The sequence below is a fragment of the Flavobacterium fluviatile genome (assembly GCF_010645065.1).
Lineage (GTDB): Bacteria > Bacteroidota > Bacteroidia > Flavobacteriales > Flavobacteriaceae > Flavobacterium > Flavobacterium fluviatile.
This window is the reverse complement of the sequence record NZ_JAADZW010000017.1, coordinates 1-57,671: the sequence shown is the minus strand read 5'-3', so window position 1 is coordinate 57,671 and position 57,671 is coordinate 1. Positions and strand designations below refer to the sequence as shown.

Annotated in this window: 51 protein-coding genes, 3 tRNA genes and 1 pseudogene (1 of these 55 running past the window's edge); 38 read left to right on the top strand and 17 right to left on the bottom strand. The window is 33.6% G+C overall.

Annotated features, from left to right (window positions below):
* The 3 genes in view from GXM17_RS15680 to GXM17_RS15670 are tightly spaced (at most 59 nt apart) and all read left to right on the top strand, a layout consistent with a single transcriptional unit that may run on beyond the window.
* Nucleotides 1-1,033: the 3' portion of a glycosyltransferase gene (locus GXM17_RS15680; protein WP_163400264.1), read on the top strand. The gene continues 44 nt to the left of window position 1, outside the view; only the last 1,033 of its 1,077 coding nucleotides appear in the window; its start codon lies beyond the left edge, outside the window; the stop codon is at nucleotides 1,031-1,033.
* Entirely contained in the window at nucleotides 1,033-2,382 is a 1,350-nt protein-coding gene (locus GXM17_RS15675) for an O-antigen ligase family protein (RefSeq protein WP_163400263.1), read from the top strand. The genes GXM17_RS15680 and GXM17_RS15675 overlap by 1 nt, the downstream gene beginning before the upstream one ends.
* Nucleotides 2,383-2,441: 59 nt before the next feature.
* Nucleotides 2,442-3,836: a sugar transferase gene (locus tag GXM17_RS15670; protein WP_163400262.1), complete on the top strand. Its 1,395-nt coding sequence runs from the start codon at nucleotides 2,442-2,444 to the stop codon at nucleotides 3,834-3,836.
* Between the two features lie 2 nt (nucleotides 3,837-3,838).
* On the opposite strand, the gene GXM17_RS15665 is transcribed toward GXM17_RS15670, so the two are convergent.
* Both GXM17_RS15665 and GXM17_RS15660 read right to left on the bottom strand, forming a co-directional pair.
* Nucleotides 3,839-4,969 carry a lipoprotein N-acyltransferase Lnb domain-containing protein gene (locus tag GXM17_RS15665; protein WP_163400261.1) on the bottom strand — a complete coding sequence of 377 codons (1,131 nt, stop codon included), beginning with the start codon at nucleotides 4,967-4,969 and terminating at the stop codon, nucleotides 3,839-3,841.
* A 21-nt stretch (nucleotides 4,970-4,990) separates the two neighbouring features.
* On the bottom strand, nucleotides 4,991-6,058 hold the full coding sequence (locus GXM17_RS15660) for a putative type IX sorting system protein PorV2 (RefSeq protein ID WP_482788940.1): 1,068 nt from the start codon (nucleotides 6,056-6,058) through the stop codon (nucleotides 4,991-4,993).
* A 189-nt stretch (nucleotides 6,059-6,247) separates the two neighbouring features.
* On the opposite strand from GXM17_RS15660, the gene GXM17_RS15655 reads away from it, so the two are divergent.
* Together GXM17_RS15655 and GXM17_RS15650 are read left to right on the top strand one after the other, a co-directional pair.
* Entirely contained in the window at nucleotides 6,248-6,958 is a 711-nt protein-coding gene (locus GXM17_RS15655; protein ID WP_163400260.1) for a CDP-alcohol phosphatidyltransferase family protein, read from the top strand.
* A gap of 9 nt (nucleotides 6,959-6,967) precedes the next feature.
* Nucleotides 6,968-7,819 (top strand): glycoside hydrolase family 25 protein, encoded by an 852-nt coding sequence (locus GXM17_RS15650; RefSeq protein WP_163400259.1) that lies wholly within the window; start codon nucleotides 6,968-6,970, stop codon nucleotides 7,817-7,819.
* A gap of 56 nt (nucleotides 7,820-7,875) precedes the next feature.
* On the opposite strand, the gene lptB is transcribed toward GXM17_RS15650, so the two are convergent.
* The 4 genes from lptB to GXM17_RS15630 all read right to left on the bottom strand — a co-directional run bounded on the left by lptB (nucleotide 7,876) and on the right by GXM17_RS15630 (nucleotide 10,911).
* Entirely contained in the window at nucleotides 7,876-8,616 is a 741-nt protein-coding gene (lptB, locus tag GXM17_RS15645) for an LPS export ABC transporter ATP-binding protein (RefSeq protein WP_163400258.1), read from the bottom strand.
* 168 nt (nucleotides 8,617-8,784) lie between these two features.
* Entirely contained in the window at nucleotides 8,785-9,138 is a 354-nt protein-coding gene (locus tag GXM17_RS15640) for a carboxymuconolactone decarboxylase family protein (RefSeq protein ID WP_007803834.1), read from the bottom strand.
* Entirely contained in the window at nucleotides 9,131-9,946 is an 816-nt protein-coding gene (gene tatC, locus GXM17_RS15635; protein WP_163400257.1) for a twin-arginine translocase subunit TatC, read from the bottom strand. Before tatC ends, GXM17_RS15640 begins: the two co-directional genes overlap by 8 nt.
* Entirely contained in the window at nucleotides 9,946-10,911 is a 966-nt protein-coding gene (locus tag GXM17_RS15630; RefSeq protein WP_163400256.1) for a KpsF/GutQ family sugar-phosphate isomerase, read from the bottom strand. The genes tatC and GXM17_RS15630 overlap by 1 nt, the downstream gene beginning before the upstream one ends.
* 87 nt (nucleotides 10,912-10,998) lie before the next feature.
* Between GXM17_RS15630 and recQ the strand changes: the two genes are divergently transcribed.
* Nucleotides 10,999-13,191, top strand: coding sequence for a DNA helicase RecQ (gene recQ, locus GXM17_RS15625; RefSeq protein WP_163400255.1), 2,193 nt, complete (start codon nucleotides 10,999-11,001; stop codon nucleotides 13,189-13,191).
* Between the two features lie 117 nt (nucleotides 13,192-13,308).
* Here recQ and GXM17_RS15620 read toward each other — a convergent pair whose 3' ends face one another.
* Nucleotides 13,309-13,548 (bottom strand): hypothetical protein, encoded by a 240-nt coding sequence (locus GXM17_RS15620; protein ID WP_163400254.1) that lies wholly within the window; start codon nucleotides 13,546-13,548, stop codon nucleotides 13,309-13,311.
* 111 nt (nucleotides 13,549-13,659) lie between these two features.
* On the opposite strand from GXM17_RS15620, the gene GXM17_RS15615 reads away from it, so the two are divergent.
* From GXM17_RS15615 to GXM17_RS15610, 3 genes are all read left to right on the top strand, one after another.
* Nucleotides 13,660-15,219 carry an NAD(P)/FAD-dependent oxidoreductase gene (locus GXM17_RS15615; RefSeq protein WP_163400253.1) on the top strand — a complete coding sequence of 520 codons (1,560 nt, stop codon included), beginning with the start codon at nucleotides 13,660-13,662 and terminating at the stop codon, nucleotides 15,217-15,219.
* Between the two features lie 315 nt (nucleotides 15,220-15,534).
* Nucleotides 15,535-15,675 (top strand): DUF7821 domain-containing protein, encoded by a 141-nt coding sequence (locus tag GXM17_RS22030; RefSeq protein WP_482788939.1) that lies wholly within the window; start codon nucleotides 15,535-15,537, stop codon nucleotides 15,673-15,675.
* A 450-nt stretch (nucleotides 15,676-16,125) separates the two neighbouring features.
* A complete protein-coding gene (locus tag GXM17_RS15610) occupies nucleotides 16,126-16,935 on the top strand; it encodes a polysaccharide lyase family 7 protein (protein ID WP_163400252.1) in 810 nt (269 codons plus the stop codon).
* An 87-nt stretch (nucleotides 16,936-17,022) separates the two neighbouring features.
* Here GXM17_RS15610 and msrA read toward each other — a convergent pair whose 3' ends face one another.
* A complete protein-coding gene (gene msrA / locus GXM17_RS15605; protein ID WP_163400251.1) occupies nucleotides 17,023-17,643 on the bottom strand; it encodes a peptide-methionine (S)-S-oxide reductase MsrA in 621 nt (206 codons plus the stop codon).
* Between the two features lie 7 nt (nucleotides 17,644-17,650).
* Nucleotides 17,651-18,205: a peptide-methionine (R)-S-oxide reductase MsrB gene (gene msrB, locus GXM17_RS15600; RefSeq protein ID WP_163400250.1), complete on the bottom strand. Its 555-nt coding sequence runs from the start codon at nucleotides 18,203-18,205 to the stop codon at nucleotides 17,651-17,653.
* Nucleotides 18,206-18,499: 294 nt separating this feature from the next.
* Here msrB and idi point away from each other — a divergent pair, with 294 nt between their 5' ends.
* The 7 genes from idi (at nucleotide 18,500) to GXM17_RS15565 (ending at nucleotide 21,605) form a co-directional block, all read left to right on the top strand.
* Nucleotides 18,500-19,027: an isopentenyl-diphosphate Delta-isomerase gene (idi, locus tag GXM17_RS15595; protein WP_163400249.1), complete on the top strand. Its 528-nt coding sequence runs from the start codon at nucleotides 18,500-18,502 to the stop codon at nucleotides 19,025-19,027.
* 20 nt (nucleotides 19,028-19,047) lie between these two features.
* Nucleotides 19,048-19,458, top strand: a complete 411-nt coding sequence (locus tag GXM17_RS15590; RefSeq protein WP_163400248.1) for a 6-carboxytetrahydropterin synthase — start codon at nucleotides 19,048-19,050, stop codon at nucleotides 19,456-19,458.
* A 3-nt stretch (nucleotides 19,459-19,461) separates the two neighbouring features.
* On the top strand, nucleotides 19,462-19,920 hold the full coding sequence (locus GXM17_RS15585) for a peroxiredoxin (protein ID WP_163400247.1): 459 nt from the start codon (nucleotides 19,462-19,464) through the stop codon (nucleotides 19,918-19,920).
* Between the two features lie 60 nt (nucleotides 19,921-19,980).
* Complete coding sequence (locus GXM17_RS15580; protein WP_163400246.1) at nucleotides 19,981-20,949, top strand: type I phosphomannose isomerase catalytic subunit; 969 nt, start codon at nucleotides 19,981-19,983, stop codon at nucleotides 20,947-20,949.
* A 57-nt stretch (nucleotides 20,950-21,006) separates the two neighbouring features.
* A complete protein-coding gene (locus GXM17_RS15575; protein ID WP_163400245.1) occupies nucleotides 21,007-21,273 on the top strand; it encodes a hypothetical protein in 267 nt (88 codons plus the stop codon).
* A gap of 76 nt (nucleotides 21,274-21,349) precedes the next feature.
* Nucleotides 21,350-21,423 (top strand) — tRNA-Thr (locus tag GXM17_RS15570).
* Nucleotides 21,424-21,531: 108 nt separating this feature from the next.
* Nucleotides 21,532-21,605 (top strand) — tRNA-Thr (locus tag GXM17_RS15565).
* Between the two features lie 53 nt (nucleotides 21,606-21,658).
* Here GXM17_RS15565 and polA read toward each other — a convergent pair.
* Nucleotides 21,659-24,502: a DNA polymerase I gene (polA, locus tag GXM17_RS15560; protein WP_163400244.1), complete on the bottom strand. Its 2,844-nt coding sequence runs from the start codon at nucleotides 24,500-24,502 to the stop codon at nucleotides 21,659-21,661.
* 196 nt (nucleotides 24,503-24,698) lie between these two features.
* Between polA and GXM17_RS15555 the strand changes: the two genes are divergently transcribed.
* On the top strand, nucleotides 24,699-25,934 hold the full coding sequence (locus GXM17_RS15555) for a metallophosphoesterase (protein WP_163400243.1): 1,236 nt from the start codon (nucleotides 24,699-24,701) through the stop codon (nucleotides 25,932-25,934).
* Nucleotides 25,935-26,007: 73 nt separating this feature from the next.
* Nucleotides 26,008-26,310 carry a thioredoxin family protein gene (locus GXM17_RS15550; RefSeq protein WP_163400242.1) on the top strand — a complete coding sequence of 101 codons (303 nt, stop codon included), beginning with the start codon at nucleotides 26,008-26,010 and terminating at the stop codon, nucleotides 26,308-26,310.
* A gap of 24 nt (nucleotides 26,311-26,334) precedes the next feature.
* Here GXM17_RS15550 and GXM17_RS15545 read toward each other — a convergent pair whose 3' ends face one another.
* On the bottom strand, nucleotides 26,335-26,970 hold the full coding sequence (locus GXM17_RS15545; RefSeq protein WP_163400241.1) for a polysaccharide deacetylase family protein: 636 nt from the start codon (nucleotides 26,968-26,970) through the stop codon (nucleotides 26,335-26,337).
* A 96-nt stretch (nucleotides 26,971-27,066) separates the two neighbouring features.
* Nucleotides 27,067-30,345 (bottom strand): glycosyltransferase family 117 protein, encoded by a 3,279-nt coding sequence (locus GXM17_RS15540; RefSeq protein ID WP_163400240.1) that lies wholly within the window; start codon nucleotides 30,343-30,345, stop codon nucleotides 27,067-27,069.
* Nucleotides 30,346-30,594: 249 nt separating this feature from the next.
* Between GXM17_RS15540 and GXM17_RS15535 the strand changes: the two genes are divergently transcribed.
* Nucleotides 30,595-30,665, top strand: a tRNA-Gln gene (locus tag GXM17_RS15535).
* Nucleotides 30,666-30,804: 139 nt separating this feature from the next.
* Here GXM17_RS15535 and GXM17_RS15530 read toward each other — a convergent pair.
* The gene (locus tag GXM17_RS15530) at nucleotides 30,805-31,524 is read right to left on the bottom strand and encodes a DUF4369 domain-containing protein (protein WP_163400239.1); all 720 of its coding nucleotides are present in this window, start codon (nucleotides 31,522-31,524) and stop codon (nucleotides 30,805-30,807) included.
* 181 nt (nucleotides 31,525-31,705) lie between these two features.
* On the opposite strand from GXM17_RS15530, the gene GXM17_RS15525 reads away from it, so the two are divergent.
* From GXM17_RS15525 to GXM17_RS15500, 6 genes are all read left to right on the top strand, one after another.
* Nucleotides 31,706-32,602 (top strand): EamA family transporter, encoded by an 897-nt coding sequence (locus GXM17_RS15525; RefSeq protein ID WP_163400238.1) that lies wholly within the window; start codon nucleotides 31,706-31,708, stop codon nucleotides 32,600-32,602.
* Nucleotides 32,603-32,683: 81 nt separating this feature from the next.
* Complete coding sequence (locus GXM17_RS15520) at nucleotides 32,684-33,040, top strand: DoxX family protein (protein WP_163400237.1); 357 nt, start codon at nucleotides 32,684-32,686, stop codon at nucleotides 33,038-33,040.
* 29 nt (nucleotides 33,041-33,069) lie between these two features.
* Nucleotides 33,070-33,777, top strand: coding sequence for an aquaporin Z (gene aqpZ / locus GXM17_RS15515; protein ID WP_163400236.1), 708 nt, complete (start codon nucleotides 33,070-33,072; stop codon nucleotides 33,775-33,777).
* Nucleotides 33,778-34,095: 318 nt separating this feature from the next.
* Nucleotides 34,096-34,374 (top strand): DUF2805 domain-containing protein, encoded by a 279-nt coding sequence (locus GXM17_RS15510; RefSeq protein ID WP_007803893.1) that lies wholly within the window; start codon nucleotides 34,096-34,098, stop codon nucleotides 34,372-34,374.
* 97 nt (nucleotides 34,375-34,471) lie between these two features.
* Complete coding sequence (locus GXM17_RS15505) at nucleotides 34,472-36,325, top strand: M61 family metallopeptidase (RefSeq protein WP_163400235.1); 1,854 nt, start codon at nucleotides 34,472-34,474, stop codon at nucleotides 36,323-36,325.
* A gap of 222 nt (nucleotides 36,326-36,547) precedes the next feature.
* Nucleotides 36,548-37,555 carry a 3-oxoacyl-ACP synthase III family protein gene (locus GXM17_RS15500; RefSeq protein WP_163400234.1) on the top strand — a complete coding sequence of 336 codons (1,008 nt, stop codon included), beginning with the start codon at nucleotides 36,548-36,550 and terminating at the stop codon, nucleotides 37,553-37,555.
* A gap of 57 nt (nucleotides 37,556-37,612) precedes the next feature.
* On the opposite strand, the gene GXM17_RS15495 is transcribed toward GXM17_RS15500, so the two are convergent.
* A complete protein-coding gene (locus GXM17_RS15495) occupies nucleotides 37,613-38,473 on the bottom strand; it encodes an HAEPLYID family protein (RefSeq protein ID WP_425280021.1) in 861 nt (286 codons plus the stop codon).
* A gap of 82 nt (nucleotides 38,474-38,555) precedes the next feature.
* Nucleotides 38,556-38,945 carry a hypothetical protein gene (locus tag GXM17_RS15490; protein ID WP_163400233.1) on the bottom strand — a complete coding sequence of 130 codons (390 nt, stop codon included), beginning with the start codon at nucleotides 38,943-38,945 and terminating at the stop codon, nucleotides 38,556-38,558.
* A gap of 115 nt (nucleotides 38,946-39,060) precedes the next feature.
* Here GXM17_RS15490 and GXM17_RS15485 point away from each other — a divergent pair.
* Nucleotides 39,061-39,728 (top strand): annotated as a pseudogene (locus tag GXM17_RS15485) (copper homeostasis protein CutC).
* A gap of 91 nt (nucleotides 39,729-39,819) precedes the next feature.
* Here the strand turns inward: GXM17_RS15485 and GXM17_RS15480 are convergent.
* The gene (locus tag GXM17_RS15480) at nucleotides 39,820-42,225 is read right to left on the bottom strand and encodes a TonB-dependent receptor (protein WP_163400232.1); all 2,406 of its coding nucleotides are present in this window, start codon (nucleotides 42,223-42,225) and stop codon (nucleotides 39,820-39,822) included.
* A 285-nt stretch (nucleotides 42,226-42,510) separates the two neighbouring features.
* Between GXM17_RS15480 and argS the strand changes: the two genes are divergently transcribed.
* Both argS and GXM17_RS15470 read left to right on the top strand, forming a co-directional pair.
* Nucleotides 42,511-44,289, top strand: coding sequence for an arginine--tRNA ligase (gene argS / locus GXM17_RS15475; RefSeq protein WP_163400231.1), 1,779 nt, complete (start codon nucleotides 42,511-42,513; stop codon nucleotides 44,287-44,289).
* 297 nt (nucleotides 44,290-44,586) lie between these two features.
* On the top strand, nucleotides 44,587-45,303 hold the full coding sequence (locus GXM17_RS15470) for a hypothetical protein (protein WP_163400230.1): 717 nt from the start codon (nucleotides 44,587-44,589) through the stop codon (nucleotides 45,301-45,303).
* 63 nt (nucleotides 45,304-45,366) lie between these two features.
* On the opposite strand, the gene GXM17_RS15465 is transcribed toward GXM17_RS15470, so the two are convergent.
* The gene (locus GXM17_RS15465; protein ID WP_163400229.1) at nucleotides 45,367-46,269 is read right to left on the bottom strand and encodes a DUF6607 family protein; all 903 of its coding nucleotides are present in this window, start codon (nucleotides 46,267-46,269) and stop codon (nucleotides 45,367-45,369) included.
* A 107-nt stretch (nucleotides 46,270-46,376) separates the two neighbouring features.
* Between GXM17_RS15465 and GXM17_RS15460 the strand changes: the two genes are divergently transcribed.
* The 10 genes from GXM17_RS15460 (at nucleotide 46,377) to GXM17_RS15415 (ending at nucleotide 57,574) form a co-directional block, all read left to right on the top strand.
* Nucleotides 46,377-48,443, top strand: coding sequence for a TonB-dependent receptor plug domain-containing protein (locus GXM17_RS15460; RefSeq protein WP_163400228.1), 2,067 nt, complete (start codon nucleotides 46,377-46,379; stop codon nucleotides 48,441-48,443).
* Between the two features lie 27 nt (nucleotides 48,444-48,470).
* A complete protein-coding gene (locus GXM17_RS15455; protein ID WP_163400227.1) occupies nucleotides 48,471-49,067 on the top strand; it encodes an HmuY family protein in 597 nt (198 codons plus the stop codon).
* 226 nt (nucleotides 49,068-49,293) lie between these two features.
* Nucleotides 49,294-50,646 (top strand): signal recognition particle protein, encoded by a 1,353-nt coding sequence (ffh, locus tag GXM17_RS15450; protein WP_163400226.1) that lies wholly within the window; start codon nucleotides 49,294-49,296, stop codon nucleotides 50,644-50,646.
* A gap of 136 nt (nucleotides 50,647-50,782) precedes the next feature.
* Nucleotides 50,783-51,670: a bifunctional 5,10-methylenetetrahydrofolate dehydrogenase/5,10-methenyltetrahydrofolate cyclohydrolase gene (locus tag GXM17_RS15445; RefSeq protein WP_163400225.1), complete on the top strand. Its 888-nt coding sequence runs from the start codon at nucleotides 50,783-50,785 to the stop codon at nucleotides 51,668-51,670.
* 319 nt (nucleotides 51,671-51,989) lie between these two features.
* Nucleotides 51,990-52,604: a hypothetical protein gene (locus GXM17_RS15440; protein WP_163400224.1), complete on the top strand. Its 615-nt coding sequence runs from the start codon at nucleotides 51,990-51,992 to the stop codon at nucleotides 52,602-52,604.
* A 4-nt stretch (nucleotides 52,605-52,608) separates the two neighbouring features.
* Nucleotides 52,609-52,899: a winged helix-turn-helix domain-containing protein gene (locus GXM17_RS15435; protein ID WP_163400223.1), complete on the top strand. Its 291-nt coding sequence runs from the start codon at nucleotides 52,609-52,611 to the stop codon at nucleotides 52,897-52,899.
* 80 nt (nucleotides 52,900-52,979) lie between these two features.
* Entirely contained in the window at nucleotides 52,980-54,368 is a 1,389-nt protein-coding gene (locus GXM17_RS15430) for a DUF4153 domain-containing protein (RefSeq protein ID WP_163400222.1), read from the top strand.
* Between the two features lie 241 nt (nucleotides 54,369-54,609).
* Entirely contained in the window at nucleotides 54,610-55,086 is a 477-nt protein-coding gene (locus GXM17_RS15425; protein ID WP_163400221.1) for a hypothetical protein, read from the top strand.
* A 180-nt stretch (nucleotides 55,087-55,266) separates the two neighbouring features.
* Entirely contained in the window at nucleotides 55,267-56,835 is a 1,569-nt protein-coding gene (locus tag GXM17_RS15420) for a tetratricopeptide repeat-containing sensor histidine kinase (RefSeq protein ID WP_244307414.1), read from the top strand.
* The gene (locus GXM17_RS15415; protein WP_163400219.1) at nucleotides 56,828-57,574 is read left to right on the top strand and encodes a LytR/AlgR family response regulator transcription factor; all 747 of its coding nucleotides are present in this window, start codon (nucleotides 56,828-56,830) and stop codon (nucleotides 57,572-57,574) included. Before GXM17_RS15420 ends, GXM17_RS15415 begins: the two co-directional genes overlap by 8 nt.
* Nucleotides 57,575-57,671 lie beyond the last annotated feature (97 nt).

The following is a 57,671-nucleotide window of genomic DNA, read 5'->3' as shown; positions in this document are numbered from 1 at the left end:
TGAACGTATGGCTGTGAATTATGCAAATGCTTTAGCAAAAAAAATAGAGTTTTCCGGATTAGTGGCAACTAGAAAAGAAGGGGTTTTGAAAAACCAAATTGATTCGAAAGTGTCTTATGTTTTTTTGGACAAAAAGAAAAGTATCGATTTAAAAGCCGTTTTTAAATTAAGGAAATTTATAAAAAATAACAAAGTAGATATAGTTCATGCGCATAGTTCTTCTTTTTTTATTGCTGTTTTAGTAAAATTCACTTTTCCTAAAGTAAAAATCATTTGGCATGATCATTACGGGACTCGCGTTAAAGAGTCTGGCAGGCAAAATAAAGTTTTGATTTTAATGTCTGTTTTTTTCTCCTCTATTTTTGTTGTGAATCTTCAATTAAAGGAGTGGAACAAAAAAAATATGAAATGTTCTAAAGTAATTTTTTTACCAAATTTTGCAACTTTTCAAAATGTATTCGAACAATCAACTATCTTAAAGGGCAATGTGGGTAAAAAAATTGTTTTTTTGGCAAACTTAAAAAAACCTAAAAATCATATTTTGATTTTGAAAGCTTTTCATGAATTAAGATTAAATGAGTTAGGATGGAGTTTACATCTGATTGGTAAAGATTATTTTGATGCTTATTCTGAGGTAATAAAAAAATTTATAGAAATTAGTTCATTGAGTAATGATATACATTTGTATGGTGAAAAAAATGATATAAAATTTATCTTATCTCAAGCGTCAATAGGTATTTTAGCTTCAACAGACGAAGGATTTCCAGTAACTTTATTAGAATATGCTTTAGGAAATTTGGCTGTAATTTCAACAAATGTAGGGTATTGCTCATCGGTTATTAAAGATGAGTTTACCGGATTGCTCTTCGATCCTTCTTCAAGTTGTGAAGTGAGAGATCAATTACTTAAATTAATTATGAATGATTTGCTCATAAAAAAACTAAGGGATAATCTAAAAGAGTATGTAACCACAAATTATTCTGAAGAAATAGTAATTGAAAAGCTAATACTCGAATATAAAAAAAATACTTAATGAAAAATATTTCATTGACTTATATTTATCTCCTGATAATCCATGCATTAATTGCCTTGGCGATCTTTTTGGTACCCTTTTTATCAAAAATTTATGCACTTTTAATTCCTGCTATTGGCTTTTACGTTGTTTATATAACAAAGAATAAAAACCATGAAGTTCTTTTGGTTGCCGCATATATGGTTGGCGTTGAAGTTTTTTTGCGGATGACAGGAGGCAATTTTAATAACGAATACATAAAATTAAATGTTGTTTTTTTTATGTTATTGGGGATGGTTTACAAAGGGTTTTCAATGAACTCATTTATTTATTGGATATTTCTCATATTCCTGATACCGGGTATTTTGGTAACTTCAATGACTGATTTTTATTCTGTTGACATAAGAAAAGCAATAGTTTTTAATCTTTCCGGGCCATTTTGTCTTGCCCTCTGCGCAATTTATACTTTAAACCGAAAAATTCTTTTTTCAGATTTGCAGCATATTGTAATTGCTATGGGATTGCCTATCATTACTACAACTGTATATCTGGTTTTGTATAATCCCAGCGTTAAGGATGTGATAACTGGTACACAGTCTAATTTTGAAACATCCGGAGGATTTGGACCAAATCAGGTATCGACTGTTTTAGGATTGGGTATGTTTGTGTTTTTTACACAGTTTATAATTTTCTCCAAATCGAAATTAATGTGGTTTGTAAATGGGAGTATAGTTGCTCTCATCAGTTTTAGAGGCATAGTAACTTTTTCCAGAGGAGGTGTAATAACAGGAGTCTTTATGATTGTGATTTTACTATTGTTGTTGTATCTTTATTCAGATGCAAAAGGAAAAGCAAAATCCCGAATGGTTATTATCCTGTCTGTATTTATGGGACTTGGGATATGGGGTTACACTTCTTTGAAGACATCAGGACTCATAGATAAAAGATATGCCAATCAGGACGCGGCGGGAAGAACAAAAAAGGATAGACTTGGCGGACGTGAAAAAGTAATGAATAATGAAATAAATCTGTTTTTAGAAAATCCGATACTGGGTGCAGGCGCAGGTCTCGGTAAACAGTTCAGGAAAGAAATGATTGGTCAGGAGGTTGCTTCTCACAATGAAATAACAAGAATGTTAAGTGAACATGGTTTATTTGGAATTTTCGGACTATTGATACTTTTTGCCACACCCTTAGTGTTGTTCATAAATAACCGACAGCATCTGTATTGCCTGTCATTTTACTTTTTTTGGCTCCTGACTATTAATCATGCAGCGATGCGAACAGCTGCTCCTGCTTTTGTTTATGCTTTATGCCTTCTTTCGGTACAACTGAAAAAACCTGAAAAAGCAGTAAATTCAGTCAATTAAATTCTGTTTTTTATAATACATTTGCTTCCGGGTTATAGCTCAAAATCAAGATACAATATATGCAGACAAACAAAAAAATGCATTTTGAAATTTCAGAAAGAAAAGTACTTCTCAGGCTTTTTGATATTGCATTTGTTTTGTTTGCGCTGTATCTAATGGATGAGTTATTTTATTATTCATATTTCAATTTGGATAGTGCAGATTATTCCAGACCAATTTTATTTATCGTTTATCTGAGTGGTTTTGGGGCAATCTTCGAGATATACAATCTTCAGATTGCAAGTAATCAGTTCCAGATTCTGCGAAGTGTTATCTTAACTGTGACAACAGCTACTTTAGTATATTTGTTTACACCTATATTGTCGCCTGAACTTCCAAAACAGCGTTTGGTTATTCTGATTTTCTATTTAATGATTCTGGGTGCTTTATTGTTTTGGCGCTTTTTTTACGTTTTCTTTTTAGCGACTCATCGGTTTTCACAAAACGTCATTTTAATATGCAATAAGCATCAGGTCGATGAACTCGTTTTAGGATTAGAAAACGTTGATCCGCATTATAAAATCATTGGCTTTGTAAATTCAGATATTCTGGCTGAACAGGATTTTTCCTTAAACTATATTAAAGAAATTGAAAAAGATCATTTATTGTCTTTTGTAAGTAAAAATAATATATCTGAAATTATTATAGCTTCTCAAAAAACAGATGGTATTACGGCCGATTTATATCAGCATTTGCTGCATTTGCTGGAGAAAGGAAATATCATCAGAGAATATACACAAGTATATGAAAGCAAAACCCAACGCATTCCGGTTCAGTATATCGCCAGGGATTTTTATCGATTTTTTCCTTTTAGCCGTAGTAACAACAATAAGTTATATTTGCTGTTAGTAAGCTTTCTTGAATTTGTTTTTTCACTAACTGGTTTAGTTCTTTGCGCCTTTTTCATACCATTGATTTTTATTGCTAATGTGTTTTGGAATAAAGGATCTTTGTTTTATACACAGGAGCGTGTCGGCAAAAACGGCAGGGTATTCCAAATTTACAAGTTCAGGACAATGGTTGAAAATTCTGAAAACAATGGTGCTGTTTTTGCAAAACCAAATGATAAAAGGATTACACGATTTGGGAAATTTATGCGCAAGACAAGAATTGATGAATTTCCACAGTTCATAAATGTTTTAAAAGGAGATATGGCTGTTATTGGCCCAAGACCCGAAAGACCGTTCTTTGTTAAGGAAATTGCAGAAATAATGCCGTTTTATGAAACCCGCCATGTTATTAAACCGGGACTCACAGGCTGGGCACAAGTAAATTATTCATACGGAGAATCTATTGAAGAAAGCCTTATAAAATTACAGTATGATCTATACTATATCAAACATCGAAGCATATTTCTGGATTTAAGTATTACCTTAAAAACCATAACAACAGTTCTATTTTACAGAGGGCAATAATTTTAGATTATTATCGGTATTCTTTTTTTATTTCTAATCGCTATCCTTGCCAAAACAACTCCACTCGTAATAATCATTGGCAGAACAATAAAAAAGTGAGCTTTATTAATTATGAAAAGGGTATAAATTATTAATAAAATCAAATGCAGCACAGCGAATTTATAAGTCCATCTTTTGTTGTTAATCGCTGAAAAAATAATCAAAAACAACAACAAAGGACTAAATAGTAAGACGTTATAATTCAGTGCTAATTCTCGATGGAAGGAATAAAATCCCATTGAAATAAAAAAGATACCCATCAAGGATAAAATAAATAAATAGATATTATCAACAAATCTTTTGTTTATCAGGATAATAAAACCAAGAATAAGAATATAGCTGTAAACGTTATTCCACCAGGAAATTGGAGTTACTTTTTCAAAACTTAATAATGTTTTACTCTTACTGGTAAGTGGATGATTTTGGAAAGTTGTTTTTTCTAAACTGTTTTTTAATTCGAAAGGCAGGAATATTTTAGTACCTGACTGATCTACTTTAGTCCCAAAAATAATACTTGTTCCTAACTTTTCATAAAAATGCCCGTCAAAGTAAGGAAATAAGATGCTTCTGTATGTTATGTCGGTATCTCCTTTTTTGGTTATTACTTTTTCGTTTAATGTTTTATTAATGATATCAACGACCATAGAAGTGCAGTTTTTATCAATAAATTTATAAGTGTAATAACGTTCATCAGAAAGCAAAGTAACATTTAAGTTGTCAAAAAGCTTTTGCCTGGCCTCCTGCGGAATAAGCAGTTTTTGTTCATAAACACTTCTTTTTTCGTAATCGTATTCCTTTATAAAATCATTATAAGAATGTGCAATTACAAAATATTGTAAATCACCTTTTGCAAATTTGGCCACAAAATTTGGAGTTCTGAAATCAAATGCGCCATAATTGTACACGACATCAATATTATTTGCAGGATCAGCAACACGAATTGCAGTATGTCCGAAAAATGAATAAGATTCGTTGCCTAACCCGCAAGTCAATACACTTACATGTGCATCTTTGGATAAGGGTAAATTTTGTCCAAAGCTAAAATTGGATAATAGTAACAGGAAAATTATCTTTCGAAACGCAAAACCTCTCATGTTGATTTTTTATAATAGTTTTTATCTAAAGATACCTAAATCTACTTTAAGCGAAAAAATATTAGAATATAATGCAGTGCTTTGATTGCCTAAATCAGTCAGGGCATAATCAATCTGAATCCCTTTATATTTAAAACCAAGTCCAATATTAGGCTGAAAATTTAATTTTTCGGTATTGTCTAATTGCGTTACATTCTGAAAATTTCCTGCTCCTGCCCTTAAAAAAACAAGCTCTGTATAACCAAATTCAAAGCCAACTGCCGGATCAATGCTTACAATATTTGATGAAATAATATCGTTGGTCTGTTCAAAGCGCATATTTAAATTTGTGGCAACCAATAGACTGGTGTCATTATGAAATTCAAATTTTTTTGAAATTCCTAATTGTGCTTTTGGAAGTGTAATTTCAGTGCTTTCCGGTAATTCCTGATTTTCTCCGGGAATAGCATCAGAGATTTTTTTATATTCTTCCTCGTCAATATTCCAGACATTGTAAGTAGTTGTAATATCACGTAACATCAATCCGAATTTCCAGTCGTTTCTCTCAAACTGAAGACCGAAATCAAATCCAAATCCCCAGGAATTAGCAAATTTTCCAATTACACGACGAATGATTTTGGCATTTACACCGTATTGAAATCCTTCGATTGGTAATTTTCTGGCGTATGAAAATGTAAAACCATAATCTGCAGTAGAGAACAAACTGATGCGGTTATAGTCAATATTACCCTGATTATCGATTAATTGTGTGGTGTCTAAAATATCATCAACCCCAAAACGGATCATCGAGATTCCCCAGGCACTTCTGTCGTCAATAGTGTTTGCATATCCGATATAATCGTATTGTGCAATATTGGCAAAATAACTGGCGTGCATTAAGGATATCTGATGGTCTTCAAGATGCGTTAGTCCGGCGGGGTTCCAATAAACAGAATTTACATCATTAGACGAAGCTACAACAGCACTTGACATTGCCAGAGCAGCTGCATCTACACCAATATTCATAAACTCATTCGAATATTTTCGAACCGTTTGCGCATAATGAGAAGTGCAATTCCAAATCAATAAAAAGGCTAAGATTTTTTTCAACGTATTTATTTTTTCAAACCTGGGCTTGCTTAATTTTTTACCAAAAATATAATTTTTTACTGAGCTTATTTCTTCCTTTCGATAAATAATACGAAAGTCATCTGTTTGTATAAAAAACTCTATTAAAAACGCTTATAAGAATGAGTTATTATGCTAAATTTGCTCTTCAATCTTCAAAAAATATAAAAGATGGATATCAAAAAACATATTCCTAATTTAATTACGCTTATCAATCTTTTTTGTGGCTGTGTAGCTGTAGTTTTTGTCTCTGAACAAAATTATGAAATGGCTTTTTATTTGGTTTGTCTGGGAATCTTTTTTGATTTTTTTGATGGTTTTTTTGCGAGGTTATTTAAAGTATCAAGCCCTCTTGGATTGCAATTGGATTCTTTAGCAGATATGGTAACCAGCGGAGTAGTGCCCGGATATGTTATGTTTTCGATGTTTACAAACAGTGCCCACGAATTAGGAACAAGCTCACTGATTCCGTTTTTGGGATTTATTGTCACTCTGGGTTCTTGTTATCGATTGGCTAATTTTAATATTGACACCCGCCAAACCGATTCGTTTATTGGTTTGCCAACCCCGGCAAATGCACTTTTTATTCTGAGTTTACCTCTGGTTTTGCTATTTTCAGACTCATTAATAATCTTGGAAATTTTAACCAATCAATGGGTTTTACTTATGATTACTTTATTCAGTGCATACATTTTGAACGCAGAAATTCCGCTGTTTGCTTTGAAAATTAAAAAGTTTACTTTAAAAGATAATGTACTTCAAGTTGTATTTTTAGCCATTTCTATTGTTTTGCTTTTGTTGCTTCAATTTACCGCAGTTCCTGTGATTATCATTTTTTATGTATTGCTATCTGTCATAAATAATAAATTTTTGAAAAAGTAGTTTATCCGAATGGCAAGAAAAACCACTTATCGCAAAACCACTTCCAGAAAAACAGGCAGATCTGCTTTCAGAAGGATATTACGTTTTATTTTTTTCTTAGTTTTTACATTACTTTTCGTTGCAGTAATCTATCACTATCGCAGAGGATTGGCTTATTATTTAGGTTTTAAAACCAATAAAATGTCTGAGAAAGAGGTCGAAGATAAGCGATTGTCTGATATTCGTAATTTCCAGGTTCTGGCAAAACATGAAGGTAAATCAATTGGATTGGATGTGTCTGAATATCAGGGAAAAATTAGCTGGTCGTATGTAGATACATTAGAGCAGAAGTATCCTCTTGATTTTGTTTTTATAAGAGCAACTGTGGGCAGGGACAGAAAAGATTTTCAGTTTAAACGGAACTGGATTGGAGCCAAAAAAAATAAAATGATCAGAGGAGCTTATCACTATTACAGGCCAAATGAAAATTCTATTGAACAGGCCAATCTTTTTATTGAAACAGTAAAGCTGGAAAAAGGTGATTTGCCTCCGGTTCTGGATATCGAAAAATTGCCAAAGACTCAATCTTTGGATAGTTTGAAAAAAGGATTAAAGCGATGGCTTCTAAAAGTAGAAGATCATTATAAAGTTCGGCCTATAATTTATACAGGAGAGCGATATTATTCAGATTTTTTGAAGGGTGAATTTGGTGAATATCTGTTTTGGATTGCCAATTATAATTTTTATAGAGAAAAAATTGAAGATGACTGGCTGTTTTGGCAATTCACGGAAAAAGCCAGTGTGCCGGGAATTGAGCGCACGGTAGATATAAATATTTACAACGGCGATTTACAGCAATTGCAATATATTACAGTTGATTAGCTTTTTTGTAATGTAAATTTGATATGTAAAAAGCAAAACGGGTATTTTTACAAATTTTAAAACTCCAGTTTCTTTTTACGAAGCTCGAAATTTTGCCCCAAATAAACACGACGAACCATTTCGTCTTCAACTAATTCTTCAGGAATTCCGGCCTTTAAGATTCCTCCTTCAAACATTAAGTACGTTTTGTCGGTAATGGCCAAAGTTTCCTGAACGTTGTGATCGGTAATGAGGATTCCGATATTTTTATTTTTTAGCTGCGCTACAATTCGCTGAATATCTTCAACCGCAACCGGGTCAACTCCGGCAAAAGGTTCGTCCAGTAAAATGAATTTTGGGTCTGTGGCTAATGCTCTGGCAATCTCGGTACGGCGACGCTCCCCTCCGGAAAGTAAATCACCACGATTGGTGCGAATGTGCTCTAAGCTGAATTCGGCAATTAATTCTTCCATTTTTGCAATTTGCGCTTCTTTTGAAAGTTTTGTCAATTGCAAAACGCTTAAAATATTGTCTTCAATGCTTAATTTTCTAAAAACAGAAGCTTCTTGTGCCAGATAACCAATTCCCTGTTGTGCGCGTTTGTACATCGGATAATCGGTAATGTTCAGATCATCCAGATAAATATTTCCCTGATTTGGTTTTACCAATCCTACAATCATATAAAACGAGGTTGTTTTTCCGGCACCATTTGGTCCTAGCAGTCCAACGATTTCCCCCTGGTTTACTTCAACAGAAATTCCTTTTACTACACTTCGGCCTTTGTAGGTTTTGATTAAATTATCGGCTCTTAGCTTCATTTTTGTTTAATTAGGTAATGTGTCAATTAGATAATTTGATAATTCAAATTCCTTTAGAAATGTATCTTTCATCTTTTGAGAAAGGCAAAATAAGTTAAAATAAGTCAATCAATTAAAGGAATTAACATATCCTGTTGAAATTACCTCATTGACTAATTATCTCATTTTCTAATTTGCAGCTTCCTCTTCAAGCGCCTCCCAGAATTCGTAAGCTCTTCTTAAATGCGGAATAACAATTGTTCCTCCAACCAAAGTTGCGATTCCCATGGCTTCCATCATTTCTTCTTTTGTAACGCCTTCTTTATGGCTTGTTTCTAAATGATATTTTACACAATCATCACAACGCAAAACTGCAGATGCCACCAAGCCCAGAAGCTCTTTCGTTTTTACATCCAAAGCACCGGGTGCATAAGCATTAGTATCAAGATTAAAAATTCGCTTCACAATTTTATTATTGTCAGCGAGTAGTTTTTCGTTCATTTTAGAACGATAGTCGTTAAATTCTTGAATAATATCAGACATTTTCTTTTTCTTTATTTTTATAAACAACCTTTGAGATCAGGATACTTACTTCATATATTACCAACATTGGTATTGCTACAATTGTCTGGCTTACAACATCCGGAGGCGTTACGATCGCTGCAATAATCAGGATTAGGATTACGGCATATTTCCAGTATTTTCTTAAAAAAACCGGAGTCACTAACCCTAATTTGGTCAAGAAATAAATGATGATAGGCAGTTCGAAAAACAAACCACCTGCAAGAACACTCGTTTTTACCATTCCCATATAAGAGTCCAGGGTAAATTGATTTTTTACTACATCACTCACTGAGAAAGTGGCAACAAAATTCACAGACATCGGAATTACAATAAAATATCCAAAAATTACACCTAAAAAAAACAGGAGAGAGGAAGTAAAAATAAACACTTTGGCATTTTTTCTTTCATTCTCATATAAAGCAGGGCTGATAAATTTCCAGAGTTCCCATAAAATATAAGGGAAGCCTAAAATGAAACCGACCAAAATACACATCCAGACAAAAATATTGACCTGTCCTTCCATTTCAGTATTCTGAATAATGAAGTTAAGTTCAGTAATGCAGATGCTGTCTGCGATCCCTAATTGATGAGATAAATCGCAAAACCAAACGTAAGTAAAAAAGGTAGGTCTTGTGGGTCCTAAAATTATTTCATCAAATAAATAATCGCTAAAAAAATAAGTGATAAAAGCCATTACAAGAATAGCGATTGTACTTCTGACTAACAGCCATCGTAATTCTTCGAGATGGTCTAAAAATGACATTTCGCCAAGGTTTTTCTTTGCCATTATATGATTCCTTCTTTTAAAATGTCATGTAAATGTAAAACTCCTTTGTATTCGCCATTGTCAGCAACAATCAATTGAGTTATAGAGTAATCTTCTAAAATATTCAATGCATCTACTGCCATGGTTTCAGATGAAACTAATTTTGGGTTTTTACTCATGATATCTTTTGCAGTTAAATCAGCAATACTGTCACGGTCATTCAGCATTCTTCTAATGTCTCCGTCAGTAATGATTCCGACTATTGTATTGTTCTCAATTACTGCTGTGACACCCAGTCGCTTTTCTGAAATTTCAAAAATTACTTTTTTAACAGATGTGTCTGGTGTGACTGTAGGTTTTAATGAATGTTCAGTCATATCCTTTACACGAAGCAATAATTTTTTTCCTAGTGCGCCTCCCGGATGATACACTGCAAAATCTTCCGGTTTAAAATCACGCATCTCCATAAGGCATACTGCGAGTGCGTCACCCATTACAAGCTGTGCCGTTGTACTGTTTGTTGGCGCAAGATTTATCGGACACGCTTCCATATCAACAGTAGTATTCAGAACGTAGTCAGAACCTTTTGCTAAAAACGAAGTAATATTTCCTGTCATTCCGATTAATGTGTTTCCAAAACGCTTCAATAATGGCACTAAAGCTTTTATTTCAGGACTGTTTCCACTTTTTGAGATACAAATAATGATATCGTCGTTTTGAATCATTCCTAAATCGCCATGAATTGCTTCAGAAGCATGAAGAAACATAGATGGTGTCCCGGTTGAATTGAACGTAGCAACTATTTTTTGTGCAATGATGGCACTTTTTCCAATTCCCGTAACAATTAATCGGCCTTTTGTTTCGTAAATACGTTGGGCTGCGTGGTAAAAATTTTCGTCAAGAAAATCAATTAGCTTTGTAATTGCTTCACTTTCAGAGAGTATTGTCTTTTTTGCAATCGCTAAAATATTTTCTTTTGTAATCAAAACAGAAAAGTTAAAATTTGTGAGTGTGAAAGAAATTTGTATCTTTATGTGTTGCAAATTTATACAAAATATCCATTAATATAAAGAATGAATTCAAACGAAATTGAAATACATAAAGAATTAAAGAAGTATTTCGGCTTTAGCCAATTTAAAGGCTTGCAGGAGCAAGTCATTACTAGTATTTTAGACAGGAAGAATACTTTTGTAATTATGCCTACGGGCGGCGGAAAGTCTCTTTGTTATCAATTGCCCGCTTTAATTCAGGAAGGAACAGCTATCGTTGTTTCACCTCTAATTGCTTTAATGAAAAATCAGGTCGATGCCATTCGAAGTCTTTCTTCTGAAAATGGAATCGCTCATGTACTGAATTCGTCTTTAACAAAAACAGAAATTGCACAGGTTAAGACTGATATCGCATCCGGTTTGACAAAACTTTTATATGTTGCACCGGAATCTTTAACAAAAGAAGAATATGTAGCTTTTTTGCAGAGTGTTCCTATTTCATTTGTAGCAATTGATGAAGCTCACTGTATTTCCGAATGGGGGCATGATTTCAGACCTGAATACAGGAATCTTAGAAATATCATTAAACAATTAGGTAAAGTGCCAATTATCGGTCTTACTGCAACAGCTACCCCAAAAGTTCAGGAAGATATTCTGAAAAATCTTGATATGGCTGATGCAAATACTTTTAAAGCATCATTCAACAGGCCAAATTTATATTACGAGGTTCGTACTAAAACTAAAAATATTGAATCAGATATTATTCGGTTTATCAAACAGCATAAAGGGAAATCGGGAATTATTTACTGCCTGAGCCGTAAAAAGGTAGAGTCTATTGCTGAAGTTTTACAAGTTAACGGAATCAGTGCTGTTCCCTATCATGCAGGCTTAGATGCTAAAACGCGTGCTAAACATCAGGATATGTTTTTAATGGAAGATGTTGATGTTGTGGTTGCGACAATTGCATTCGGAATGGGAATTGACAAACCGGATGTTCGTTTTGTGATTCACCATGATATTCCAAAATCACTGGAAAGTTATTATCAGGAAACGGGGCGTGCAGGACGTGATGGCGGCGAAGGCCATTGCCTGGCTTACTATTCTTATAAAGATGTAGAAAAGTTGGAAAAATTCATGTCAGGAAAACCGGTAGCAGAACAGGAAATAGGTTTTGCGTTATTACAGGAAGTGGTGGCTTATGCTGAAACATCCATGTCAAGAAGAAAGTTTCTGTTACACTATTTTGGTGAAGAATTTCCGGATGATGGCGACGGAGCTGATATGGATGATAACGTTCGTAATCCAAAAAATAAAATTGAAGCAAAAGACCAGGTTGTTAAATTGTTGGAAATTGTTCGCGATACCAAACACATTTATAAATCAAAAGAAATTGTATATACCTTAATAGGACGTATCAATGCAGTTATCAAAGCACATAAAACCGATACACAATCTTTTTTTGGATCAGGTTCAGATCATGACGAAAAATACTGGATGGCATTATTACGACAGGTTTTAGTGTCTGGATATCTATCAAAAGATATTGAAACTTATGGGGTTGTTAAAATAACTCAGCAAGGCTTAGACTTCATTAATAAGCCGGTTTCATTTATGATGTCTGAAGATCATGAATACAGCGAAGCCGATGATGAATCTATTGTGGCATCATCTAAATCTTCCGGTACTGCTGATGAGGTTTTGACGGGTATGTTAAAAGAACTTCGAAAAAAAGTAGCCAAAAAACTGGGAGTACCTCCATTTGTGGTTTTCCAGGATCCTTCTTTAGAAGATATGGCTTTGAAATATCCAATTACATTACAGGAATTGTTTAATATTCATGGGGTCGGTGAAGGAAAAGCAAAGAAATACGGTGGAGATTTTGTTGCTTTAATCAGTAGATATGTTGAAGACAACGATATTATCCGTCCTGACGATCTGGTTGTAAAATCTACAGGAGTCAACTCAGCCAATAAATTATATATTATTCAAAATATCGACAGAAAGCTGCCTTTAAATGATATTGCTTCCGCAAAGGGACTAACAATGGATGCTTTGATTAAAGAGATGGAGCAAATTGTTTATTCCGGAACCAAATTAAACATCAAATATTGGGTTGATGACATGCTTGATGATGATCAGCAGGAGGAAATTCATGATTATTTCATGGAATCAGAATCGGATAAAATTGAAGATGCACTTAAAGAATTCGATGGAGAATATGATATTGATGAATTGCGATTAATGCGTATTAAGTTTATCAGTGAAGTAGCGAATTAAAGTTAAATTCCAAAACATAAAATCCAAATTCCAGGTTTAAAGACAATTGGAATTTGGATTTTTTTATTTAAATTTTCCAGGTATTGGAGTTTGGTTGGAATTTAAAAGATAGAAGTTTTATTCAGTATATACTTCCCCGCGATGGGGTTTTAAAGCATCTCTTACCTGAATCATATTTTCATCTGTTACGACCATAAAAGCAGTGGCATGCATGTCGCTTATGATTTTAAATCCCGTAATATTCAAGGGTATCTTTTCAATAGTAATATATTCTTTTAAATGGATTTCGTGGTGCTCAGCTGTTTTTGCAGAGGCCGGACCTCTGAAATCCCAAATTAGTTTTATTTTTCTGGACATTATTACAAGTGTAAAGTTTCAAAGAGCCAAAGGTACAAAGTCTCAGTTCAAAATGTTATTTTTGCCTGTTCTTTTCATAAATAGAAAAGCTAATCGATTAAAAAAGATACAATGCCAAGAGAACTTTTACTTCAGGTAACTCCCGAAATTGCAGCAAACGAATCGTTGCTTAAAGAATATTTGTCTAAACAAATTAAAGTTTCTCCCCACGAAATCCAACACACTTCGATTTTGAAAAGATCAATTGATGCCCGCCAAAAAGCGATAAAAATCAATTTGAAAGTAGTTATCTATTTAAAAGGAGAGCCTTTTCAGGAAACTAAAATTGGACTTCCTGTTTATAATGATGTTTCAAAAGCGCAGGAAGTCATTGTTGTCGGAGCAGGGCCGGCCGGATTATTCGCTGCATTACAATTAGTTGAATTAGGCTTAAAGCCAATTGTACTCGAACGCGGGAAAGATGTTCGCGGACGCCGTCGTGATTTAAAAGCAATCAATCGGGAGCATGTCGTAAATGAAGATTCTAATTATTGTTTTGGGGAAGGCGGAGCAGGAACGTATTCTGATGGAAAACTATATACGCGTTCTAAAAAACGAGGCGATGTCACACGAATTTTAGAACTTTTAGTCGCTTTCGGAGCTTCTGAAGATATTTTGGTAGAAGCACATCCGCATATTGGAACTAATAAATTGCCGAAAATTATTGAAGATATCCGCAATAAAATTATCGAATATGGTGGACAGGTTTTGTTTGATACCAGAGTAACAGATATTTTAGTGAAAAATAATGAAGTAGAAGGAGTAGTAACCCAGAATGGAGATAAAATCCTGGCCAGCAAATTGATATTGGCAACGGGACATTCAGCCCGTGATATTTTTGAATTACTAGATAAAAAGAAAATTTTAATAGAAGCTAAACCTTTTGCTTTAGGTGTTCGGGCAGAACATTCACAGGAATTAATTGATAGTATTCAATACAGTTGTGATTACCGCGGTGAACATTTGCCTCCGGCTCCATATTCTATCGTAAAACAGGTAAACGGTCGTGGTATGTATTCATTCTGTATGTGTCCTGGTGGTGTAATCGCACCATGCGCTACAAGTCCGGGTGAAGTGGTTACAAACGGATGGTCGCCATCTAAACGTGATCAGGCAACTGCAAATTCAGGAATTGTGGTGGAATTAAAATTAGAAGATTTTAAACCTTTTGCTAAATTTGGTGCCCTTGCCGGAATGGAATTTCAGAAAAGTATTGAACAAAAGGCATGGCAGTTAGCAGGAAGAACTCAAAAAGTTCCGGCACAAAGAATGATTGATTTTACACAAAATAAAGTTTCAGCAGATATTCCTAAAACATCCTATGTTCCCGGAACGACTTCAGTAGAAATGGGACAGGTTTTTCCTGGTTTTTTATCGCAGATTCTGCGTCAGGGTTTTCAGGAATTTGGAAAATCAATGCGGGGCTACTTAACCAATGAAGCCATTTTGCATGCACCGGAAAGCAGAACTTCATCTCCAGTGCGTATTCCTAGAGATCCTTTGTCTTTTGAACATTTACAAATAAAAGGTTTATATCCTTGCGGAGAAGGAGCGGGGTATGCCGGAGGAATCATTTCTGCTGCAATTGATGGGGAAAAATGCGCCTTGATGATTGCTGAATCTTTAAAATAAATTTTCAGTAAAAAAACTTCTTTTCGAATAATTTGGTCAAAATAAAAGTCCGCAATCTATAATTTCTTGTGATGTAATTGATTCAATTTAAGCATGCTTATATCATGAGTCCAATAAATTGAATTAAATATAAAAGGAGTTCACGATTCTGTTTGGGTAACTTTATATTCTTTCCAACTTCATTTAATCATGAAGAGGCAGGAAGAAATCAAAAAGAAGGTTTGGAAAACGTTTATTAAGTTTTGAATGAGCTTTATAAAAAAAAACTTGACATTGGAGTTTTGTCTAAAGGGTTAATGAGCCAGGAATTAGAATATGTTTATTCACATTCAGTTTTATTTGAAGCCTGCTCCGGATTTTAAAAAATATTTTAATCATCTGCTGAATAATTTCTTATTTTTTTTGCTGCACAATAGTTCGGGTAACAAAACAATTTTAGGATTTATCATAGTGTAACATACCTAAGGTTTCAGTTTTACGTCAAGTACTTCTATTGTATTTTGTGTTTTTTAAATTTAATCCTAAATCAAAACCATTTTTTTTGTATGTAATTACTTTGTAATTCAATGGTATATAAAAAATAAGAAGTTTTTTAAATCATTTCGTCGTAAAATTCTCTTTGAAAATCTTCAATGATTTGATCTTTATGATGTTTTTTTCTTATTTAAAATTGCTATGTTTTGACTTTTTTTTATAAAAAAACATTTTTACGCTTATTTTTTTAAGAAATAGAAAAATTTTTTTGAAAAAATATATTGAAATTAAAAAAAAAATATAATTTTATGCAATCGATTACAAAGGCATTTGCATATTTTTCTTTGTAGAACTTTCAAAATGTTTTAAAATTATTACTGCATTTTCTTTGTGTCGAGTTTACAATTTATTTTAATCCAAAAACAGCAAAAAATGAAAAAAATTAGAACTTATCTTTTATTATTATTAACAAGTACTACTTTTATACTTCATGCTCAAAAAGCGCCGAAAATAGATTTAACCTTATGGAAATTAACAATTCCTGAAGGATCAGTAACAACTTATAAGGCACCAAAAATTTTGGATTATGCTGAAAATGTAGAAATTACTAAATTTATGTTTAATGATTTGACGGATAGATCTTTAGTTTTTTATGTTTATCCATCTATTAAGTCTAAAAGATCTTTTAATAAAACAGATTTAAAAGAACAAAATTCATTTGGGGGTGATGCAGGCTGGTCTTTTAAGCAAGGGGCTAAATTAAAAGCATCAATAAAAATGGGAGAGATTTCTAAAAAAAATGATCAGTATCCACGTATCATATTTGCTCAGATCGGAGGAAGACTAAAAGAAGATCAGGTTAACCAAATTGGTGCAAAGGACAAAAGTGCGCCTTCGATTTTAAAAGTTTTTTGGGATAATGGATATGTGAAATTAAGATCAAAAAGATTAGCTGATCCATCTATTACCGGAGTTGACATGTTAAAAGAAGATTCCTGGATTGATGATGACGGCTATACTTTTAAAAATAAAGTAGATTTTGATAAATTTAATTTTCAAATTGAAATTTCTGACGGCAAAATGGAAGTCAGTGTGAACGGCGAGAAAAAGGTATACTCAGGAGGAGACTACAAGTTATGGAATTCATTTGATAACTATTTTACTGTAGGATGTAATCTTCAGGGTGATGAAACTGGCGCATTTGCAAATGTCAAGTTTTACTCTTTAGATGTTAGTCACTAAGAAGTTCTCGTATATAATAGAAAAAGTCTGTATCAAATAAAACGATGCAGACTTTTTTATTGATACTAAAATAATAAAGGAGTTTTTTTATGACTTCTTTTTTAATTTAGTTTTAAAAACTTTTTCAAATTTTTCTATTTTAGGCTGAATAACCATTTTGCAGTACGGCTGATTTTTGTTATTTGCGTAATAATTCTGGTGATAATCTTCTGCCTTGTAGAATTTTGTAAAAGCCTGTATTTTTGTTACAATCGGATTATCATATACTTTTGCTTTATTAAGTTCTGCAATAATACTCTGAGCGGCTTTTCTCTGTTCATCATTTTTGTAAAAAATCACAGACCGGTATTGAGTACCAACGTCAGCACCTTGCCTGTTAAGTGTTGTAGGGTCATGAACAGTAAAAAAAACCTTAAAAATTTCATTAATGTCTGTTACATTTTTATCGTAAGTAATCTGCACAACTTCAGCATGACCTGTGGTTCCAGTGCATACTTGCTCATAAGTTGGATTGGTGACATTACCTCCTGAAAAACCCGATACAACAGATTTAACTCCGTCCAGGTTTTCATAAACGGCTTCTACGCACCAATAGCATCCTCCTCCGAGTGTTATGGTTTCCAGATTAGAAACTTTTTTTGAATTAGAGTTTTGTGAAAACGCATTTAAGGATAATAGAGAAAGGCAAACTAATAAGATGTTTTTCATTTTTTAATTATTTAGAATCAGGAATAAAATCAAGAGCAATCGAATTCATACAATAACGTTTTCCTGTTGGTGCGGGCCCATCATCAAATAAATGACCTAAATGTCCGCCACATCTGCCACAAAGAGCTTCAATTCTTTCCATTCCTAAAGAATTATCGTTTTTGTAGACTACACTTTTTTTGTTCTCTTGTTCAAAAAAGCTTGGCCATCCACAGCTGCTGGCGAATTTTGTTGTCGATCTGAAAAGTTTATTTCCACATGAAGCACAATAGTAGGTTCCTTTGTCATCGGTATTCCAGTATTTTCCTGTAAAAGGCCTTTCTGTATCTGCTTCACGCATTACAGCATACACGTCTTCTGGCAGGACTTTTTTCCATTCGGCATCAGTGATATTTAGTTTTGTTGAATCAGTATTCGAATAATAAGGATTTCCGGGTTTATCTATTTTATTTTCCATAGCAGCTGATTTTGTACTTTGCTTTTTTGTTGACTGTCCGCAAGCCTGAAAGATAAACAGCGACATTAAAAAGCAAAGGCTAAAGATTATTTTTTTTGTTTTCATAGTTTTCTAAATGAATTAATCTGATTTTCAAAGATACGATGAGATTTGAAGGATAAATGACTGTAAATTACAATTCAGATATATTTAAGTATGTTTTAACTTTTTGTTTATCTACGTATATTAAAGGCTTATAGTTTTAAATACTGTTATTGAAGGCTTTTTTGTAAAAATAGAATTGTATGGTGTTGGAAATAAAATGGATGCAAAATTTCCTGTCAGTTAAACTTTTCACAATCTTTTCTAAGATTTTCCAGCCAATTCTTTTTTCGTATTTTTGTTAAATCAACACGCCCTATGACAGAAGAAAACGTAATATTAGTTAATCAAAATGATGAGCAAATTGGCTTAATGCCAAAATTAGAAGCACATGAAAAAGCAGTTTTACATCGCGCATTTTCCGTTTTTATTTTAAATAATAAAAATGAAATTATGCTCCAGCAGCGTGCTCACCAAAAATATCACTCACCCTTGCTTTGGACCAATACATGTTGCAGTCACCAGCGTGAAGGAGAATCCAATATCGAAGCAGGAAGCAGAAGACTGTTTGAAGAAATGGGTTTTCAGACAGACTTAAAAGAACTGTTTCACTTTATATACAAAGCACCTTTTGATAATGGACTGACTGAACATGAACTTGATCACGTAATGATTGGCTATCATAATGAAAATCCTGCGATTAATCCAGAAGAGGTGGAGGATTGGAAATGGATGAAAATAGAAGACATAAAAGAAGATATTGAAAAACAGCCCGAAATTTATACTGTTTGGTTTAAAATAATTTTTGATGAATTTTATCATTATTTAGAGGGCCATAAGATTTAAAACCTATTAACCATAACCAAATGAAAGTAACCATATCAAGAAAAGCGCATTTTAATGCTGCACATCGATTGTACAGGAAAGACTGGACATTTGAAAAAAACGATGCCGTTTTTGGAAAATGTAACAATCCCAATTTTCATGGTCATAATTATGGTTTAACAGTAAGTGTTACAGGAAAAATTGACCCGGAAACTGGTTTTGTTTTAGATGTGAAAGTATTAGCGGATATTATACTCGAAGAAGTAGAAATTCCGTTTGATCACAAAAACCTGAATCTGGATGTTCCGGAATTTCAGGATTTGAATCCGACTGCAGAAAATATTGCCGTTGTGATATGGAATAAAATTAGAAAAAGAATTCAACCCGATTTTGATTTGGAGATCGTTTTGAATGAAACGGACCGCAATTTTGTAACTTATAAAGGAGAATAAAGAATGTCGTTAAAAATAGGAGATATAGTTCCGAATTTTACTGCAAAAGATAGTCATGGGGAAGTTTTTGAAAGCCAAAGTGTTTTGGGCAGAAAGCCACTTGTGATTTATTTTTATCCCAAAGATAATACACCAGGATGTACAACAGAAGCCTGTAGTTTCAGGGATCAATATGAAGATTTTAAAGATCTAGGCGCTGAAGTGATTGGAATTAGTGCTGATAGTGTAAAATCACATCACAAATTTGCCAAAAAACATGAATTGCCATTTATTCTGCTTTCAGATCAGGATAAAAAACTGAGACATCTTTTTGGGGTTAAAAACAACTTATTTGGACTTCTGCCAGGAAGAGTGACGTATGTAATTGACAGAAATGGAGTGGTGATTTTGATTTTTGACAGTTTAAATGCTGCAAGCCACATTCCAAAAGCTTTGGATACAATTAAAGAATTGGTGTTGTAGATTTGAGAAAATAATAGTACCTTTTTATTTAATTATAAATATTAGCCTTAAAATAAAAGTATGAAATCTAATTTATATCCTTTGCAATTCCAGCCAATTCTAAAAGAAAGAATATGGGGCGGGGAAAAACTTAAAACGATATTAAATAAACCAGTCTCTTCAAAAATTACCGGCGAAAGCTGGGAACTCTCAACTGTAGAAGGTGATGTGAGCATTGTGGCAAACGGTGTTTTAAAAGGAAAATCTTTGATGGATCTTATCGAAGAAACTCCAAACGAAATTCTGGGAACAAGTGTTTACCAGCGTTTTGGAAAACAGTTTCCTCTTTTGTTCAAATATTTAGATGCAAGGGAAGATCTTTCGATTCAGGTACATCCAAACGATAAATTAGCAAAAGAGCGACACAATTCTTTTGGTAAAACCGAAATGTGGTATGTAATGCAGGCAGATGCTGATGCCAGAATTATTGTTGGTTTTAAAGAAGATTCAGGGAAAGAAGAATATTTAAAACATTTAAACGACAAAAGCTTAGTTTCTATTTTAGATACTGTTAATGCGAAATCAGGAGATGTTTTCTTTTTAGAAACCGGTACAGTACATGCAATAGGAGCAGGGTTAGTTGTGGCTGAAATCCAGCAGACATCAGACATAACTTATCGTTTGTATGACTTTGATCGTAAAGATGCACAGGGAAATACTAGGGAATTACACGTGGATTTAGCGCTGGATGCAATCAATTACAATAAAGTAGATACACAAAAGAAATACGAAACAAAAACAAATACATCTAATGTAGTTGTTGATTGTCCTTATTTTACAACCAATTTTATTCCGTTAGAAAATAAAGTTGAGGTTTCTAAATCTGGTGAAACATTTACTGTTTATATGTGTATTGAAGGGAGTTTTGAAATTCAATACGATGGTTTTAAAGAATCATATATAAAAGGTGATACTGTTTTGGTTCCTGCAGAGATAAATGCATTTGTTTTGAATGGAAATGCTTCAATTTTAGAAATTTACATTTCTTAGCTTGTAATATAAAGATTATGTGTACTTTTGCAGACGCAAATTAAAATTAAAATAAAAATGGCAAACGTTAAAAATTTAAAGAAAGACATCAATTTCGTATTAGGGGATATTATTGAAGCAGTTTATTTGTTTGAGATGTCTACAACGGGAAATCCTACTCCGGAAACGAATGCTTTAATCGATGAAGCTATTGCTGCATTTGATAACTTGATTACAAAAGTGAACGCAAAAAACGTTGAAAATAAAAAAGCACATTTTAAACAAATCAACGTTGAATTAGAACAAACTGCTAATCAATTGATTGAAAAAATCAACGCATTATAAGCGAAAAAAAGTATAAAAAAGTGCAGATTTATTTTGGCAAAACCAAAAACCGCTTTATATTTGCACCCGTAATGAGGCCGATGTAGCTCAGCTGGCTAGAGCAGCTGATTTGTAATCAGCAGGTCGTGGGTTCGAGTCCCTCTATCGGCTCAAACGAAAACCATCACAGAAATGTGATGGTTTTTTAATTATAAAGAGAGGTGCAAAATTTATTTTGGAAATATAAAAAACAATTTTATCTTTGCACCCGTTAAACAGGCCGATGTAGCTCAGCTGGCTAGAGCAGCTGATTTGTAATCAGCAGGTCGTGGGTTCGAGTCCCTCTATCGGCTCAAAAAAAACCATCACTTTTGTGATGGTTTTTTGTTTTGTGTCAAATCAAATTTTAATGTGCTTCGAGCCAGTCACTACCTAAGCCAATTTCAACCTCAAGAGGAACCGTCATTTTAAAGGCATTTTCCATTTCGTATTTGATCATTGGCTGGATTTTATCTAATTCGTCGTTATGAACGTCGAATACAAGCTCATCATGCACCTGAAGCAGCATTTTTGACTTCCAGTTTTCTTCCTGAAGCTTTTTGTGAATGTTAATCATTGCAATTTTAATCACATCTGCGGCGCTTCCCTGAATTGGAGCATTAACGGCATTTCGTTCAGCAGCACTTCTTACAACAGCATTTGCAGAGTTGATATCTTTCAAATAACGACGACGGCCTAAAATCGTCTGCACATAACCATTTTCACGGGCAAATTCAACCTGATCTGAAATATATGATTTTAACCTTGGATAGGTGTTGTAATACGCTTCAATCAAAGCAGCGCTTTCACTTCTTGATAAAGAAGTCTGATTGCTTAATCCAAAAGCTGAAACACCATAGATAATTCCGAAGTTTACAGTCTTGGCATTGCTTCTTTGTTCGCGTGAAACTTCATTTAAAGGAACATTAAAAACTTTTGCCGCTGTTGCTCTGTGGATATCCTCTCCGTCCTGAAACGCTTTGATCATATTTTCTTCGCCACTTAATGCGGCAATGATTCGTAATTCTATTTGTGAGTAATCGGCAGAGATTAAAGTGTGGTTTTCGTCACGTGCGACAAAAGCTTTACGGATCTGACGGCCTCTTTCAGTACGAATCGGAATGTTCTGCAGGTTTGGATTGTTAGAACTCAAACGTCCTGTAGCGGCAACAGTCTGCATATAATCAGTATGAACACGTAAAGTTTTTTTATCAACTTGTTCCGGCAAAGCAAGAATGTAAGTGCTTTGTAGTTTTACCATCTGACGCCACTCCAGAATTTCTTTCACAATCGGATTGTCATTTGCCAGATAAGTCAAAACTTCTTCTCCGGTAGCATATTGCCCAGTTTTGGTTTTCTTTTGCTTTGCACCTCCAATTTTTAGTTTGTCAAATAAAATATCACCAAGCTGTTTTGGAGAGGCCAGATTAAATTTCTCTCCGGCAGTTTCGTAGATATTTTGTTCCAAAGTTTTAATTTCAGCATCCATTTCAGTAGACATTGATTTTAAAAATTCAACATCCAGACGAATTCCTTCTGTTTCCATTGCAGCTAAAACGCTTACCAATGGAATTTCAATGTCTTCAAATAACTTTTTGGTTTCTGTTTTATCTAATTCCGTGGTAAAAATTTCTTTTAATTGTAAAGTCACATCTGCATCTTCTGCAGCATATTCCTTAATTTCTTCCAGAGCAACATCGCGCATCGAAATTTGATTTTTTCCTTTTTTGCCAATTAAAGTTTCAATTGACTTAGGAGAATATTTCAAATAAGTTTCTGCTAAAATATCCATATTATGACGCATATCCGGATTGATCAGATAGTGCGCAATCATGGTATCAAAAAGTTTTCCTTTAACGGTGATACCATAATTAGAAAGAATTTTCAAATCGTATTTTAAATTCTGACCAATTTTTTCAATATTTTCGTTTTCAAAAAAAGGTCTGAATTTGTCAATTAAAATACGAGCTTCTTCCTGACTTTCAGAAAACGGTACATAGTATCCTTTTCCTTTCTCATAAGAAAATGAAATCCCTACCAATTCTGCATGTAAAGCGTCTAAGCCAGTTGTTTCGGTATCAAAACAAACAGAACTCTGCTTTTGTAAATTTTGCAGGAGCAGTTTAATTCCTAAATCACCCTGAACAAGCTGATACGAGTGAGGTGTGTTTTCTAAAGTGTTATAAAACGAAGTCCTTTCCGTTTCGGTATTTTCATCAGAACTTCCTGCTCCAAAAAGATCAAATTGGTCTTCATTTTTGGGTTGTGGTTTTTTGTATAATTTGTTATCAGCAGGTGTGTTGTTTGCTAATTCATTACTGCCGCCAGTTTTAAACAAATTATCAAACTGTTCCGCCATTCTTCTAAATTCCAATTCCTGAAAAATAGCATCTGTTTTTTCTATATCGGGGCGTGAAAGTTCATAGTCGTCTTCATTAAAAACAACATCGCAATCGCAAATTATGGTAGCCAGTTTTTTAGAAAGAATCCCTTTTTCTTTATTAGCCTCAATGTTTTCTTTCATTTTGCCTTTCAGTAAATGTGTATTTTCCAAAAGGTTTTCCATCGAGCCGAATTCTTTGAGGAATTTTTTAGCAGTGACTTCACCAACACCGGGTAGTCCCGGGATGTTGTCAACTGCATCGCCCATCATTCCCAGAAAATCTATTACCTGCTCCGGTCTTTCTACCTCAAATTTTGCCAGAACTTCAGGGATTCCCCAAATCTCAATTCCGTTACCCATTCTGGCAGGTTTGTACATGAAAATGTTTTCAGAAACCAACTGGGCAAAATCCTTATCGGGCGTTACCATAAACACTTTGTAATTCTGCTTTTCGGCTTGTTTGGCAATGGTTCCAATCAAATCATCAGCTTCACATCCGGCAATTTCAATAATGGGAATATGCATGGCTTTTAGTAAATCCTGAATGTATGGAATCGCAATTTTGATAGCCTCAGGAGTTGCGTCACGATTGGCTTTATAGTCAGAAAACATTTCGGTTCTTACAGTGCTTCCCTCTTTATCAAAGGCTACGGCCAAATGATCCGGCTTTTCTCGTTTGATGACATCCAAAAGTGAGTTCATGAAACCCATGATTGCTGATGTATCCATGCCTTTGGAGTTGATTCTCGGATTTTTTATAAAAGCATAATATCCACGAAAAATTAAAGCATAAGCGTCTAAAAGAAAAAGTCGTTTTTGAGTTGACATATAAAAAATATTAGTCTGTAAAAATAAACAATTGGGTTTTAAAAAACAGTTTGTTGTTTGAATTTATGTTGAGGTCTCGCTGTTAATTTAAATATTGAAATAATATTATAAAATCGCTTCTCATAGTAGTTAAAATTTTGATAATAAAAAGCGTTAAAATTTTCATTCTTTGTTACTTTGTTTAAAACTGTAAATAATGATTCTTCGTTTTGTAATTCTGTGTGCTCTTTTTTTACTTATTGAGTTCTATTCCTACCAGGCCTTTCGTACTTTAATCAAGTTGAGATGGGTTTTAATAGCTTATCAGGTTATTAGTGTATTACTTTTAGTTTTTATTGTCTATTCTTTTACGCAATTTGACCGTTCTGTTGGTCAGACCAGATATACCATGTTTACCATGGGGTTAATGTTGTTGGTGTATGTTCCTAAAATTGTAATTACGCTAATTTTATTTGGAGAAGATATTTTTAGAATTGGAGCCAGCATTTTGAACTATTTCATGTACAATGTGCCAAGAAGAGAAATGATGCCTGAACGGCGTAGATTTGTGAGTCAATTGGCTCTGGGTTTGGCAGCTGTTCCGTTTCTGTCTTTGATTTATGGGATTTTTGAAGGGAAATATAATTTTAAAGTATTCAAACAAACCATTCTTTTTCCTGATTTACCTGATGCTTTTGACGGATTTAAAATTACTCAAATTTCAGACGTGCACAGCGGAAGTTTTGATAATCCTGAAAAAATAAGTTATGCTATTGACCTCATTAATGAACAGGAATCAGATATGATTTTGTTTACAGGGGACATTGTGAATACACATGCTAAAGAAATGCATCCCTGGATTGATGTTTTTAACCGAATTAAAGAATATAAATACGGAAAATTTGCTATCTTAGGGAATCATGACTATGGTGAATACGTTACCTGGCCATCGGAGAAGCAAAAGAGTGAAAATTTTCAGTCGATTAAGGATCTCTATGGACAAATTGGATTTAGATTAATGCTTAACGAACATACTTATATTCAAAAAGGGAATGATAAAATTGCTTTGATTGGAGTAGAGAACTGGGGAGTGAATTTTAAAAAAGCCGGTGACTTAAATAAAGCTGCTGCTGAAGTCGCTCAGGAAGATTTTAAAATACTGATGAGTCATGACCCGAGTCATTGGGACGCAGAAATTAAAGAGCATCCTAAAAATTTTCACTTAACGTTCTCAGGACATACGCACGGAATGCAGTTTGGTATTGAAATTCCGGGTTATTTTAAATGGAGTCTGGCACAATATATTTATAAACAATGGGCGGGGTTATATGAAAATTTAGGAAGATATGTTTATGTGAACAGAGGATTTGGTTTTCATGCCTATCCTGGGCGGGTTGGAATTATGCCTGAAATCACAGTTGTTGAACTAAAAAAGGGCAACAATGTGGCTTAATTCGGTAAAAATGCTACATTTGTATAATGGTAATCTCTTTTTAGTAGATTTAAAAATTTAAATTTTTGGTTTTATGTCAAAATTTGGAGAACTAATAAATGCACAGGTTCCTGTGTTAATCGATTTTTACACAGACTGGAATGAATCCTCAGTTTCTATGCATCCTGTTATTAAGGATGTTGCGGCTGCACTTGGTGATAAAGCCAAGGTAATCAAAATTGATGTGGATAAAAATCAGGAACTCGCAGAAGCTTTAAGGATAAAAGGACTTCCTACCCTGATGATCTATAAAGAAGGGCAAATGATATGGAGGCAGTCAGGTGAGCTGGATGCTAATACCATCATAGGAATTGTTCAGGAACAATTTGGTATATAATAATTCTATTGTTTGTTATTGTGCTTATCTGATAACATCAAAATCATATCCATTTTCTTTTAAAAAATGTAAAGTTTTAGGAAGTGCAAATTTTAAGTTCTGCGAAGCCTTTATACTATCATGAAATACAATCACACTTCCTGATGTTACATTTTTTATAACATTTTCAAGACATTTTTGAGGAGTAATACTCTGGTCAAAATCGGCGCTTAAAACATCCCACATTACAATTTTGTAACCTAATTTTCGTAGAATTTTAGATTGCGCTTTTTTTATCTTCCCGTAAGGAGGGCGAAATATCAGGTTAGATGTTTTCTCTTCTTCTAAAACAGCAGCACAATTTTGAACGTTTTCAATGTAATCATCAGTATGGCTTTTCCAGCCGTTTACATGATTCATAGTGTGATTGCCGATAGAATGCCCGTCGGTTATTAATTTTTCAAATAAGGCTAAGTTAGCTTTGATGTTTTTTCCAATACAAAAGAATGTGGCTTTTGCGTCAAACTTCTTTAATTCAGTTAGAACCCAATCCGTAATTTCAGGAGTTGGCCCATCATCAAATGTGAGATATATTTTCTTTTCTTTGTTTGGAATATCCCAACAATATTTAGAAAATATCCTTTTAATGAATGAATTGGTTTTGACCCAGTAAAAACTCATTTTGGAAACATTTTAGAGATATGTAAAATTAAAAAATGCAGCGCTATTTAACTAACAGCGCTGCATTTTTTTAATTAATATATTTTTCGTATATTATTATTCTTTTTCACGTCCAAAACGTTCAAAAACATTTACATAAGTATTGAAAGTCTTTTTGTGATTCTCGTAAAAAAGCAGGTCTTTGTTTTCTTTCATAACCTGAAGCAGGCTTCTGTAGCGTTCAATATCTGTTATGATATCAATGGCTAAATCAGACTGATCAGCTCCGCTTAGAGTTGCATAATAATTAAGATTCTCTTTGTATTTCTGAACCAGTTTGTTTAACAAATCCTGTGCTTTTCCTTTTTCTCCCACTTTATAATAGCCACTTGTAAAAGGTTCTACTAAAGAATAGTATCCATATTGATTCAATGGCATTTTTGTCATAGCAAGATTGATGATGTTTTTCGCTTTATCAATTTTACCTTCAGCAATAAGCTGATTCATTAAACGGGAGAGATTTGTTCGATAAGTAATACTGTTTCGTCTTGTTTCAGGATCGTGATAAATATTTCCGTTACTGTTGCCCCAATCCCATTTTGTTACGATGTTGTACATTTTATCAGCGTCAATCTGACCCATGTCCATTGGGCCTCCGTCTTTTGAAGGAGTGTTTTTTATTGGGACCAATTTATAAACCATTCCGTCTAATTGAAGATAATCTTTCAGCCATAAATAATCTTCATCGTCAAAAGCACCACCGCTAAAATAGATTGGTCTTTTCCAGTTGTTGTTTGCTAAAATATCCAGCATCATCAAACGATTCTTATATATAGCACTTCCTTTGATGTCAATATCCATATAAGGCACAATAGAGTCGTTATATTTAGGATTGACTACTTTGTTTTTGATGATGGTATTCTTATCAACAGAAATTCTGATTTTATTTGTTGGAAAAAAGTGAATGGTTTGTCCATTTTGTAACCCAACAGTTGATTTTGGGTGTTTAATAAAAGTAATAAAGTCATTAATATCCCAACGGGTTTCTACTTTTGGAATGTGGGCTACATAATCTAATTTATCACCAACATACTCATCATGTTTGAATGAGATTGGTAATGGGTCGGATTCGTACGCCTTAGCTTTCATCTGATCGATATACCAATCAGTCATGAAAAGACTTGTATTTACAATTTTTACATCAGTGCGAATACCTTCGATTTCTTGTGCATACCATAATGGGAATGTATCATTGTCTCCAATTGTAAATAAAATAGCGTCTTTATCGCATGAAGTCAGATACGCTTTTGCCATTGCTACAGCTGTATATTTGCCTGACCTGTCATGATCGTCCCAGTTTTGAGAAGCCATTAAAACAGGAGCTGCTAATAAACTTCCGGCAATAATTACCGGACCTGCAATTTTTGGTGCTAAGTATTTTTGAATAGTTTCATATAAAGAATAAACTCCAAAGCCTATCCAGATTGCAAAAACGTAGAAGGAGCCCACCAGGGCATAATCCCTTTCACGAGGTTCAAAAGGTCTTTCGTTCAAATAGATTTTAAGTGCAATACCCGTAAATAAAAATAATACTAAAAGAACATAGAAACTTTTAAGATCTTTATTAGCATGATACATTATTCCGATTAAGCCTAAAATGAAAGGAAGGAAATAATAAGCATTACGTCCTTTATTATTTAAAACGTCTGAAGGTAGATTATCCTGAGATCCTAAATGCAAGGTGTCTAACGGTTTAATTCCGCTAATCCAGTTACCGTCTAAATTGTCATATTTCCCCTGAACATCACTTTGACGTCCTACGAAATTCCACATCAGATATCTCCAGTACATATATCCAAACTGATATTCAAACATAAAACTGAAATTATCAACGGTTGAAGGTTTTTCGATGATTAAATAATCACTATAGCTTCTTAAGAATTTCACATAACCTTCGTTGTCAATTTGTTTTTGTGCATAAGCCTGTCTGAATTCGTGGACTGTTTTTTCAACTTCGTTACGTAATTGAGCAATGGCTTTATTGTATTCATCTTCACTCAACTGATTGGCATCAATTCCGTATTTTCCTAAATCCTCTTCGTAAGGGTAGTTCGGATTTATTCTGAACTGAGGCGGATTAGTGAAATTGATATAATTCTGAATGTGTCCATTTTCGGTACTCCACATTCTAGGCAGAATTGTTTTTTGATTATCATCGCTATTTTGCTCTGCATTTTTGTAATTGTTGGTAATGATGTATTTGCCGGTTTTATAATCTCTTTCGTAGTTTGGTTTTTTATCCAGGTAAGGCGTTTTTTCATCCAGTCCGGCAAAAACTTCAGTGTATTGTGGACCATAAAACAATGGATTTACACCGTATTGCTCGCGATTGTAATAAGCCAAAACTTCTGTGGCATCGGATGGTTTATTTTCGTTGATAACTGTATTGGCGTTGGCACGTACAGGCAGCATCATCCAGGTAGAAAAACCAATTAAGATAAACAGAATGCATAAAATAATGGTGTTATAGAAAATAAATCCTTTTTGTTTGGTGTATTTTAATCCAAAATAAAAGAAAGCAATAAAAAGCAACGCAACGAAAATGGTTCCTGAGTTAAAAGGTAATCCCATGCTGTTTACCATGAAAACTTCGGTTTTGCCAAAGAATGCCATAGTTAATGGAAGAAGTAATTTGAAAATGAATAATAAAATTGCAATAACTACGATGTTGCCAATAATGAAATTTTTTATAGTGACTTTTTCATAATGCTTAAAGAAGTAAAGGAATCCAATTGCAGGAATAGTTAATAATGCCATAAAATGAACTCCAAACGAAAGACCTACAACAAGAGATATAATGAGCAGCCATCTGTTTCCTTTTGGTTTGTCCATATCTTGCTCCCAACGAAGTCCCAGCCAGAAAAGCAATGCTATTAATAAGGATGCCATCGCATAAACTTCGGCTTCCACTGCATTAAACCAAAAGCTGTCTGAAAAGGTATAGGCAAGAGCTCCAACAAAAGAGCTTCCTAAGATTACAATTGAATTATTTTGATCGATTTCAGCAAAACGGGCTACAATTTTTTTCAAAATCATTGACGATGACCAAAACATAAATAAAATCGTAAAAGCACTTGAAAAAACAGACATCATGTTTACCATTAGTGCAATATGCTGATTGTCGATCGCAAACATGGCAAAAAACGCACCCATCATTTGAAATAAAGGTGCTCCGGGAGGATGGCCAACTTCAAGTTTGGCAGCTGTAGCAATATATTCGCCGCAATCCCAGAAGCTCATGGTTGGTTCAACAGTTAGTGTATAGGTGATTAAAGCGATTGCAAATGCAAACCAACCAATAATTGTATTCCATTTATTGAAATTGAATTGTGCCATATTCAGGTGTTAAATTTTGTATGTTTTCTATCTTACAAAGAAAATGTTTTTTTGTGTAAAGAAACGAGCATTAACAAAAAATTCTACAAAAGTATTTGATAGAAGTAACCTGTTGTTTTTTAAATATTTGCAGTGATGTGGCGGGTTTAAAAGAAAAAAAATGATAAAAAAATTGATTTTTTTTACCAAAAAGTTTGCGCAAACTAAAAAAAGCTTTAAATTTGCACTCGCTTAACCGCACTACTTTATTGGTCTATGGTGTAATGGTAACACTACGGTTTTTGGTGCCGTCTTTCTAGGTTCGAGTCCTAGTAGACCAACAAGTAAAAATAAATCCTGTAAGTTTAATGCTTGCAGGATTTTGTTTTTTATAGGATGCTCCGAACAATTGGTAGTGGATTGCTGAAATAACGAAAGGCCCGGAAAATATTTTCCGGGCCTTTCGTTATTCTTTAAACATTATTTCTTTTCTTCTTTTTTAATTTCATTTACATACTTAGTAAGTTTTTTACCGTAGAATGATTTTGCCACTTTAGGTGTCATCGATTTTTGAATGGTGTCCAGGAATTTAATATTGATATCGTAAATTTCTGCTAAAGCAATATAGGGTGCTATTTCATGATCTTTATTGTTGATTGCAAAGTTGGTAGCAAACAAATATTTTCGTTTGATATTTGAATCACCTCTTGCCATAATGCTGTCAATAGCTTTTTGATCCTGTCTTTTCAGTGCTTTGAATTTTGCTTCAATCAGGGAAAGGTTCTCATCTTTAAAACGAGAAGCTACTTTTAGGTATTCTTCATATAATTCATGGTTTTTTGAACCCGTAATTTTGGCACCATTTATAAAATTATCAAGATTTGCATCGATGTTTACGTTTCCTGGTTCGGCAAAAAACATAATGTTATTATCTAATGAATTAGTAACTCCACGATCCAGAAATAGATACAGCATTTCTGGTGATTCTAATTTTATATTGGTTTCAAAAGCTGAATTCCCATCAATTTTAATACTGTCGATAGCTACCAAAGCTGTGTCATTATATCTTTGAATGTATAATTTTCCCTCTTTTAATCCTTTTATGTTTCCTGTAAGATGCAGACCATCAGTTGATTCTTTTTTATCACATCCGACAGCTAATAAGCCAATTGCAATAAATGCAATAATTGATTTTTTCATTGTTTTTTCGATTTGGGTGCAAAATAAAGAAATTTTTTAAATGAAGGAGATTGGAGGTTTTAATTTTTAAGAAATAAATTCAATTGGTCTTTAAAGTTAAATTTTTGCTTTCTCAATTTTTAACACTGAGCTAAAAACTATGCACTATCTTTGTTGGCTGAATTTTTAAAATCAAATAAAGATGTCACAAAAAAATGTTCTGAGAGGAGTTTTTCTGGTTGCTTTAGGCGCTACAAGTTATGGTATGCTGGCAACTTTTGTAAAAATGGCTTATAATGAAGGTTTTACAACTGCCGAAGTTACAACCTCTCAGTTCATATTAGGGATTATAGGTGTTTTGCTAATTAATGCTTTTCAAAAAGTAAAACATAAAGAAAATGTAGTAAAAGCAAAGACAAAAAATATATTTAGTTTAATGCTGGCCGGAACTTCACTTGGTATGACGAGTTTGTTTTATTATCTGGCTGTAAAGTATATTCCGGTTTCTATTGGTATTGTTTTGCTGATGCAGACCGTCTGGATGGGGGTTTTGCTCGAAATGATATTGGAAAGGAAACTCCCGTCACGTCAAAAAATAATTGCTGTTATAATAGTTTTTATGGGAACTGTGCTGGCAACTAATATTCTGAAAAACGACATTATATTAGACTGGAGAGGAATTGGCTGGGGAATTCTGGCTGCTGCATCATTTACTACAACCATGTTTACGGCAAACCGTGTTGCTGTTGAAATTTCATCTGCGCAACGAAGTTTGTACATGCTTTTAGGAGGCGCGGTTATTGTTTTTTCTTTTGCATTAGCAACACAAAATATGCCTTTTAATTTTTCAATTTTCCTGAAATGGGGCATTGTGCTTTCTCTTTTCGGAACTATAATACCTCCTATGCTCATGAATGCGGGCTTTCCGTTAACGGGAATTGGATTAGGAAGCATTGTTTCGGCACTTGAACTGCCTGTTTCTGTAATGATGGCTTTTGTTTTATTAAACGAGGAAGTAGTTTTTTTGCAATGGATTGGAATCGTGCTGATTATTTTAGCTATTGTTATAATGAATATTAATGTCAAAAAAAATAATTGACCTTCGCTATTTGTAAAAAAAATCACACTTTATAATAAAAGTCCTGGAAAATTATTAAATTCGTGTAAAAAACTGATTATCATGAATTTAACCTGGCATTTATGTTTGATGGCTTTTCTTTATATTATTGCCGGAATTAATCATTTCAGATCTCCTGGAATGTATCTTAAAATCATACCTCCTTATTTTTCAAACCCCAAATTATTAAATATTTTAAGTGGAGCTGCAGAAGTAATTTTGGGCATTCTTCTTATCCTGCCACCTTTGAGACATTTTGCAGCATGGGGAATTATAGCTTTGCTGATTGCTGTGTTTCCGGCAAATCTTTTCATGTACCAAAACAAAAAGGCAGGTTTTGGTTTACCAAAATGGATTTTATTGCTACGTATGCCATTACAGCTTTTGTTGATTTTGTGGGCATACCAATATACCCTTTAATTATTAACCATTAATTAAAATTATTTATTATGAAAAAATTATTTGCAGAGTTTTTCGGAACGTATTGGCTTGTTTTTGGAGGTTGTGGAAGTGCTCTTTTCGCGGCTGGAATTCCTGAGTTGGGAATTGGATTTGCAGGTGTTTCATTAGCATTTGGTTTGACAGTTTTAACAATGGCTTACGCTGTTGGGCATATTTCAGGAGGACATTTTAATCCGGCTGTTTCAATTGGATTGTGGGCCGGAGGAAGATTCCCGGTAAAAGATTTGATTCCTTATATCATTTCGCAATGTATTGGTGCTCTTGCTGCTGCAGGAACATTGTTTATAATCTGGTCAGGAAAAGCGGGTAATGCGATAGATAATACAAAAGCCGGAGCTTTCGCCTCTAATGGTTTTGGGGCATTTTCGCCGGATGGGTATTCTATGTCATCAGCTTTCATAGCTGAATTTGTGCTTACCTTGTTTTTTCTATTGGTAATTTTAGGGGCTTCAGATAAATGCGCAAATACTAATTTTTGTGGTATTGCCATCGGTTTAGCTTTAACATTGATTCACTTGATTAGTATTCCAATTACGAATACTTCAGTAAATCCGGCAAGATCGTTGTCTCAGGCAATTTTTGCTGGTGGAGAACCCTTGTCGCAGGTTTGGCTGTTTTGGGCTGCACCAATATTGGGAGCAATAATCGCAGGAATTATTTATAAAACTTTATTGCAAAATAATTCAGATGAATAATTTTATAATTTAAAAAACAGGAGGAAAATCCAGACGTATAATTGGGTTTTCTGTTTTTTTTGGAATGTAGATTGCCAAATCTGTTTAAAATTACATTAAGCCTGTATTTAAAACTGCATACCAGTAAAAGAAAAAACGTAAAACTGAAAAATTTACAAACATATTTCTTAAAATTCACATACTGTAAAAAAATATTAAAATGAGTAAAAAAAATATACTCAATCTGATCAACTAATTATTTTTTTTATTAATATTGATACTGAAATTGAAAATCAATCTATTAATCATTAACCTCTATTTTGAATTAATTTTCACGTGATGAAAAAGAGTAACCGCAAAGAGTTGAATTGGGAACAAACTGAAAAGCTTGTTTCGTTGGCATTAGAAGAGAGAAATCCATTCGAAATTATAAAGAAAGAATTTGGATTGTCAGAAAAAGAAGTTCTGGAAATAATGAAAAAGAAAATGCCTCTTGAAAAATTTGAGATGTGGAAAAAGAAGGCAATCGCAAATAAACCAAAGCCAAAACCAGTAAAAATAGACGATTTTGATGAAGATTTGGACGGAAAATATTATATAAAAAATAAATTAGACTAAATGAAAACTCCTGAATTTCAGGAGTTTTTTTATTTATATCTTTACTGTAACAGTTTTGCGATTTGTAAGACTCATATAAAAATTAAACTTTTAATAAATGAAAAAAATAATTTGCACATTAGCTCTTGCAGTTGCATTTTGGAGCTGTAAAACAGGGACTTCAGGTGCCGGGGTAAACAATGTGGCTGTCAATATTAATCTTACAGATGTTAAAGATGACAAAGTTTTGGTAACAGTTACTGCACCTGAGATAAAAACGGATGAAATCATTTATAGCATTCCTAAAACAGTTCCGGGAACATATTCTACGGATAATTACGGAAAATATTCAGATAGTTTCAAAGCTTTTGATGTTAAAGGAAATGCATTAACCGTAAAAAGAATCGATGATAATTCCTGGTCCGTTTCGGATGCAAAAAAGTTAAAAACAATAACTTATATGGTTGGTGATACTTTTGATAATGAAAAAGGAACCGGTTTTGGTAATGATGATGTGTTTTCACCTGCAGGAACAAATATAAATGCAGGAGTCAACTTTATGGTTAACACACATGGATTTGTTGGATATTTTCAGGATAAATTAGACATTCCTTATAAAGTTACCATAACACATCCTGAAACACTTTGGGGAGCAACTTCAATGACTGATGAAGATGCAAGCAAAACTAGCGATGTTTTTACAACACCTCGCTATGCTGTTTTGGTTGAGAATCCAATTATGTATTCGAAGCCGGATTATACAACTTTTAACGTTAACGGAATGGATATTCTTATTGCTGTTTATTCTCCAACCGGAAAATTTACTGCCGAGAGTATTACGCCGGAAATGAAAACAATGATGACGGCACAAAAAAACTTTTTGGGCAAAGTAAACGCTACTAAAAAATATACAGTCTTACTGTATTTGTCAAGTATGGCAAAAGATGATGCGCATGGTTTCGGAGCTTTAGAGCATCCAACAGCCACTACGGTTGTTTTACCTGAATCGATGCCGAAAGACAAATTGGTTGAATCGATGAAAGATGTGGTCTCTCACGAATTTTTCCATATTGTAACTCCATTAACTATTCATTCTAAAGAAATTCAGTACTTTGATTACAATGCTCCAAAAATGTCTGAACATTTATGGATGTATGAAGGTGTGACGGAATATTTCGCCAATCTTTTTCAGATTAATCAGGGCTTGATTGATGAAGCTGAATTTTATACCCGTATTGCTGATAAAATTGAACAGGCAAAAACTTTAAACGATACCATGTCTTTTACAGTAATGAGTAAAAATGTATTGGAACAGCCTTATAAAGACCAATATTTGAATGTTTATCAAAAAGGAGCTTTAATCGGAATGTGTATCGATATTATTATCAGGGAAAAAAGCAACGGAGAGAGAGGAATTCTTGATCTGATGCATAAATTATCTGAAGAATATGGTGTTGAAAAACCATTTAACGACGAAGACCTTTTTGATAAAATTACAAAACTAACGTATCCTGAAGTTGGAGAATTTTTGAAGACTTATGTTGCAGGAACGACTCCGATTCCTTATGATGAGTATTTAGCTAAGGTAGGCGTGACAAAAGCATCTGAGAAAAAAGCCGGTTCAGTTTTCCTGAAAGGACAGGTTCCGTATATAGGAGTAGATCCAAAAACAAAAGAAATAAGTGTTCGTCCTGATGTTGAGTTAAATCCGTTCTTTACTAATCTGAATTTAAAACCGGGAGATGTTATTTTGTCAATAAATGCTAAACCATATTCATTAGATAATATTTATGACTTAATAGGTGAGAGCGAAATCTGGAAAGAAAATGATCAGGTAACAGTTAAGATAAAAAGAGCAGGAGCAGAGCAAACTATAAAAGGAACTGTAAAATTACCTTACGAGGAAGCAGAAACATTTAAAGCAACAGATGCTTCAAAAGAAAAACTTAGAAATGCCTGGCTAAAAGGTTAAAAAAATAAATTTATAAGAGAAACCCCTAAATTGTTTACTATTTAGGGGTTTTTGTTTTGTCTCATTTTGAGGAGGCAGTCTCTAAAAATGGGTTAATTTAAAATAAAATGTTTTTTAAGATAGTGAAAATTGTCAATCGCGAAAAAAATGGTAATTTGTCCACCAATGTTTTAAAGTATAATTAAATTTGCAATCCAGTTTTAAACAAATAAAAAAGTGAGTATGTATCATTCAAAAATAGCGGGCTTAGGATATTACGTTCCTTCAAATGTGGTGACAAATGAGGATTTGTCTAAGATTATGGATACCAATGATGAATGGATTCAGGAACGGACCGGAATTCAGGAGAGAAGACATATTATTCGAGGTGAAGATACCACAACTTCAATGGGAGTAAAAGCGGCAAAAATAGCAATTGAGCGTTCAGGCGTTGCCAAAGAAGATATTGATTTTGTAGTTTTTGCTACATTGAGTCCTGATTACTATTTTCCTGGTCCGGGTGTCTTGGTTCAGCGTGATTTGGGATTACGAACAGTTGGAGCATTAGATATAAGAAATCAATGTTCAGGTTTTGTTTATGCTATTTCTGTTGCAGATCAATACATTAAAACCGGAATGTATAAAAATATTCTGGTTATTGGTTCCGAAGTGCATTCAACCGGATTAGACATGACAACACGAGGACGTGGGGTTTCAGTTATTTTTGGAGACGGGGCGGGAGCGGCAGTTTTAAGCCGTGAAGAAGATTTATCAAAAGGAATTTTGTCCACACATTTGCATTCAGAAGGCCAGCATGCCGAAGAACTGGCTTTGCAGGCACCGGGAATGGGCGCTCGCTGGGTAACTGATATTATTGCTGATAATGATCCTGATGACGAAAGTTATTATCCTTATATGAACGGACAGTTTGTGTTTAAAAATGCAGTTGTTCGTTTTGCCGAAGTGATCAATGAAGGTTTGGAAGAAAATGGTTTGAATGTATCAGATATTGATATGCTGATTCCGCATCAGGCGAATTTAAGGATTTCACAATTCATTCAGAATAAATTCAAATTGACAGATGACCAGGTGCATAATAATATCCAGAAGTACGGAAATACAACTGCAGCATCAATTCCAATTGCGTTGACAGAAGCCTGGGAGCAGGGGAAAATCAAATCTGGAGACACTGTTGTCCTGGCAGCGTTTGGAAGTGGATTTACCTGGGCAAGTGCCATTATCAAATGGTAGAACTTATATTTAGAAATAAGCCCCTGAGATATACTTTTTCTCAGGGGCTTTTTATTTTTAATGTTTCGGTTCATAGATTAGCCTTAAAAAAGTACTGAATCTTTCGTTTTCACGACTAATCGGAATTCCTGTAACAATGCCTATTAACAGATTTTCTGCAACACCTACTCTCATTTGTGGTCGTATGGTCATGTCAAAATCTTTTTCATGAACTTCTTTATTTAATTCGACACCAATAAAATTTTTGGTGCCCGGAATCATGTAATGAAAATTAGTGTTTATCTGCCAGGAGTTGGAGATGGCATTATCTTCAAAATGATGTTCTACTACGGGACCTGTGTAAAGAAGTGTATGAAAATTGCTTCCCCATCTTTTTGCAATCACAAAAAATGGATTATAGCTGTTCCCTGTAAATAATTTGCTTTCACCGTATCGGTTAAATTCAGTCAGTTCAAATTCATGAATATATCCGATAGCCATTGATGTTTTGAGTTTTTCGGATATAAAAAATGAATATTGTGCAGCGAGTTTCAATCCATTAAGTTTGCTCCCCGGGACATCTGAATTTTTACTGGAAGGATAAATGGTAAAAGGCAATTCTACTTCAAGTCCTAATCGGTTTACTGGCGCCCATTCGTACTCTATGAGTGTCTGATATTCGTCGTAATAATTTTTATCAGTAAGTCCAAAACCTACATTCCATTCTTTTTCACCTTTTCTGGCTCCAAGATCCCGTATTAAGTCAATGTATAAAGGTTCAGCATGTAAAATTTTTACAGGTTCTTTTGTGGATTCTACTTCCTGAATATAGAGACTGTCAAGTATGTTTTCATTTTGGTTTTTAATTTGAGCATTTGCAGCATATGCAGATATAGCCATGATAAAAAGCATGGCGTTATTGAATGAATTATTTTTCATTGTAATAAGTTAATTTGTTAAACATAAATTCGCTTTGATTTCCTGCCTGGAAAACAAAATCAAATGAAATAGAAGTAACAAATTATGCTTCGGGTGGGGGAGAATGAATTTCTAAATACGTTTTTAAATGAGATGAATTAGTAAAACAAGTGTTTTTAGTTTCCAAATTACCGTAGGTCTGACTAATATTGATATTGAAATAAGGAAGCATAAAAAAGTCTAATGCTACAGTTTTCTTTAATATTGTATGATCATCAGAATCACAGTCATCTATTTCAGGAATAGCATTTTGATAGCCTAAAACTTTTTCTACAACAAGTTCTATAATGCTTTCCTGATCGTTAATTGATAAATTTTCCGGATTAAAACTAGAATTAAAATCACTGGTGTCAACACTGCAATTAAGAAGATACAGTGCCATAAAAGCCCAAAAGAAACTAAGTTTTTTGTTTTGTCTAATTGAATTCAGCATCAGGCAAAAATATAAACTTTAGGCTGAATGAAATTTTTATTAGCATTTTATTATGAGATTTTAAAAGTGTGTAAAATGATAATTTATATTTTAGCGTTTTAATTTCTGTTATAAAATGAAAAACCAGCTTGAAATAGCCTGCTTTAATTACGAATCAGCATTGATTGCACAGGATCATGGTGCTGACCGAATTGAATTGTGTGAGAATATGAAGCTGGGCGGCACAACCCCAAATTACGTCTTAACGGTTAAACTTCGTGAAAAACTTACTATAAAAATGCATGTTATGATAAGACCGAGAGGTGGGGATTTCGTTTATGACGATGAAGAAATTGCCGAAATGAAGCAGGATATAAAACAGTTTAAAAAATTAGGAGTTGATGGTTTTGTTTTCGGAGTTTTAAACGAGGATGGCAGTGTAAATAAAAGAAAAATCAGGAATTAGTCAATTTAGCCAAGCCGCTTTCCTGTACTTTTCACCGGGCTTTTGATGTGGTAAAAGATGTCGAAAAATCTTTAGAAGATGTTATAGATTGTGGTTTCAAAACGATTTTAACTTCCGGTCAGGAAATAAATGTTGAAGAAGGAATTTTCAATCTGGAGAAAATCCAAAAATTAGCAAACAGCAGAATTGAAATTATGCCTGGCGGCGGATTGCGATCCTCAAATATAAAATTATTGCAGGATAAGTTAGAGCCTACTTTTTACCATTCGTCAGCTATTACAGATAATACAGAGAAAGCAAATCCTGAAGAAGTAAAAGAAATTCGAAATTTTTTATAAATGGTTATAAGTAAAAAGGACTGAAGCTGGCAAACTTCAGTCCTTTTTTCTACAAGTACTAATTAAAAAATATTCAAAAATTAAAAATGGACTAAAACATTCCGCCCCCGCCTTTATTAGTGTTATCTTCTCTTTGTTTACGCTGTAGGTTTTTAATTTTTGCACCTCCAAAATTGTAGGTTAGTCCTAAATAAACGGTTTGACTTTCCCACGTAAATTGTCCTGATTGCGGATAAGGATATTGGGTGTCAAAAGCATATTTCATAGTATTGAAAACATCATTAAAACGTAAGCTCAGGTTCATTTTATTGTCTAATAAAGTGTAGCGTGAACCTATATCTATTTTGTACATTTCATGGCTGTCATTTTGTATTCCTTCAACTGCTCCTCTGTAAAAACCGAACAATAAAAAGCTTAATCGTTTGTTTGCCTTAAAGTTTGAATTCATACGTCCATTAAATGCCGCAACAGTAACTGTTCTCTCTTCTGGTTTGCTACTATTTTCTACAGGATCATATTTAGATACAACTCCTTTTTGGTTAATACTTGAAAAATCAACAGAAGGCTGAATATCCCACCATTTTGTGATTTTATAATTGAAAGAAACTTCAAATCCGTATGAAGTATTGTGATCATAGTTGGTAAAAGTCATAATTTGCTTATTCGGATCGGATTCATCTGATTCTAAGACTCTGCCAATCGGGTCATGGATACTTCTAAAAAATACTCCTGTAGTAAAACTTCCTTTTTCTAATGTTTTAGTATAATTTAATTCAACAGAATTGGTGAACTGAGGTCTTAATTCAGGATTTCCAAAAGAAGTAACCAATGGAGTAGAAAACTCACGAATAGGTTTTGTCTGCTCTAAACTCGGACGATCTACACGACGGCTGTAGCTTAGTTGTAAAGTGTTTTTCTCGTTTAAATTATAAGTTAGATATGCTGATGGATATAAGGTAATATAATCATCGTCAAATTTTTCCAAGCCATCATTTAGGTTAGCAGCGACCTTGTAACTCTCGAAACGAAGTCCTGCCTGATAACTGAATTTATTGAATTTCTGTCCAAAAGTTACATAAGCTGAATAGATATCAATATCATAAGTATAGTTAGAAACCGGTAATTCAGCAAACGGATTACTTGTGTTATAATTGTTTTCTGTTCTGGTGATTCTGGCTTCAGCACCTGCTTCAAGTGTGGTTTTTTCGTTTAACGGATTTACATAATCAACATTCAAAGTGCTTAATTTTCTTTCGTCTTTTATAAAATCATTATAAACAATGTTGCTGGATGTATTATCTGTTTTTGTAGTTTCAGTATCAAAACTGGCATTTTGAGTTTCTTCAGTGTCACTATAATTTCCTTCAAAATCTAAAGTATGACCTTCTTTTTTAAAGATGTGTTTGTAAGCTAAATTGTAGGTTCCGGTTTCGTTTGGTCCCTGATATCTTGCTTTCTGAAAGATATTGCCGATTCCTTCTGCTGAATTAATATAATCAATATCAGTATCTATCAATCCAAGACCTGTGGCTTTGTTTTGAGTAGTGTAAAAAGACAAAGTATTGTGGTCATCTATCAAATAATCCATTCCGATTTTGTAGAGATACGAATCATTTTCATTAGAAATTTTCAAATCCTGAACAATAGTATTATCCGTTTTTGTGATATAACCATCATTAAAATAAGTTCCAAAATTAGTTCCTCCGTTTCCAAAGAAATTCACTTTGCCGGTTTTGTAATTCAGGTCTAAAGACTGATTGTATTTGGCCGTTTCGCCAAAGGTAATTCCACCGCTATAAGTTCCGTTGAATCCTGTATTAGCATTTTTATGCAACACAATATTGATGATTCCCGACATTCCTTCCGGGTTGTATTTGGCACTTGGATTGGTAATCAGTTCAATTTTTTTGATCGAAGTTGACGGAATCTGTTTCAGCAATTGTGCCGGATCAAGATTTGTTGGCCTTCCGTCAATTAACACGCGTACATTGTCGTTTCCGCGAAGCGAAAGCTTTCCGTCCTGATCTACATTTACAGACGGAATATTATTCATGATATCAGATGCAGATGCTCCGGCGGTTGTCAGGTCTTTTCCAACGTTAATTACTTTTCGGTCAATTTTCTGCTCAATAGTAGAACGTTCAGCCACAATATTTACTCCTTTTAGCTGTGTAGCTTCTTCTTCAAGAGATACATTAACCGTAGCCGATTTTTTATTGTCGCTCAAAAGTACAGATCCAATGTATTTTCTAAATCCTATATACTGAATTTCGATTGTGTAGCTTTTAAGGGCAAGGTTTTTAATTGTAAAATCTCCGTTGTCGTCTGTGTTTATTCCGGAAACGACTTTTCCGTTGTCTTTAATAGAAACTGTAGCATAAGAAATGGGAGCCTTATTTGATTTTTCAATAATTTTCCCCGAAACAGTTCCCGTGTTCTGGGCCTGAGTTGTTGCAATTACGCCCAGTAATGCGAACAAAAAGAATTTTAATTTCATAACTTGTTAATTGATTGTTTTGATTTGATTGATGATGCTTGTATTAAAATTTGATAATAAGACCTTTATATTAACGATTTGTTACAGAAATTTTATAAGAAAAAATCAAAACACTCTTTGATGTCTTGTTTTATAATTGATTAGCCTTTTTATTTTTGATATTTTTAACAATTGAGGCAAGATTGTTTTTAAGAATTTCTAACTGTTTTCCGGTATTTAATATGTTTTTCATTTTCTCTAATTGGTGAATAAGCAGTATATTTGCTCACTTTAAAATAAGTTTACATGTCATTATCACAAATTCTTACACCTTCTATACAAAAAGCTATTCAGGCATTATTTGATGTTACTGTTGATAAAATCGAATTTCAGGCTACGCGAAAAGAGTTTGAAGGCGATATTACCATGGTACTTTTTCCTTTATTGAAAGTGATTAAAAGCAATCCTGCCGAATTAGGAAATAAAATTGGAGATTTTCTCGTTGAAAATGTGGCTGAAGTCGCAAGATTCAATGTTGTTTCTGGCTTTCTTAATATCGTCATTGCAGATAGTTATTACCTGAATTTCTTTAATGAAATAAGAGCTAATAATAAATTTGGATATGTAAAACCAAATCCGGGAGATAAGGCTGTAATGGTGGAGTATTCCTCCCCAAATACCAATAAACCTTTACACTTAGGGCATGTTCGTAATAACTTATTGGGTTATTCTGTTGCTGAAATTTTGAAGGCTTCCGGTAAAAAAGTATACAAAACCCAAATCATCAACGACCGTGGAATCCATATCTGCAAATCGATGCTTGCCTGGGAGAAATTTGGAAATGGTGAAACTCCGGAAAGTTCTGGTTTAAAAGGAGACAAATTAGTTGGTAAATATTATGTTGAGTTTGATAAAGCTTATAAAGGTGAAATTAATACACTAATAGAAGCAGGTAAGACAGAAGAAGAGGCAAAAAAGCAAGCGCCAATAATTATTGAAGCGCAGGATATGCTAAAAAAATGGGAAGCAGGAGATGAAAAAGTAATTGCACTCTGGGAAAAAATGAACCAATGGGTTTATGACGGTTTTGCTACAACATACACCAATCTTGGAGTCGATTTTGATAAATATTACTACGAAAGCAATACCTATTTATTAGGAAAAGATGTGGTTCAGGTAGGACTTGACAAAGGGGTTTTTGAAAAAGATCCTGATGGTTCAGTCTGGATTGATCTGACGGATGAAGGTCTGGATCGTAAAATTGTTTTGCGTTCTGACGGAACTGCAGTTTACATGACACAGGATATCGGGACTGCAATCCAGCGTGTAAAAGACATGCCGGATGTTGGCGGAATGGTTTACACTGTTGGTAACGAGCAGGATTATCATTTTAAAGTATTATTCTTAATTCTGAAAAAGTTAGGTTTCGACTGGGCTTCAAACTTATATCATTTATCATACGGGATGGTTGATTTGCCCTCCGGAAAAATGAAAAGCCGTGAAGGAACAGTGGTAGATGCTGATGATTTGATGTATGATATGACGGCAACAGCCAAACAAATTTCTGAAGATTTAGGTAAATTAGACAGCTATTCAGTTGAAGAAAAAGCCAGATTATACAAGACAATCGGACTTGGGGCTTTGAAATATTACATTCTAAAGGTAGATCCAAAAAAACGTATTTTGTTCAATCCAGAAGAATCTGTTGATTTTGCAGGTAATACAGGTCCGTTTATTCAATATACATATGCAAGGATTCAATCTATCATTCGTAAAGCTGACTTTGATTTTTCTGAAAAATCGGCAATTGAACAAATGCATGAAAAAGAAAAAGAACTGGTAAAACAAATCCAGCTTTTTCCTGAAATAATTCAAAATGCCGCTCAAAACCATAGCCCGGCTTTGATTGCCAATTATACGTATGATTTGGTAAAAGAATATAACTCATTCTACCAATCGGTTCACATTTTGGGTGAAGCTGATATGACTAAAAAAATCTTCAGGGTGCAGCTTTCACAAAAAGTCGCTGAGGTTATAAAATCAGCATTTTCATTATTAGGAATTGAGGTTCCGGAAAGGATGTAAAGTTTATAAAATTAAATTTCAAAGAGCCAAATAGGTGTAAAAAGCTATTTGGCTCTTTTTTTTGGAATTTTCAGGTACTAAATGATGTAATTAATGTAAAAATATTTGATGATTTATGATTGAAATTTCTTCTAAAAAATATTTTTTTTTATTTGTATATATGCTTTTTATATTTATGTTTACAGTAGGAAAATATGGTTTAAATTTTTCTTAGTGTTACTGTTCTGAAGTAAATAATTGACGATATCGAGTAAGCTGAAAATCGTAAGAGTAAGCAATAATTTTAAAACCAAAAAAATGATTAAAAAACAAACTTTTAAATTGCTTACACTTTTATTTGTGTTTGGTACAATTTCAATTAAAGCGCAAGACTTAGTTGCGCCTTCTTATGGTTTTTCACATAGTGAAACAGCCTATATTACTTTAGCGGATGGTACTGAAATAAATGGAACAATTAAAGATATCGACAGAGATGAGGGATTGATCGAATTTATAAAATTACAAGACGGAACCGGAAAAAAACATAAACTAAAACCTGAAGATATTAAATTCATGTACCTGCCACCAAGCGGTCTTGACAATTTAGGAAAGAAATTAAATTTTGCTTCTGATTTCAAAAAATGGAATGATGAAAAATTAAACGAGACACACTTAAATGCCGGTTATGCTTATTTTGAAACTACAGATGTAAAGATTAAAAAGAAAAACACTAAATTACTTATGCAGCTTCTTAATCCTTCGTTTAGTAAGGAATTTAGAATTTATTGCGATCCTTACGCCAAAAAAACAGCTTCATTAGGAGTAGGAGGTATGAAACTTGTTGGAGGTGATATTAAATCTTTTTATGTAGCAAAAAAGAATGAGCCTGCATTTTTACTAAAGAAAAAAGATTACAAAAAAGAATTTTTGCCTTTGTGGAAAAGCTGCGAGAAATTGATTGCAGAGTCTTCTGCAGATCCAAAATGGACAGATTTAACGAAACATGCAATTACTTATTCTGAGTGTGCACAATAAATAAATTCGAAAAAAGCCGGTAACTTTAAAAATTACCGGCTCTTTAACAACTAACACAACTATTTATTTTACAAACTTTTCGATTATCGCATCAGTTTCTGCTTTTGTCGCATTTGGTTTCAAATCAAACAAAAGTGAGTATAATGCTTTTTTATTGACTTTAGCTTCTAAGTTTAAGTCTTTGTTCCTTTCAAAAAGGGTTTGCCATTTGTCACGAACATTTTTCCAAAGAGTATTATTTTCCTTCCACCATTTTTGACCGGCAATACATTTACTATCCGGAACTTTAGTGTAAACGTCCATTCCTTTTTCTTCAGCTAACAAAACATCTTTTCCGTTTTCATCCCTGATCAGTTTTTGGTTATCCTGTTCGTGATTCCAGCCTGTTGAAGTGATTTCGTGAATGTTTCTTCTTTTTAAGACATTATAGTCATTACGCTTTGTCTGCTCTCTTCTTGGCAGCGGGGCGTCAGTTACGTTTGCCCAGTAATCCTGACCATCAACGTGAACCCATGTTGCAGTTCCTTCGTATCTTGGACTGTCATCTACCTGATATACTTTTTGAGTCCATTGTCCTTTAACCGCTTTTTTATCGAGTTTTTTGTACTTCCATGACGTGTTTTTGTCAAACAAATATAAATCGGTGTTTTCATAGAGCCAGTCCTGCCTCCAGTGTTTAATAATCATATCATCGCTTACAATCAATAAATGCTGCATTGAGATTTTATTTGGAGTGTCTTCTATTAATTCTACCCATTCCAGAGCCGACTCGTGTTTTGTCTGTGAAGGTTTGTAAGAGGCTGAATCCTTCGCATACTGAAAAGTTTCTGCAAAATTAAATTTCACTTCATAGCAGCCGCACATTGATTTAATAGATTTAATATCCTGCTGTTTTTTATCCTGGCTAAAACCAAGACTGCAGGCTAAAGCCATTACGGCTGATAAATAGAGGCTTTTTGTAATCATAACTTATATTTATTTGTTTTAAAATTTTTTGGCAAATATATAAACTTTATTTAGAATAAATAAAAATAATTATATATTTGCAGCATTATTAAGACTGAATAAAAATAATGAAAATTAGAATTACTCTTTTTGTGCTGTTTGTTTTTTGTCAAATTTCGTTTGCTCAGAAAGTGCAAAAAGATAGTGTTGAAACAAATGAATTATCCGAAGTTAAGGTTACCACTGCAACCCGAACAGAAAGGGTACTTTCGTCATTGCCATTACCGATGACAATTATCACATCCGAAGCAATTATAAAATCAGGTGTTACCAGATTAAATGAAATTCTAAGTGAACAAACAGGAATTATTTTGATTCCTGACGAAAGTGGTTTCGAAGGAATTCAAATGCAGGGACTTGATGCTGCCTACACTATGATTTTAATTGATGGTGTACCACTTGTGGGAAGAAGTTCGGGCGTTTTGGATTTGTCCCGGGTTTCTGTTGGAAATATAGAAAGAATCGAAATTGTAAAAGGGGCTTCGTCTGCCTTATATGGGTCTGAAGCGATGGGAGGAGTAATCAATGTAATTACAAAAAAACCTGGTAAAGATATGTTTTCTGGAAGCCTTTCATACAGGTATGCTACATTTAACACTAATGATGCCAATGCAAACCTTCTTTGGAAAAAGAAGAAATTCTCTGCTAATCTGTTTGCTAATTTTTATGCTACAGATGGTTACGATTTAGACAAAAACACACCTCTAAAAAATGTAGAACCATTTTACAATTTTACCCTTCAGCCTAAAATATACTATGACTTCTCAGAGCATTTGAAATTAATAGTGAGCAACCGTTTTTATGATATGAAAATGGATAATAAAGCTGTAATAGAGTCTGAAAATTACGAAGGTGATGCGACAGAAAAGGAGTGGAACTCACAAGTTAAATTAGAGCATAAATGGAATGATAAGTTCTATTCTGAATACGAATTATATGCTACAAATTATAAAAATGATTCCTTTTTGAATGACCAGAATAATGTTCGTTACGAGGATGCCTATTACAATCAGTGGCTTTTTCGTCCCGAAATCAGAACAACCCTTTCTCTTAAAAACGATAAAATTACAGGAGGAATTGGGTTGAATTATGAGACTTTAGACAGAACTTATTTTGATAAGAATGTAAAGTTTAATTCCCAATATGTTTTTTTACAATATGATTGGAATCCAACAGAAAAATGGAATGTTCTTGCCGGATTTAGGTATGATAATCATAGCGAATACGCCTCGCAGTTTAGTCCTAAACTGGCTGTCAATTATAAAATCAATAATAATTTTTCTTTAAAATCGTCTGTCGGATATGGTTACAAAGCACCGGATTTCCGTCAGCTGTTTTTCGATTTTACAAATCCGTCAGTGGGCTATACGGTTTTAGGATATAATGTTGCCGAAGCACGTTTGAATCAATTAGAAGAGGAAGGTCAGCTTTTATCAAGAGTGGCAGGAGTTAATTTTGACAAACCACTGGAGGCAGAAAGCTCGATTAACGTCAATTTTGGAACTTTTTACAAAAAGAATAAACTCAGAATGGATATTAATGCCTTCTATAATTCAATTAGTAATTTGATTGATACCCAAATTGTAGCCACAAAAACGAACAGCCAGAATATTTTTAGTTATTCCAATTTCAATAAAATATTTACTTACGGTATTGAATACAATTCGATGTATAGTTTTACTAAAGAATTCTCGTTATCATTAGGATACCAATATTTAATTGCTAAAAATAAGGATGTTGTTGACAATTTTGAAGACTATCAATATATCCGCAATTCAGAATTACAAACGGTTGAGATAAGTAAATCAGATTATTTCGGATTATACAACAGATCCAAACATACAGCGAATATAAAGTTTGCTTACACTATTCCGAAAATCAAAACCGATATCAATCTCCGTGTTTTCTACCGTAGCAAATATGGACTTTATGATACCAACGGAAATCAGATTCTTGACAAATATGACACATTTGTAAAGGGTTATGCATTAACAAATTTATCAGTTTCAAAATATATAGTTGATAAAATAATGCTTCAGGCCGGAGCGAATAATTTATTTGACTACACAGACCCGGGACAGATTCCTAATCTCGCCGGAAGACAGCTTTTTGCACGAATCCAATATAATTTTTAATCAATATTTATTTAAACACTTTTTACCATGAAAACAAAATTCTTAAAACTTTCACTTTTAGCATTATTTATTTTTACCGCATCTTGCAGCAGTGATGATAATAACGATAACACGGTTCCGGCAGTTGAAACTAAAAAAGTTTCTGATCTTAATGCGTCAGCAGGTTATACGAAATTCAGTTTTTCGGAAAATAAAGTCGTTACCAATGATAATTGGGACATAGCTTTCAATACTACAACTATTATCGTAAATGGAGGAGTTAAAATGACTGATGCTGAGCCAAACAGAACAGGATCTGGTGCAGCCAGTATTGTTTCGGGAACATTCTCCAGCGTAACTTTATATCCTGCGGCTTCTGCTTTTGCTCAGGATGCGGCTACCGTTTATGCAATTCCTAAAGGGAGTGGAAAAGGTTGGTATAATTATGATATGAACTCACATATTGTTTCTCCTATTGCAGGAAAAGTTTTTGTTATAAAAACTCACGATGGTAAATATGCAAAATTAGAAATTTTGAGCTACTATAAAGGAGCTCCTGCAACTCCAGATCCATTAAAGGCGGAAGATACTGGTTTTTATACTTTCAATTTTGCTTATCAGGCAAATAGTACAACAACATTCTAAGAGATTACAATATTTAACTTTTCAATTAGTTAATAACTTAGTTTTTTTTATTTTTTTTTTGATAGAGGTTAGAGTTTTTTCTAACCTCTTTTTTATGAAGTATTAATTGATTTTCAGAAATACGATAAGCAGAAATTACAGATTAAAACTTTAAACCTTTGCGCCTCTGAATCTTTGAAACTTTCTAACTTTGTTCTATATTTGCAACTTCAAAAAAAACAAAATTATGTTTGATAATTTAAGTGATAAGTTAGATAAAGCGTTCCATATATTAAAAGGACACGGTAAAATTACAGAAGTAAACGTTGCCGATACCTTAAAAGAAGTTCGTCGTGCATTACTTGACGCCGATGTTAACTTTAAAATTGCTAAAGATTTTACTGCAAGGGTAAAAGAAAAAGCAATCGGTCAGGATGTATTGACTACACTTCAGCCAGGTCAGTTATTAGTTAAACTTGTTAAAGATGAGTTGACTGAATTAATGGGAGGCGATGTTGCCGGCGTAAATCTTTCAGGAAATCCGACAGTGATTTTGATGTCAGGATTGCAGGGTTCCGGTAAAACAACTTTCTCCGGAAAATTAGCTAATTTCTTAAAAACTAAGAAAAATAAAAAACCTCTTCTTGTAGCGTGTGATATCTACCGTCCTGCGGCGATTAACCAGCTTCATGTTGTGGGAGATCAGATAGGTGTTGAGGTGTACTCAGAGCCGGAAAATAAAAATCCTGTAGAAATTGCTCAAAACGCAATCAAACATGCCAAAGCAAACGGTTTAAACGTTGTTATCGTCGATACAGCTGGTCGTTTGGCAGTAGATCAGGAAATGATGGATGAAATTGCACGTGTACACAAAGCAATACAGCCTCAGGAAACCTTGTTTGTTGTCGATTCTATGACAGGACAGGATGCTGTAAACACCGCAAAAGCTTTCAACGATATCTTAAACTTTGATGGGGTTATCTTAACGAAATTAGATGGTGATACACGTGGTGGAGCAGCCCTTTCGATTAAATCTGTTGTAAACAAACCAATCAAATTTGTGGGTACAGGAGAGAAAATGGAAGCAATCGACATTTTCTACCCGGATCGTATGGCTGAGCGTATCTTAGGGATGGGAGACGTTGTGTCTCTTGTTGAAAGAGCTCAGGAGCAATTTGACGAAGAAGAAGCCAGAAAACTTCAAAAGAAAATCGCTAAAAATGAATTCGGTTTTGATGATTTCTTAACGCAGATTCAGCAGGTGAAAAAAATGGGTAACATGAAAGACCTGGTCGGAATGATACCAGGTGCTTCAAAAGCCATGAAAGATGTTGAGATCGAAGATGATGCTTTCAAACATATTGAGGCAATCATTTATTCAATGACACCTGGAGAAAGAAGCAAGCCGGCTATCATCGATGTAAAAAGAAAAGCCAGAATTGCAAAAGGTTCGGGAACTAAAGTTGAGCAGGTAAATCAGCTGATGAAGCAGTTTGACCAAATGAGCAAAATGATGAAAATGATGCAGGGGCCAGGCGGAAAAAACCTAATGAAAATGATGGGAGGTATGAAAGGTATGCCGGGCGGAATGCCAAGATAAAATAAAATTTGTTTAAGGTTTAAAGTTTCAGGTTATTTGAAGTTTTAGACCTTAAATTTTATAATAAGATTGATTAATAAAAAAGAGTTTCTGCATTTAGAAACTTGAAACTTTAAACTTAAAACCTTTTAAGAAAATGCAAATACTAGACGGTAAAAAAACATCTGAAGACATTAAAAACGAAATCGCAGCCGAAGTTCAATCCATAAAAGCAGCAGGAGGAAAAGTACCTCATTTAGCAGCAGTATTAGTTGGAAATAACGGAGCAAGTTTAACTTACGTGGGAAGTAAAGTAAAATCCTGTGAGCAAATTGGTTTTGATTCCACTTTAGTTGCTTTGCCTGAAGATATTACCGAAGCAGATTTATTAGCAAAAATTAAAGAACTAAATGAAGATGACAATCTGGACGGCTATATTGTTCAGTTGCCATTACCAAAACATATTGATGAGCAAAAAATTCTTTTGGCAATCGATCCGGATAAAGATGTAGATGGATTCCATCCAACAAACTTCGGAAGAATGGCGCTTGAAATGGAAAGTTTTATTCCTGCAACACCATTCGGAATTATGGAATTGTTAGAGCGTTACAAAGTGGAAACTTCAGGAAAACATACAGTTGTTATTGGAAGAAGCCACATCGTTGGTCGCCCAATGAGTATATTAATGAGCCGTAAAGGAAATCCTGGAGATTCGACAGTTACCTTAACACATAGCCGCACTAAAGACTTAGCAGAGTTTACTAAAAATGCTGATATCATTATTACAGCTTTAGGGGTTCCGGAATTCTTAAAAGCAGATATGGTAAAAGAAGGAGTAACCGTTATCGACGTTGGAATTACCCGTGTGGATGATACTTCAAACGCAAAAGGATATATTATCAAAGGTGATGTTGATTTTGACGGAGTTAGCAAAAAAGCATCATTCATAACTCCTGTTCCCGGAGGAGTAGGACCAATGACCATTGCAATGTTATTAAAAAATACGCTTTTAGCACGCAAAATGAGAAGCGCAAAAAACAAATAATTTTATTTTAAATATAGATCAAAGCCTGTTCGTAAGAAGAGGCTTTTTTCGTTTTATATAATTTGGGCGTGACCTTATTTACAAAAAGGCGCTCCAATCTTTACACTTATAAGCGCCTTTCTTTAAATAAGGTCGGGCTATCCGCGCTACTTCGGTAGCCAGCTCCTATCCCTCACGCAACTCGTGTTTATTAAGAATACACTTTCTACGAGGTTTTCAAAGCCCCGTAGAATAAATTTTCACATCAGTAAAATAAAACTCAATTTTTATTTGCCAATTCAAAATAAATAATAACTTTGTAATGCAAAGTACTTTAATTATGAATCAGAAGCACCAGGAAGATTTAGCACATATTCGTTCTATGATGGAACGCTCTTCAAGATTTATATCCTTAAGCGGACTCTCTGGAGTTTTTGCGGGATTGTCTGCCCTTATCGGCGGATTGTACGTTTATCAGTTATTTAAGGCCAATGGTCTTGACTATTTTGATGGGTATCATAAATTGTATTCAGTTAATTTGGTATCTGAGTTAATTTGGATTGCGCTTATTATTTTGGTGGCTGCACTTACGTTTGGAATTTTTTTCACCATCAGAAAAAGTAGAAAATATCATTTGCCAATCTGGACATCTGCCACAAAAAAGATGCTGTTAAATTTGGCAATTCCTCTTGTGGCTGGCGGTATATTTTGTCTGGCGCTTTTATACCATGAAATATATGTTTTAATTGCCCCGGCAACTCTAATTTTTTACGGTTTAGCACTTGTCAATGCTGAAAAATATACATTTTCTGATGTGAAGTATTTGGGATACTGTGAATTGGTTTTAGGATTTATTTCTATGTTTTATTTAGGATATGGTTTGATTTTTTGGATAATTGGATTTGGTATTTTACATATCTTGTACGGATTAATAATGTTCAGAAAATACAAATAACCCGATGGGAATTATTGATAAATTAAATAAGGATTTCGAAAGCCGTGTCAGATTAGGTATAATGTCTATTCTGATCGTAAACGAGTGGATTGATTTCACCGAAATGAAAACACTTTTGAATATCACAGATGGTAATTTAGCAAGTCATTCCTCTGCTCTTGAAAAAGCACAGTATATTGAAGTGAAAAAAGAATTCGTAGGTAAAAAACCCAGAACATCTTATAAAGTTACCGATCTTGGGCGTGCTGCTTTTAAGGAGCACCTTAATTATCTCGAAAAATTAATGAAATTCTAATAACTAAAATTTTTTATTCAAAAACTTTGAAATACAAAGTACTTTTAATTTTAAAAACAGTAAATAATAATTTTAAAATCATGAAAACACACCAATTTATTCTGGCCAGCAGTTTGATTTTTACATTGCTTTTTTACAATGAGACAGTGGGTATTAATCTGGCTCTGTTTGGGTTACTATTAACTACTGCAATCTGTTATTTTTTTCAGGACAAATTTACAGACAGAACCCATTTAATATTAGTAGTTACTTCTATATTGTCTTGTCTGGCATTTGCCTGGTACGGAGATTTTGCTTCTTTTTTGGCCTTGGCATTGTCGATTACCTTTTTACAATTTAAAACCCATGAAAGAGAACTCAAAGTAATTCAGGTGATACCGTTGATCTTCATAAACGGATTTGCATCTATAGGCCGTATTTTTATGTTTAATCAATGGCTTCCCGAAAAGAAAATTCATAACAATTTTGCAAAAAAGCTGATAGCTTTTGTTGTTATTCCAGCTGTTTTTCTGGGATTGTTTTTTATTGTCTATTCTTTTGGGAGCGATCATTTTTCTTCTTTCTTTACAGATTATACTTTAGATATTGATCTTTGGCAGTTAATCGTCATTTCTGTTTTAGGATTTTATATTTGTTTTAGCTTTTGGAATTACTGGGTTCCTGAAGTGTGTTATGAAAAAAAGCACCTATTGGATAATGATTTTAGTAATACAGCTAAAATGGAAAACCAAAACACATTTTCTTTCCTTGATGTAGATTTTGAAAGAAAGAGCGGTGAAATTACACTGGTACTTTTAAACCTGATGCTATTGGTGTTCATTGGAACCTATAATTACGAACAGTTTTTTGAGGTGGTCGAAAAAACAAATTTAAGTTCTGATACACACGAACGCGTAAATGCTGTAATCTTCTCCATCATTATGGCTGTGGGAGTAATTCTGTTTTACTTCAAAGGAAGATTCAATTTTGATGAAAAAGCAAACCGCCTAAAAAGACTTGCCAAAATCTGGATTGCATTAAACTGTGCTTTGATTATAAGTGCTTTTACTAAAAATACAGAATACATTGCTTTTTTTGGCTTAACCTACAAAAGACTGGGAGTGTATTTGTTTTTAGCTTTAGCGATTATTGGATTAATCCTTTCTTTTCAAAAAATTATCAGGCAAAAAACAAACGCTTATCTTTTTAACCACATGATTTGGTACTTGTACGGAACGATCTTGATTTCCAGTTATTTTAATTGGGGCAACCTGATTACTACTTATAATATTTCTGTTAATAAAGGGGTTGAACCTATTTTTTTAAGTGATTTGAATTTTAACGATGAAGCACGTAATGATTATTTTTTGCAAAATAAAATTGAGCATAGAAATATTGATTTACACAGAGAAAGCAATATCCGCAGCTATCAGGAAAAATCATTTTTGTCGAAAACTTTGTATTATGAGTTTTTAAAAATTGATAAATAAAGCAACAATAAATTCTGTTTCTAAAGAGTAGGATTTGTTTTATGAATTATGCTTAGATGTTGATAATGTGAGATTTATTTAACGTTAAAGAGCGAATAATACCGTTTAATAACACGTTTTTCAAAACTTATTAAGAAATACTTTGTTATATTTGACAACTGAAATTTGTAATTATTTTCATCATTAAATTTTAATAGTTGCAAAGAAGTAAATTATTAATCTAACACCTAAAAATGATACCATGGAAAAAACCACCCTTTATTCACCAACTTCAAAAATTTACCCACCAGGCAAATGCATTAAAAAAGCAACTAAAAATAAACTAACGCAGAAACCTGTAAGCTTTCCAGAAAACAATACACAAATTCCTTTTTCACCTATAGTTCAGGCTACTTTTACAGATTCTGAAACACTTCAGGTCAGAGCTGTTTTTTTGGTGTCAACCAATACAGAACTAAATAATGATAAATTAGATTTTATGATTTATCAAAATTGGTATGTAGATCTCGATGGAAAGCGTCAGTTGCAATTTTTTATAACGTATGATATTGAGGATACTATAAGTACAGACTTTGATGTTTATGAAATAAGTTTTAAAGCTGAACAAGATCCTTATGGAGAAGATGCATTTAAAAATGTTAACATAATTCAGACTTTCCTTTGGGATATTGATCCGGAGACTTCAAGAGGAACTGAGACGGTTGTTACTACAATATAATGTATGTTTAAAAAAAAAATAGGCGTAAATTTTTTGACTTTTTTATTTTTAATTTGTTTTTCTTCTATTCTTTGTTCTCAGAGTTCTAAAGAGGATCTGTTAAAAACTCAAATTAAAAATAAAACAATTAAGTTTAAAGAAGAAATTTATTTTGATAAGGCTCAGAATTTCTTTTTTGAAATGGAGTGGGACTCAACTTTAGTCTATTCTATGAAGCAGCTTAGTAAAAGAAATGTTGTTGAATTAAAAGATTATTGCCATTATTTTAGGGGTGTTAGTTTTTTAAGAAAAAAGCTTTTTAAAGAGGCAAAAAATGAATTGGGATTTATTTCTAAAAATTTTGCATTTTATTATAATGTTATCTTTTATTTTGGAGAAATAGCTTTACAAAAAAATGAGTTTGAGTTAGCTTTGAAATACTTTAATTTTATTAAGGATGCAAATGAAAAACAGTATTTTTTTAAAAGAAATGCTGTTTTACAAGACATTGGATTATGCTATTTACATCTTAAAAAATTTCATAAAGCAGAAGAATATTTATTTAAAAATTCTAAATTAAATGAAATTGAGAAAGATACATTAGCTCTTATTGAATCTTATTTGTCCTTAGCTAATTTATATTATATACAATACAAAGATAATCAAGCCATTCCTTATTTTGAAAAAGCCTATCATTTATCCAAAAGAGTAAAATCCTTTGATTTAAAAAGAGCAGCAGCCAAAAATATGGCAGCAGTAGAAGAAAACAGAAAAAACTTCCCCTTAGCCTTAACTTACAGAAAAGAATACGAAGCCTGGAAAGATTCCTTAAACGATCAAAACAAAGTCTGGGCGATTGCAGATCTGGAAAAGAAATTTGCAATCAAGCAAAAGCAAAAAGAAGTTAACGTTCTCGCTGCAGAGAATAAAGCAAAAATAGCCGAAAGAAATGGGTTTCTCATTTCTTCGGTTTTATTGTTTGTACTGTTAGGTACAGGAGTTTATTTTTACAGGCAGAAAATAAGGAACAATAAAATCATCTTAGCGCAGAAAAACGAACTCGATGAGCTTAATGCTACAAAAGACAAGTTGTTTTCCATTGTAAGTCATGATTTGCGTTCTTCCGTAAACGCATTAAAAACGAGTAATGGTAAATTAATCCAGAATCTGGAAAGTAAAAACTATGCAGAATTAGATGTTTTGCTGCATAAAAACAGTTCAATTGCCAGCGGGGCTTACAATTTATTAGACAATCTGCTTAATTGGGCTTTGCTGCAAACACAACAGGGTTACTTTTATCGGGAATCATTGCATTTGATTAGAATTGTAGAGCATGTAGAGTACAATTACAAGCCTTTGATGCTAAACAAAAATATTGATTTTAAAAGCAGTGTTTCGGCTTCAGATTATGTGTTTGCAGATATGGATTCACTCAAAATCATTATTCGGAATTTTTTAGACAATGCGATTAAATTCTCTAAAGAAAACGGAAAGATTTCTATTTACAGTCGTCCTGCATCAGAAGATTTTTGTTATCTGGTCATCGAAGACACCGGATTAGGAATGAACGAAGCAACAAGAAAAGAATTATTAAAAGAAACCGTTTTGCTTTCTAAAAAGCAAAACGATGATATTGTAGGTACCGGATTAGGAATGCAGCTGTGCAAAAGCCTGATTCGGAAAAACGAAGGAAAACTCGATATAGAGAGTGAAGAGAATGTAGGAACCAGAATTATCATAGCATTACCAAAGTTTAAAAATCATGGATAGTATTAATGTACTCATTGTCGAAGATACACCGGAAGAAAGCGATGCACTTATAAAAGTACTTTCAGAAAACAATTACAACATTGCCGGAATTGCCCGGACCTATCAGGAAGCATTAACGCTGTTTTATGAAAAAGAAATTGACATCGTGGTTATCGATGTTTTTTTAGACGGAAAAGCGGACGGAATTACATTTGCAGAAACCATAAATATTGTTCCTAATAGTGTAAAGCCATTTGTTTTTTTAACCAGTTCAAAAGACCGCCAGGTTTTTGAAAGGGCAAAATTAACGAAGCCTTTCAGTTTTTTATTAAAGCCATTCAACGAACTGGAAATTTTGTACGCACTCGAAATGGCTGTCGAAAAATTTTACGGACAGACGAATGCTTTTCACAGCGAAGACCAAAATGCAGTAGTCAGTAACGACTCGCTGTTTATCAAAAAAAACAAATCCCTTAAAAAAGTACAAATAAAGGACATTGTGTATATAGAAGTTGAAGACCGCTATTGCAACATCATAACCGAAACGGAAAAATTTGTCATTTTAATTTCTCTTACTAAAATTATTCAGCTGCTGGATCCTGCAAAATTTTTTCAGACGCATCGGAATTATATTGTAAACGCAAGTAAAATAGAAGAAATAATTGTAAACGATAATTTGATTGTCTTAAAAGGAAAGCACAAAGTTACCTTAAGTGATAAATACAAAGACTTTGTAAAGCACTTTAGAATATTGAAATAAATTATTACTTTAAAAAAAAAGACACTATCCCAAAAAGTGTGTAAGTTGAAAAGTTTAGGCTTCGGTTTTTATAATCGGAGCCTTTTTTCAAATATAA

Bases quoted from the DNA above. Each gene is read 5' to 3' on its own strand.
- GXM17_RS15675 (WP_163400263.1), top strand. From the start codon at position 1,033: ATGAAAAATATTTCATTGACTTATATTTATCTCCTGATAATCCATGCA.
- GXM17_RS15670 (WP_163400262.1), top strand. From the start codon at position 2,442: ATGCAGACAAACAAAAAAATGCATTTTGAAATTTCAGAAAGAAAAGTA.
- GXM17_RS15665 (WP_163400261.1), bottom strand. From the start codon at position 4,969: ATGAGAGGTTTTGCGTTTCGAAAGATAATTTTCCTGTTACTATTATCC.
- GXM17_RS15655 (WP_163400260.1), top strand. From the start codon at position 6,248: ATGGATATCAAAAAACATATTCCTAATTTAATTACGCTTATCAATCTT.
- GXM17_RS15650 (WP_163400259.1), top strand. From the start codon at position 6,968: ATGGCAAGAAAAACCACTTATCGCAAAACCACTTCCAGAAAAACAGGC.
- lptB (WP_163400258.1), bottom strand. From the start codon at position 8,616: ATGAAGCTAAGAGCCGATAATTTAATCAAAACCTACAAAGGCCGAAGT.
- GXM17_RS15640 (WP_007803834.1), bottom strand. From the start codon at position 9,138: ATGTCTGATATTATTCAAGAATTTAACGACTATCGTTCTAAAATGAAC.
- tatC (WP_163400257.1), bottom strand. From the start codon at position 9,946: ATGGCAAAGAAAAACCTTGGCGAAATGTCATTTTTAGACCATCTCGAA.
- recQ (WP_163400255.1), top strand. From the start codon at position 10,999: ATGAATTCAAACGAAATTGAAATACATAAAGAATTAAAGAAGTATTTC.
- GXM17_RS15620 (WP_163400254.1), bottom strand. From the start codon at position 13,548: ATGTCCAGAAAAATAAAACTAATTTGGGATTTCAGAGGTCCGGCCTCT.
- GXM17_RS15615 (WP_163400253.1), top strand. From the start codon at position 13,660: ATGCCAAGAGAACTTTTACTTCAGGTAACTCCCGAAATTGCAGCAAAC.
- GXM17_RS22030 (WP_482788939.1), top strand. From the start codon at position 15,535: ATGTTTATTCACATTCAGTTTTATTTGAAGCCTGCTCCGGATTTTAAA.
- GXM17_RS15610 (WP_163400252.1), top strand. From the start codon at position 16,126: ATGAAAAAAATTAGAACTTATCTTTTATTATTATTAACAAGTACTACT.
- msrA (WP_163400251.1), bottom strand. From the start codon at position 17,643: ATGAAAAACATCTTATTAGTTTGCCTTTCTCTATTATCCTTAAATGCG.
- msrB (WP_163400250.1), bottom strand. From the start codon at position 18,205: ATGAAAACAAAAAAAATAATCTTTAGCCTTTGCTTTTTAATGTCGCTG.
- idi (WP_163400249.1), top strand. From the start codon at position 18,500: ATGACAGAAGAAAACGTAATATTAGTTAATCAAAATGATGAGCAAATT.
- GXM17_RS15590 (WP_163400248.1), top strand. From the start codon at position 19,048: ATGAAAGTAACCATATCAAGAAAAGCGCATTTTAATGCTGCACATCGA.
- GXM17_RS15585 (WP_163400247.1), top strand. From the start codon at position 19,462: ATGTCGTTAAAAATAGGAGATATAGTTCCGAATTTTACTGCAAAAGAT.
- GXM17_RS15580 (WP_163400246.1), top strand. From the start codon at position 19,981: ATGAAATCTAATTTATATCCTTTGCAATTCCAGCCAATTCTAAAAGAA.
- GXM17_RS15575 (WP_163400245.1), top strand. From the start codon at position 21,007: ATGGCAAACGTTAAAAATTTAAAGAAAGACATCAATTTCGTATTAGGG.
- polA (WP_163400244.1), bottom strand. From the start codon at position 24,502: ATGTCAACTCAAAAACGACTTTTTCTTTTAGACGCTTATGCTTTAATT.
- GXM17_RS15555 (WP_163400243.1), top strand. From the start codon at position 24,699: ATGATTCTTCGTTTTGTAATTCTGTGTGCTCTTTTTTTACTTATTGAG.
- GXM17_RS15550 (WP_163400242.1), top strand. From the start codon at position 26,008: ATGTCAAAATTTGGAGAACTAATAAATGCACAGGTTCCTGTGTTAATC.
- GXM17_RS15545 (WP_163400241.1), bottom strand. From the start codon at position 26,970: ATGAGTTTTTACTGGGTCAAAACCAATTCATTCATTAAAAGGATATTT.
- GXM17_RS15540 (WP_163400240.1), bottom strand. From the start codon at position 30,345: ATGGCACAATTCAATTTCAATAAATGGAATACAATTATTGGTTGGTTT.
- GXM17_RS15530 (WP_163400239.1), bottom strand. From the start codon at position 31,524: ATGAAAAAATCAATTATTGCATTTATTGCAATTGGCTTATTAGCTGTC.
- GXM17_RS15525 (WP_163400238.1), top strand. From the start codon at position 31,706: ATGTCACAAAAAAATGTTCTGAGAGGAGTTTTTCTGGTTGCTTTAGGC.
- GXM17_RS15520 (WP_163400237.1), top strand. From the start codon at position 32,684: ATGAATTTAACCTGGCATTTATGTTTGATGGCTTTTCTTTATATTATT.
- aqpZ (WP_163400236.1), top strand. From the start codon at position 33,070: ATGAAAAAATTATTTGCAGAGTTTTTCGGAACGTATTGGCTTGTTTTT.
- GXM17_RS15510 (WP_007803893.1), top strand. From the start codon at position 34,096: ATGAAAAAGAGTAACCGCAAAGAGTTGAATTGGGAACAAACTGAAAAG.
- GXM17_RS15505 (WP_163400235.1), top strand. From the start codon at position 34,472: ATGAAAAAAATAATTTGCACATTAGCTCTTGCAGTTGCATTTTGGAGC.
- GXM17_RS15500 (WP_163400234.1), top strand. From the start codon at position 36,548: ATGTATCATTCAAAAATAGCGGGCTTAGGATATTACGTTCCTTCAAAT.
- GXM17_RS15495 (WP_425280021.1), bottom strand. From the start codon at position 38,473: ATGAAAAATAATTCATTCAATAACGCCATGCTTTTTATCATGGCTATA.
- GXM17_RS15490 (WP_163400233.1), bottom strand. From the start codon at position 38,945: ATGCTGAATTCAATTAGACAAAACAAAAAACTTAGTTTCTTTTGGGCT.
- GXM17_RS15480 (WP_163400232.1), bottom strand. From the start codon at position 42,225: ATGAAATTAAAATTCTTTTTGTTCGCATTACTGGGCGTAATTGCAACA.
- argS (WP_163400231.1), top strand. From the start codon at position 42,511: ATGTCATTATCACAAATTCTTACACCTTCTATACAAAAAGCTATTCAG.
- GXM17_RS15470 (WP_163400230.1), top strand. From the start codon at position 44,587: ATGATTAAAAAACAAACTTTTAAATTGCTTACACTTTTATTTGTGTTT.
- GXM17_RS15465 (WP_163400229.1), bottom strand. From the start codon at position 46,269: ATGATTACAAAAAGCCTCTATTTATCAGCCGTAATGGCTTTAGCCTGC.
- GXM17_RS15460 (WP_163400228.1), top strand. From the start codon at position 46,377: ATGAAAATTAGAATTACTCTTTTTGTGCTGTTTGTTTTTTGTCAAATT.
- GXM17_RS15455 (WP_163400227.1), top strand. From the start codon at position 48,471: ATGAAAACAAAATTCTTAAAACTTTCACTTTTAGCATTATTTATTTTT.
- ffh (WP_163400226.1), top strand. From the start codon at position 49,294: ATGTTTGATAATTTAAGTGATAAGTTAGATAAAGCGTTCCATATATTA.
- GXM17_RS15445 (WP_163400225.1), top strand. From the start codon at position 50,783: ATGCAAATACTAGACGGTAAAAAAACATCTGAAGACATTAAAAACGAA.
- GXM17_RS15440 (WP_163400224.1), top strand. From the start codon at position 51,990: ATGAATCAGAAGCACCAGGAAGATTTAGCACATATTCGTTCTATGATG.
- GXM17_RS15435 (WP_163400223.1), top strand. From the start codon at position 52,609: ATGGGAATTATTGATAAATTAAATAAGGATTTCGAAAGCCGTGTCAGA.
- GXM17_RS15430 (WP_163400222.1), top strand. From the start codon at position 52,980: ATGAAAACACACCAATTTATTCTGGCCAGCAGTTTGATTTTTACATTG.
- GXM17_RS15425 (WP_163400221.1), top strand. From the start codon at position 54,610: ATGGAAAAAACCACCCTTTATTCACCAACTTCAAAAATTTACCCACCA.
- GXM17_RS15420 (WP_244307414.1), top strand. From the start codon at position 55,267: ATGGAGTGGGACTCAACTTTAGTCTATTCTATGAAGCAGCTTAGTAAA.
- GXM17_RS15415 (WP_163400219.1), top strand. From the start codon at position 56,828: ATGGATAGTATTAATGTACTCATTGTCGAAGATACACCGGAAGAAAGC.